A 57,671-nucleotide genomic window follows, 5' to 3' on the forward strand; every position below is an offset into this window, starting at 1 on the left:
GTACAGCGCGGTTTCAGATTGCACGACGGTAGGCGCGCCGTTGATCAGTTGAACATCGAAATCCAGTTGTGTCCCATCAATTTCGGACCGAAGACGTTGGATGCGCGCCATCAGCCCGAACGCGCGTTGCTGTTCCTGACTGAGCTGACTGTCAATTTGGGTTGTTTCAAGCTCCATCAGCAGTGAACCTTTTTCGACCAGCTGGCCTTCGCGCACGTGCAATGACTGCAATACGCCGGGCTCGGTGGCTTCGATCAGCTGAATGTCGCCGGAAGGCACGATCCGGCCGTCCACGCGCGTGACATCGTCCAGTTCGGTCAGATGCGCCCACAATACGGCGGCGATCAGGCAGAGCAGAATCACCAAAAGCAGCAAGGAACTCCGAACAGGAGAGCGTCCCTGCATCTCTCGTGCCAGAGTGGCCAGATCAGGATGCTGCGACATTCAGGTGCCTCCCTGTCCGACGAACATGTTGCGTCAGCATGCTTTTGGGGCCATCCGCCGCGATTTTCCCGTGTTCAAGGATGATGACTCTGTCAACAAGCTCCAACAGGCTGGTTCTGTGTGTAATGACAACCATGGTGGACTCTGCCGTGCATTCTTTCAGACGTTGGATAACCTGGGCTTCGGTTTTGACATCCATCGCGCTTGTTGGTTCATCCAGCAGGAGAACCGGCGGACGGCCTATGAGCGCCCTTGCCAGGGCAATGGCTTGCCGCTGTCCGCCAGAGAGGCCTTCGCCGCGTTCCGCGAGTTGAAGATCGTAACCCCCGGGATGGTTGGCTAAGAAATCCTCAACCCCGGCGGCGCGGCCTGCTTCGATCAGTTCGCGATCTTTGGGCCGGATTGCGCCACTTGCGATATTGTCTCGGACAGATCCGGAAAAGAGCCATATGTCTTGCAGGACGGATCCGATATTGCGGCGCAGATCGCCAGGATCGATCTGGCGTATATCAAGGCCGTCGAACGTAACAGATCCAACGCGCGGCGCATACAATCCCAGCATCAGACGTGCGATGGTGCTTTTTCCGCAGCCAATCTGACCCAGGATCGCCACTTTTTCACCCGGTTTGATCGTGAATGAAACGCCTTGCAGGGTATCTTCCCCCTGGTCAGGGTAGGAAAAATACACGTTGTTGAAGGCGATCTCTCCTTTGAAATGGGGCCGGTTCACCCATGTTCGGCCTTGTGGGCGTTCGCTTTCCGCCATCATCAGCGCGTTGAGGTTTCGGTATGCACTTCGGGCTTGGTTAAGCCTTGTCAACGTCTGAGCCAGTTGCCCCAAAGGTGCCAGGGCCCGCCCTGTCAGCATCACCGAGGCAACCAAAGCGCCCATGCTTGTCTGCCCGTCTGTGATCAGAAAAACACCATAAAATACGATCAACACCTGAGCAGCTTGTTGCGTAAAACCGGTCAGGTTGAGGGCAAATTGTGTAACGGCCCGGCTCTGAGCACCGTGCGAGGATTGCCGTTCTATCGCCTGCTCCCAACGGGAACGCATTTGCCGGCCAGCGGCCGTTGTCTTTAGGGTTTCCAGGCCCGAGACAGCTTCGACGAGGACCGATTGTTTGGATTGCCCGTCAGACAGGCTCTTTTCTGCCATGCGGGACAGAAGCGGCTGTACGGCCAAACCTGTCAGCAGAACCACTGGTACGGCCAGAGCCGGGACCAATGCCAGTTGTCCGCCGACCAGGTAAATGACTAAAACGAACAACCCGATGAACGGCAGATCCACGACGGCAACAAGCGTTGCGGACGTGAAGAACTCGCGCAGGGTCTCGAATTCACGGATGGTACTGGTCATGGCGCCGGTGGAACCCGAGCGCGACTTCATCTGGATATTCAGAACGTGGTCGAAAATTCGCCGTCCCATCAGCAAGTCGGCTTTTTGCCCGGCCTTGTCGATGAACGCGGCCCGCAGCAGTTTCAGCGCGAAGTCAAAAAGAAGCGCCAGAGCCACGCCTGCCGTCAAGGCAATGAGCGATTCGGTTGCCTCATTGGGCAACACACGGTCATAGACGACCATAATGAAAATTGACGTCGACAAGCCAAGTAGGTTTGCCAGCGCCGCAGCGAGAGCAACCTGTACGTAAGTCCATCGATTGGCGGACAGTGCCGCGCGAAACCAATGACCTCGGTAAGCTGTGTGGCCGGCGTCCAGTTCATCTGTATGATTTCGCCGAAACAAGACAGCGAAACCGGTGTAGGATTTGGCCAGCCGTTCTTCTGAAACTTCGCCGATTCCTTCGCCAAGTTCCGGGTCATAGACCAGCAAGGCACCGTTTTTTTTGCGGCCATGGTACACAACAGCCTTGTTTTCGGTCATCAGCAACAAGGCCGGAGCCAATGCTTCGTCAAAACTCGTGATGCGCCGCTCGCCATAGCCCGCCTGTAGACCTGTGTTTTCCGCCACCGAGATGATGTCACGAACAGTCAGATCCCCGTCTGAACCGGTCTGCGATGCCTGGATCGTTGCAAGGGTCAGAGGGCGTTCAAGCGTCGCGGCAATGTTCAAAAGGCAGGCTTCGTAGCATGTCAAGCGAACGCGGTCTTGCATTGATTCCAACGTGCTCATTTCACCCCGTTCCAATTGCCAAGCGAAATTCCGAGCAGGTCCAGAATGTCTCCGGTAAGGCTCAGAGCCGCGTAGTTGGTCAGAAAATAACTCTGTTCGGCCAGAATCAGGCGTTCTTGCGCATTTACGTAATCGCGTTGAGCGTCCAGGATTTCGATCAGGCTGCGACGCCCAATCGAGAACTGTGCGCGGGACGCAGTAACGCTGTCGGCATTGGCACTTGCCGCAATACGGGCCGCGCGCAGCCGTTCCGCGCCTGCTTTTTGATCGGATCGAATAAAGCCCAGCTCCCGCATGATTTCGCGAACCAATTGCTCTCTCGCGAATTCCGCTTCTTTCACTTTGGCTTCTGCTGCTGCGATGGCGGCGCGGCGTTGGCCGGTGCTGTCCAGCTCGTAGTTGAAAGAAAGATCGACGCCAAAATTTGCATCCCGAGTGTCATCCTGGTTGGCAAATGCGGCGACCCGAACATTCGGTTTTCGCCGTGCCTGAGCTGCCGACCACTCTGCTTTGGCTGCCAGCAAGCCAGCATCCGCCCTGCGGATCTGAGGGCTGTTCATCACGATCTGGGCATCACTTCTATTCAGCAGTGGGGCCGGTACAGGAGGGGGCAATGAGCCGGGAAAAGTCCCGAACACTTCTCGAAACCGCGCTTCGGCCCGATCAGTTCGTGCTCGTGCGTCAGCAAGTCTTGTACGTGCATCCGCCATTCTGGATTGTGCGGTCAGAACATCTGCATTTGATCCGGCGCCACCCGCTGTGCGTTCCGAAATCTGACGCACCAGTTCTTCATGGACCGAGACATTGTCGGCCGCGATGCGGAGCAACTTTCGTTGATCAAGGACAAGCACATAGGTCTCGATGGCGGCCAGAGCCGTGGCCGATGCCGTCTGAATTTGATCGCCCCGTGTTTCCAGAACACGTGCCCGGGCTGCCGTCAGATCCCCCGAGGCAGCCCCACCGTCATAAACCAATTGTGAAATTCTCAGATAGGGTGAAACATCTGCAATATCCGATTCGACCCGTTCGGACCGTGCATTTATTCCCAACGATATCTGTGGAAGAAAGGCGCCTTCGGCCGCATCTTGATTGGCTGATGCGATATCCATCCTGGTATTACTTTGCGCCAGTGTCGGGCTTGTCTCTACCGCCTGGCGCACGCGTTGCCCGAATGCACTGCTGCTGAGCTTTGCCGATGGCTTTGCTGCCCCGGCACCGGTGGTCCCGGGTGCAAAGGATACTGCCACTGAAGTCAAATCAGGAGGCGGCGTGCAGGCAGACAACGGTATTGCAAGCAGAGCGAACGCAACCCAGGACAACACTGCTTTACAGGAACGCATGGTGACCCTCCTGGCTGCAACGGTCCATGGCTTCTTCTTTCTGTTGTGCCGCAATCAACGCGTCCATGAACCCAGAAACACCGGTGGTCTGTTGTGTCAGAGAACCATCAGCTACCCGATCTGCGCGGGCATGAGCATGTGTCAGCCAGATACTATGGGTCAGCGAAATCTGATGAGCGTGAATCAGTCGCAAACCCCCATTCGAAGTAAGTAGTGACAAGTGCGCGCGGGGAATTTTCTCCAGGGCGTTCTGCGTGACGCCAAAATGCCCGCACGGGAACTCAACTCCGTGAAAAGAGTCAAGCGGACCAAACAATCCCATGTCAGCAAGAACACGACACAGATGAGTTGTGTATTTCATCGACTCTTTCAGGGCGCGAAAGAAAGCGGCGACTTTTTTCAGTTCCGGCGCAAATTGACCTGATTTGTCGAAGAAAGCTTCGTCCTCCGGATTGTCAGTGATAAGCCCCGCCGTTTCGTCGATAAGCAATTCGTCACTGCCGTCACCGTCCGGTTCAATCAGTTGTGGCCGAAACGGAGCACAGCGCAAGACGCAAGGGACATAAGTCGCGAGCCATTTGCCATGTGCTGATACAAATGGAGTAGGCTGGTTCGGTTGCATGGACAAAACAGCTATGGGGTAAAAGCCGTGTTCGGATTTCCGAAAAGTGATTGGAAATGTGGCGGCCGCCTGAAGAATTTCTGCGTCGACCACGGGGCAATTTGCCATAGTCCGTGCGAAATCGAACGAGGTGAACCGCCTCCAGAACCGATGACCATGTCGTCCAAGACTGACCGGAGTTAAGCCATTCTGTGCCATAACCGCCTCATGATGTTGAATTACGTCTGTATGTGCGCCGGTCCGGATCAGGCCGTTGCCCCGGTTGGGTCGGTGTGCAGGATGTTATCTGCGGTCAGGCCGCTCAGATCGCTCAGGTCTTGGAACGTGGCCACGGTTTCAACGCTGGCATCGTTCGCCGCCTGGAAATCTGCCTTGACCAGAACACTGTTTGTTCCGTCGGTTGCCATCACGTAAAGCTCATCGCCCGCCATGGCTCCGGCGAGACTCTCGACAGCGGCTTCGATTGTGCTGAGGTTGAGGTCTGCGAGTACCGTGCTGAGGCCGACAAATCCGGTGTTTGTGCCCAAGGTGTCTCCTGCGGAAAGCAATTCGAAGCTGGTGCCATCACCGCGAAGCGTATTGGCGTCCAGCCCGTGGAACATCAGTGCGTCGGTTACATCCGCAGCCGGGCCAATCGTAAAGCCAGTCACAGTGTCCGTACCATTGTTGGTCGGGTCCGCCTCGAAGACGACGATGTCTCGCCCTGGCGCAGAAACATCAATGGTATCGTCGCCGTCACCGCCGCGCGTGATGGTGTTCGTATTCGCAGCGGTGAGCGTGTCATCGCCATTGGTGCCAAACTGAACTGAGGTTGACCCGCCATCAGACGTTTTGATTGTCAGCTCAATAGGTTGGCCGGAGTCCTGGATTGTCATCGTGAAGGTAACAAGCGGCTGAGAAAGATCTGTAAAGGTTGTCGCGGCGCCGGCAAAATTCATCGCGCCCCCGGCGCCCGGGCTGGCCAAGAACAAATCGAAGGCGTTGTTTTCCGAAACCGACGCCGCGTTGAATGTGACAACCGAAGGGTCAAATCCGAGCTCTGCCGTCAAAGCCAGACCGCCAGAGATATCGCGGTCGGCTTCGGCATAGATTGCGAATGTCACCGTAGATCCCGAGCGCCCAACTTCAGAGATCACATAGGCAGCGGATTCGTGCGCAACGGCTTGATCGGAAACCGGCAGCGGATCTGGTCCACCCGCAACTGTCGCCTGCGCGGAAAAAACAAGGTCATCACCTGCCTCCACTGCCGAAAAGTTGGACGCCGCAACAGCCAGTGACCAGGATCCGTCTGCGGCCACCGTTGCAGATCCGACCGAACTGCCGTTTAACGTGACATCCACCGACTGGCCGATTGACAATCCGGTCGATGAACCGCCGAGAGTTATTCCGGAAGCTTTGGCATCGGTAAGAGCAATCGAATTGTTGACCCCGACATCGTTCAACGTCAACAGGGGGCGAAAATCTGTGGAAAGTGAGTTGTTCGCGGCTGCGGAACTGTTTCCGGCCAGATCGTCAACGGTGGCGGAAATGGAATAGGTCGTTCCGTCAGAGAGCATTCCAAGATCACTTGCTGGAACGGTAACTGCCCACGCGCCATTTGATGCAACGCCTGTATAGGTTTGCCCGCCGAATGTGACCGAAACGGTCTGGCCATCTTCAGCCGTGGTCGTGCCCGAGATTGCAAGATCCACGCCCCTCTCGGTCACGTCCAAAACGGCACCCACAGGCAGACTGTTTATGGTTATCGAAGGTGCTGTGAAGTCAGTGGCAAAGCTTGTTGTGGTTTGATTGTTGTTTCCCGCCGCGTCCGAGATCGATGCATTGATATTGTAAGTCTCGTCGTCTTGCAGGGCAGACAAATCTGTCACGGTTGCCGTATAGGTCCAAGTACCCCCGGTTACCGTTGCCGTTCCGGTGACGTCCGTAGTGCCGTCAGCGCGCGTGATTTCGACGGTAACAACGGTTCCGTCCGGCGCATCGGAAGTTCCTGACACGGTCAGGTCGGTTCCTTGTTCAACGGCGTTCATGACGGCCCCGTCGGATACGGTTGAAATTCCGATCGTCGGTGGCGTGAAATCGGTGGTAAAGCTGTTGTTCGCTTGCAGAGCCGGATTCCCGGCAGCGTCCGAGACATCCGCGGTTACGGTGACGGTCGCCGCGTCAGAAAGCCCCGACAGATCCGAAGCAGGTACAGTTACGCTCCAGTTGCCGCCAGTAACCGTTCCGCTATAGGACTGCCCGTTCAGACTGACGGTTACGATTTGTCCGTCTTCAGCTGACGTGCTGCCCGAGATGGAAAGATCCGTGGCGCGCTCGGCTGCGTTCATGACAGCTCCGTCCGAAAAACTGTCGATGCTGAGCGTCGGCGCGGTCACATCCTTGGCAAGTGTCACTACGGCCTGCGGTGCCGTCAGGCCACTGGCGTCGTCGACATCCGCTGTAACAGAGAAGTTGCCCCCATCCGACAAGGACGCCAGATCCCCAGCTGGCACGGTCACGTTCCAGGCCCCGCCGGATACTGTTCCGGAATAAGTTTGACCATCGAGGGTTACGGTAACTTGCTGACCATCCTCAACATTTGACGTCAGCCCGCTGATGGTCAAGTCGGACCCGGCTTCGACAGCGTTCAGTACGGAACCAACAGGAAGCGGTGATATCGAAATGGAAGGACCGGTCAGGTCCACGGGAACCGATACAAGAAGCGGTACTGCCGGATTGCCCGACACGTCTTCGACAGCAACCAGAACAGATGCCGGGACTCCGGTGGAAAGACTGCTCAGATCGGAATTGGGGATCGTTACACTCCAGCTTCCGCCAGAAGCGGTGCCGGTATGCACTTGTCCGTTGAACGTGACGACAATGGTCTGCCCGTCCTCTGCCGTGGTGGAACCGGTCAAGGCCAGGTCGCCGGCTACGTCAATCAGTTCTATCGAGCCGCCAGCCACGGGATCCAGAGAAACAGTTGGAGCAGTAAAGTCAGTATCAAAGCTTCCGCTGGCTTGTTGAGCGGGATTTCCCGCCGCGTCGGCAACATCAGCGGTAACGGCAATCGTCGCGCCATCAGGAAGGGCCGAGAGGTCTGCTGCCGGAACGGTGACACTCCATTGTCCGTTGGATACCGTGCCCGAATAGTCTTGCCCGTTCATTGAGACGGTGACGGTCTGCCCGTCCTCTGCATCGGTTGTTCCGGTGACCGTCAGGTCCGTTGCCTGTTCGATCGAATTCAAAACAGGGCCATCGGAAAACCCGGTGATCGACAGGGTAGGGGGAATTGAATCAATATCGAACTTGACGGATTCGCTTGACAGTTCCGTGCCTGAATCGTCCAGATGTCTGACTGTCACCGTAGAGACGCCTTGCGGAAGCGCATTTGCTTCGGCCGCAGTGAGAGAAACGCTCCAGCTGCCGTCACCGTTGGGTGTTACGGTTTTGACCAGCGAACCTATCGTGACCTCGACTGTCGATGTTCCGTCTGGTGCGGCGGCATTGGTAATGGCGCTGTTCAATGCCGTTGCCTGAAGTTCAGCCAGGTTCAGGCTGGTATAGCTCGGTTCCGTTTGGGGTTGGGGTCCAGGCGCGACAGGTTCCGGGGAATCGCCGCCGCCGCCGCCACCTCCGCCCGCGGCGGCAGCTGCACCAGCCAACCCGAGGCCGCCCAGTGCAGCCCCGGCGCCGCTGATTCCGCCAGCTGCTACGCCGGCTTCAGCTGCGCTGAACTGGGCGATTTCAGCAACCGCCTCTTCTGCGATCATGATTGCGCCGCTGTCCAGGACCTGTACGTTTTCCGCCGCCACGATCATCGTCCGACCGTCAGCCATTTTCAGAAGAACATCGCCGTTTTTCAGCAACTTGGCGGATCGCACACCCGGAATAGTCTCTGCGAACTGGAAGGCGTAAAGCTCTTCGATGGTTGCCTGTGACAAGGCAGGCAAGGCCATCAATGTGGACATGAGGCCGCCAGCCGCGCCGCGACCCGCCCAACGACCAAGCTTTCCATTGATCCACTGTTGAACTTGAGATTTGCGATCTCCGTCCGTCGAGTCAACCGCCGAACGATTGTTGGCCTCAGGTGCTTTGGTCATCTTGCCCTCGCATGTGGTGTCCGCGATCATCGCAACAGGAAAGGATGTGCTGTTTGGCGTTTTGCTCATCTGTCTTTCCCATTTGTTGCCGTTGCGATCGGACCTGAAAAAATTGAGTTAAACTGAAACCGAACTTCTCGTTTTCACCACAATTCTGCTTCGGTTTCGGTCTGCTCATCTGGTCATCTTGCCGTAACTGCCAGGGGTGGCGTGTGAGGTGATGGCTGTGATGCTTCAGTTCGAAAGTGTAGTGGCAACGGGGAGCACGGCGCTCGATTCAGGTATCGGCGATACGGCTTTAAAAACGCTTAACGGGAATACGTATCTCTACTCGGTGACCGGCCCGGGTGGCGGCGTCGCGGTCTGGCGGTTGGCCGAAGGTGCCCTGCCGCAGCTGGTTGATACAGAGTATTACAGCGGTTCGATCACCTTCCAGGTGGGGCGCAGTGCCACGCCGATCACGCTGGCGGGAACCGAGCAGATTGCGCTCGATATCAACACTGCCGTGGGCCTGGTCGGGTATGACGTGAACGCGGACGGAACGATCGGCGGCCTGAAGGAAACAGGTGTTCTCAACGGAGGCGGGGATATCTCGGCCATCGTACAGTTTTCACTTGGGTCTTCGGATGTCCTTGCGATGGCGCATGAGGATACCGGCAACATCGGAACCTATCATGTGAACGCGAACGGGACGCTCAGTCTTGCGGGTTTGATTGCCGGCACAGCGGATGCCATGCAGACGTTGCGGTCGGGTTCGGAACATTTTCTGGTCTCAGGTGACGCGGCAACAAACTCTGTCTCGACGTATCGCATCGACTCCGGCACCGGCACGTTAACCGAGATCAACAATGATTCGGCCCTCGGAACCCTTGGTGTTTCTACCCCAACTGCTGTCGAGGCAGTCGAGGCATACGGTAAATCCTGGGTCGTGGTGGCGGGGTCCGGCAGCAACTCTCTCAGTGTTCTTCAATTGAACAGCGACGGAAGCTTGAAGGCGACGGACCATGTGCTTGATACGCTTCATACGCGGTTTGAATCGGTTCAGGATCTGGCGGTCATAGACGTGAACGGGCGGGTCTTCGTGGTTGCAGGCGGGGGCGATGATGGCCTGTCTCTGTTCACTCTGACACCCGAAGGTCAACTGGTTCATATGGACAGTTTCGCGGATACGGTGGCGAGCGGCTTGCAGAATGTCGAATCGATCAGCGTTGCGCATGTGGGTGATGAGTTGCAAATTCTCGTGACGTCACAACAGGATGCCGGACTGACCGTCCTGACTGTCCCGGTTGATGATCTTGGTGTGGTGCGCAAGGGGTTCGGTACCGTGAACGGGAGCGCATCGGACGATATCCTCAGCGGCGGTATTCTGGACACGACCCTTCTGGCTGGCGCCGGAGACGACATTCTCATCGCGGGGAAGGGTGCGACGACGATGTCGGGTGGTGCAGGGGCCGACGTTTTCGTGATGCAGTCGGGTAGTGGTCTGACCACAATCACCGATTTTCAGGCGGGCGTGGATCGTCTGGATATGTTCGACTACCTGCTGTTGCGGTCGCCTCAGCAACTCACCTTTACCAGCACGGCAAACGGGGCTCAGATCGAATATCGTGGCGAGGTCGTGCAGGTCCAATCCGCCTCGGGCGGCGCTTTGACAAGCACGGATATCTTTGGCGCAGGCTTCGCCGGACCGGATCATATTCCGGTGGATTTCGGGGACCTGGGCGGGCAGACTGCGGGCAGTTCTGATGGATTGGTCGGGCAGATTACGGTGGACAGTGGGGCGGCTAATCCGGGGCTGACGGATGCGGAAATCCGGTTCACGCCGGACGGCGGGGGTACGGTATCCGCCACCGCAGATGATCAGGGGCGGTTCGATCTGGAATTGCCCGATGGTACCTTTCCCGGAGTGCTGGACATCACCAAACACTATTCCACGGCAAGCGGAAAGATTGACGCGCTGGACGCTTTGCAAGTGTTGCGCATCTCGGTTGGTCTTGATCCGACATGGGGTCCCGCGACCGCTGAAAACCTGATAGCCGCAGACGTCAACAGGGATGGCACCGTGAATGCCCTGGACGCGCTTGCAATTTTGCAAGTCGCCGTCGGTCAGCCCACGGCCCATGACCCTGAATGGGTATTCCTGGATGAGAACGCGGACCTTTCCGGAATAACCAAGGACAATGTAACCTATCAGACGGGTGTCGATATCGTGGCGGTGGATGGGGTCATCAACGTGGACATGACCTCCATTTTATTGGGAAATCTCGAAGCGGCCTGAGCGCCGAAAGACATCTCAACCAAAGCAGGGTTGTACCTTTTTAAGCAGTAAGGTGCGGATTGGTTTTTGCGGCCAAATGGACGTGCCCCAGCCTCAGCGCTTGGATACCGCCCCATGTCGCGGTGCTTTTGGTTTCGGCCCAAGCGTTGTCGCGCCTGCGGCTTCGTTATCTGTTCCATTCTTGTGCCTTCATGCAGAGATGGCCCAATAATTTCAATGGATTCTACCAGAATCGCAACTTGCCTGCGATAATCGCCTGACTTTCAGAACCGATGAGCCGCTCAAATTGCTGGTCGGACAACATAGGTCTTGGCGTCGGTGGAACAAATGTGACATAGCAGGCCGAGACATCAACACAGAGATGAAAATTAGTAACAATGGAAATATTGGCGCTTTCCATTCCGGAAGTGAAACTGATCACCCCGAAGCGTTTTGGCGATCATCGCGGGTTCTTTGAAGAAACCTACAATGCCGACAGTTTTGCGGCACAAGGGATTCATACGCAATTCGTTCAGGACAATCATTCCCTTTCGAGCACGGTGAACACGGTACGCGGATTGCATTTTCAGGCTCCGCCAAGGGCGCAGGCCAAGCTGGTGCGCTGCGGTCGTGGGCGGCTGTTTGATGTCGCGGTCGATATCCGCAAAGGCTCGCCCACCTATGGTCACTGGGTCGGTGAAGAACTGAGTTTCGAGAACGGGCGGATGCTGTTGGTTCCAGCGGGGTTCGCGCATGGGTTCGTGACGTTGGAGCCGGAGACCGAGATCGTCTACAAGTGTTCTGATACCTACGCGCCGGAAACTGAAGGCGCGGTTCGTTGGGACGATCCCGATATCGGCATTGAATGGCCACAGAGCAATTCAGAACCCCAGCTGTCCGAGAAAGACCGGATCGCACCACTTCTGCGCGAAATTGAATCTCCTTTCGTATTCGAGGGCACACAATGAAAATTCTGGTTACGGGCGGGGCGGGCTTTATCGGCTCTGCCGTTATCCGTCGCGCGATTGCCGATGGGCATTCGGTCGTCAATGTCGATGCCCTGACCTATGCGGCCTGTCTGGACAATGTTGCCTCTGTTGCGGATGCGCCGGGATACGTTTTTGAACACGCCGATATCCGGGATGCGGCCGCCATGTCGGCGATACTGGACAGGCACCAGCCCGACGCGATCATGCATCTGGCCGCTGAAAGCCATGTCGACCGTTCGATCGATGGCCCGGCCGCGTTCATCGACACGAACCTGACCGGTACTTATGTATTGCTGGAGGCCGCACGCGCCTACTGGGTGGGTGCCGGCCGACCCGAGCATTTCCGGTTTCACCATATATCAACCGACGAGGTCTTTGGGTCCTTGGGTAAAACCGGGTTTTTCACCGAAGACAGCCCATACCAGCCGAACTCACCCTATTCGGCTTCGAAAGCGGGATCGGATCATCTCGTGCGGGCGTGGCGCGAAACATACGGCCTGCCAGTGGTTCTTACCAATTGCTCCAACAACTACGGCCCTTACCAGTTTCCGGAAAAGCTGATCCCCGTGGTCATCCTCAGCGCGCTGGCGGGCAAACCGATCCCGATTTACGGGAAAGGCGACAACATTCGCGACTGGCTGCATGTCGATGACCATGCAGAAGCCCTGTTGCTGGTACTCGAAAAGGGTGAACTGGGCCGCAGCTACAACATCGGTGGCGAGAATGAGATGACCAATCTTGATCTTGTCAGAATGCTGTGTTCGATCCTGGATCGCCTCAAGCCGGGTGAAACGCCCTATGCGGATTTGATCACGTTCGTCGCTGACCGCCCCGGTCACGATCAGCGCTATGCCATCGATCCGACACGGATTCGTACGGAACTGAACTGGCGCCCTTCCTATACGCCCAAAACCGGGCTGGAACAGACGGTTCAGTGGTATCTGGACAACAGCGCATGGTTGAACGCGTTGCAGGCCCGCAGCGGTGTGGGTGAGCGACTGGGTGTTGCCAAATGAAGGCGCTGGTATTCGGCCACGGGGGGCAGGTGGCGACCGAGTTGCGACGTCGCGGACAGGCGCATGGTGTCTTGGTTGAATCCTTGGATCGCGCCGCGGCGGACCTGTCTGACCCGTCGCACAGTGCAGACGCTATCCGGCATACGGATGCGGAAGTGATCATCAATGCAGCAGCCTATACTGCCGTTGACCAGGCCGAAGAAGAAAGCGATCTGGCGCAACGGATCAACGGAGATTCTCCCGGAGCAATGGCGCGTGCCGCCGCTGCCCGAGGCCTGCCCTTTCTGCATATTTCCACGGACTACGTTTTTGACGGTTCTGGTACGACCCCCCGGAGCACCGATGACCCGACCGGGCCTTTGGGGGCTTATGGTCGAACCAAACTGGACGGCGAACGCCAGATCGTAGAGGCTGGCGGCCACCATGCCATTTTGCGCACAAGCTGGGTGTTTTCGGCCCACGGAAAGAACTTTGTAAAGACCATTCTTCGACTGGCAGAGACCCGTGACAAGCTGACCATCGTCGCAGATCAGATCGGTGGGCCAACACCTGCTGCCGACATTGCTGAAACCTTGCTGAAAATGGCCAAGGCCGGCCCCGCAGCCAAAGGTGGCGTGTTCCACTATTCCGGGGCCCCCGATGCCAGCTGGGCGGATTTCGCCCGTGAAATTGTTTCTCAATCCGGCTTGTCGGTCGAAATCGAGGATATTCCAACCGAGGCGTACCCAACGCCGGCGCCCAGGCCGCTGAACTCACGTATGGACTGTTCGCGGCTTGAAAACGTGTTCGGAATTCAGAGGCCCGACTGGAAAGCTGGACTGGCCGAGATATTGAGCGAGTTGAAGTCAGCGACCAGCTGAACCTTGAAAGGACAGATTATGCAGCGCAAAGGCATTATTCTTGCCGGTGGGTCCGGAACCCGGCTTTATCCGATCACCATGGCGATATCGAAGCAATTGCTGCCGATCTACGACAAGCCGATGATCTTTTACCCGCTGAGTGTTTTGATGCTGTCGCAGATCCGCGAAATCGCGATCATCACCACCCCCCAGGATCAGGATCAGTTTCAGCGCCTTTTGGGGGATGGCAGTCAATACGGGTTGTCCTTGACCTGGATCGTGCAACCGTCTCCTGACGGTCTGGCGCAGGCTTATACATTGGCCGAGGATTTCCTGGATGGTGCCCCGTCGGCGTTGATTCTGGGTGACAACATTTTCTTCGGACATGGCCTTCCGGACCTGCTGCTCGAGGCGGATCAACTGGAGCGCGGCGGGACGGTTTTTGCGTATCGGGTCGCTGATCCCGAACGCTACGGCGTTGTGGATTTCCAAGGGAACAAAGCCCGCGCGATTGTCGAAAAACCCAAGGTGCCTCCGTCGAACTACGCGGTGACGGGTCTTTATTTTCTGGATGGCGATGCTCCGGCCCGCGCGCATGAGGTCAAACCGTCAGAGCGTGGCGAGCTGGAAATCACATCGCTGCTGGAGATGTATCTGGACGAAGGTTTGCTGGATGTGCAGACCATGGGGCGCGGTTTTGCCTGGCTGGATACCGGCACGCACGGGTCTTTGCTGGATGCGGGAAACTTCGTGCGCACGATCACGGAACGTCAGGGTATGCAGACCGGAAGCCTGGACGAAATTGCCTGGGCAAATGGCTGGATTGACGACGAGGCGCTTGATGAACGCGCGCGCCTGTTCGCCAAGTCCACGTACGGCACCTATCTGAAGGGGCTGTTGAGCTAGGCCGCGAACTGTCTCATGGTTACGTGTTCAGGCTTGATTTTGCTTGAGCCGCAAACGGCTTCGCGCTTTGCGATCAAGGTCTGAACGGGGCTGGTCGGGCATTCCGGCCATGCCAGACACCGCGCAAGAAGGCCCATTGCTTGGCGCGTTTTCTCGCTGAAAACAACACAGCCGGAGACAGCAATTGCAGCAGCGCCGATGCCAGGGCCCGACCAAAGGCCATCGGGACTTCATGTTTGCGGGCGACGTAAACCCGCGATTGCCCCATATACCAGCCTTTCAGGCCAGCGATGGCGGGACTTCCCGGCGAAGATTTGCCTCTGGCGTGGCGCATCCGAGCGTTGTGAACATAGAAAAGTGGCCCGCAAACGGCTTTGAGCCGCAGGCTCAGGTCATCGTCCTCATGATACAGAAAGATTTCGGGATCAAACCCGCCGACCGCCTTGAATGCTTCGCGGCGGACCAGGAAGGCCGCGCCGACGAGGACCGGCAATTCAAAATCGGAATCGGTTGTTTTCCTGGGCAGGGTTTCATTTCGGGGAATGATCACACTGTATCGCCTGAAACGAGGTGCCCCCTTCCGGTCCAGAATTGCAGGGTTGAAGGCTGACGCATCCGAATGATTGTCGGCCCCCTCTTGCAACGCATCCAATGCTCCGGGCAGCAAGTGAGAATCCGGGTTCAGAAAAAAAAGCAGGTCCGTTGTTGCCTTGGCTGCACCAAGGTTGCAGGCGCGGCCAAACCCGATGTTGTCGGGGCTTTCGATCAGAGTTGCGCCATGTGCCCTGGCCATTTGCCGAACCGCTTCAATATCATCCGAACCATTGTCGACCAAAACCGTCGGCACGCCTTTCGGAATGGAACTCAGCATCTCCGGCAGTACACCACTGCTGTTGTAACAAACGCTTATGACCGTAATCTGTGACAAACCTGCCTGCCGTGTCTGTGGAATGGGCCTGATCGTTACTTCCTCTCAAACACGGTTAGGGTCAACCCCGGTTCCAGTACGGCGGATCCGGGCTGCTGAATGCGGTCCGTGATCTTGTGCACTCAGTGACGGCAATCTGAGAAATGTTTGAATTGGTTCTTCTCCGCTGAAGCGACGACAGCAAGCCGATTATCAAGCGCGGCCGGATGGCAAAGCCGCGTTTGGGGGGGGCATGCCTTTTGGATCGGAGCGGTAAGATCTACCCCGTTGGGATTTTTCGATTTCCGGTGGCCGTGGTGAATGAGCAGATTGTTGCCTGTCGTCGGGTCGAAACCAGTAAGTCGCGACATGCCCTGAAGGCGGTATCGGAATTCTGGCGCCGACCGCTTGCCAGAATGAAGGCGTTGGCGGTTCTCAGAAAGATCCGCAGATGGTTGCAGACGTAAGCTTGTGCGCTCAACGCCCTGCGCGCGTTTGCACGACCTCACAGTGCCCAAAGCCGTGGCGTCCCGCGATATCGGTAAGCTGTTGAAAACTGTATCAAGCATACCTCAACTGAAGTGCGGCACGAGCCCAAGAGGTTCGACCCGAGGCCCACGCGGATGCCGCTTCTTTTTCAGACAAGGCCACGAAACAGAACCCGGTAAAAACATGTTTCTCTGAAGATGGTTGCAAAACGCCCTTGGTGTGATTGACCCTTGGGCGAGTGGTCATTGCTGCTGGGGGAGTTTTGTGCAACATTAACCTCTGAGTTGAGCATTATCTGGGTACAACATCCAAGGCCTTATGTATCGGTTTGGTATTGGGGATTGCAGAACCAGACCAAACTATATAGCAGCCGAATTGAAGCACGAAATAAGCATCACGGAAGAATTACAGTGAGCGATAGACATACTTACGAATACGACATTGATATGAACAGTGATGTAGCACCCGCACGTGTGCTGCGCATGGTAAAGCCCGGGTCCAAGGTGCTTGAGATCGGGGCCGGGCCTGGTTCGATCACGCGCCATCTTTCCGGTACTTTGGAATGTGATGTTGTGGCGCTCGAGATCGACCCTTCGGCGATCGAAAAGCTAAAACCGTTTGCCCGTTCGGTGTACCCGATGGATCTCAACGATGCTTCATGGAGTGACATCGTTCGCGAAAAAGACGGGGTATTCGACTACGTGATCGCAGCAGACGTTCTGGAACACGTTTACGACCCGTGGAGCGTTCTTTCAGGCATGAAATCGCTGTTGAACGACACGGGATCGGTTATTCTTTCGCTGCCGCATGTTGGCCATGCAGCGATTGCCGGTTGTCTTGTCGATGAAGATTTCGAATATCGTGACTGGGGCCTGTTGGATAGAACCCATGTCCGGTTCTTCGGCATCAAAAACGTTCAGCACCTGCTCAATTCGCAGGGTATGAGCATTGAGCAAGCCGAATTTGTGGTTCGTACGCCAGAGATGACGGAGTTCTGTCACCGGTGGAGTCGTCTGCCACAGGATGTCCAGGCCGCCTTGCAGCGCAATCGCTATTCCCACGTCTTCCAGGTCGTAAGCAGATCGGTCCCCAAAGAACGTGCCGAGAATGATATCTACCTGATGGGCTTGCCCGTCGAACAACCCGATGAAGAGACCAGGCAGCATTGGACCAACATGATGGCAGGTCTGCCCCTGTCCGAAGAGATTGATCTGCAATCGACTATCGGGCCGGTGGACGCGAGCGCCGCTTCCCGAGTTGATCCCGGCCCACTGGCGAAGAAGAAAAAAAAATCTCTGGCGCGGCTGTTGGGGTTGAAGAAGTAATGTCCTCGACAATCACGGATCGTGAATTCGGCAATATCAGGACAATTGCCTTCTACCTACCTCAGTTTCATCCGATTCCGGAAAACGATGAATGGTGGGGCAAAGGGTTCACCGAGTGGACAAATGTTGCAAAAGCCAAACCGCTTTTCACCGGGCATTATCAGCCTCATCTTCCTACGGATCTGGGGTATTATGACCTGCGTGTCCGCGAAACGCGGCTTGAGCAGATCGAGATGGCGAAGGCCAGCGGAATTGATGGTTTCTGCTACCACTATTACTGGTTTTCCGGAAAGCGCCTGCTCGAACGTCCCGTCGACGAAATGCTTGCGGATCCCGAAAGCGATATGCCGTTCTGTCTTTGCTGGGCGAATGAGAACTGGACCCGCCGCTGGGATGCGGCCGAGCACGAGATTCTCATTGAACAGAAATACAAGCCCGAGGATGATCTGGAGTTCATCAAGTCGATCGAGCCGTTTTTCCGGGATCCCCGCTACATTACATTGGATGGCGCTCCGTTCCTGATTGTTTATCGGCCGCAGCATCTGAAGAACTCGCGCAAGACCGTGCAGGTCTGGCGTGATTATTGCGCCTCTGTCGGAATTCCGAAAATCCATCTGGCCTGTGCGCTGACGCATCGAAACTGGGACTACGCGTCATACGGGTTTGATTCCGGTGTGGAATTCCCGCCCCACAGCATCAACGTGCCCAACCTCTCGCCAGAGGTGGACCTGTTCGACGAATTCCAAGGCCATTGCGTTGATTTTTCAGCGATCGCAGAACAGTATCTGGGTCACAGCTATGGGCCCGAGAACAATGTTCATCGATCGGTTTTTCCGTCCTGGGACAACACTGCCCGGCGGAAGGAAAATGCCATGGTCGTATTGAACGGAACACCGGAAAACTACGAATACTGGCTTTCGCGTGCCTTGCGCAAAACCGCGCAGGATTTCCCTGACCAGGAACGTTTTGTTTTTGTGAATGCATGGAATGAATGGGCGGAAGGATGTCACCTGGAACCGGATCGCGAGTACGGGCATGGGTTTTTGCACGCGACCAAGGCCGCTCTCCAAGGTTCAAAGCTGACCGACTGGACGCATGTGGGTGTGCCCGAGATTTCGCGCCGTGGCGAAACTACGGAAGGCATCGCGCATCCTGTTCCATATGGTGCCAATAAATCATTGGCCAAACGTGCTTTCCGTCTTTTGCGCGATACGGTCAGCGGTCGCTTGCTGAAGCAATGGCTGTCCGCAGCCCGTACAAAATAGAAAACCACGCTGGATTGAGTTGCATGAAAGCCCCAAGTACTTGTCATGCAACTCTGCCTCGTGCTTTGCATGGAAAAATAGGTTTTCTTTGTCATAGTCGGCACGACGCGCCTTAGTACGAGAAACTGCATGTCCATCAAAGATACCCTGCTTTACCATCTGCTGACCGCTGCGTCGAAACTCAGCCCACCTTTGTCGCCACGTACGGCAAGACGGTTCAGAAATTCAGCCAAGAAAAGAGACCCCAAACGGGGTTGGGACAAACCGGGGCAGTCAAACAGGCAGGGATTTGAAGCCGATGGTCAGGCTGAAGAGTTCAAACCCTTCGACCCGCCTGCGAAAGCTGATCCCGCAGTGCGGGCGATCGCGCATTACCTGCCGCAATTTCACCCATTCAAAGAGAATGATGAATGGTGGGGCAAAGGCTTTACCGAATGGACCAATGTCGGAAAGGCCGTTCCGAATTTTCCGGGCCATTACCAACCTCATTGTCCGATTCATCTGGGTTACTACGACTTGCGGTTGCCAGAGATCATGGTCGAACAGGCGCGGATCGCGAAGTCTTACGGGATAGGAGGGTTCTCCTATTACTACTACTGGTTCGGCGGAAAGACCCTGATGGAACACCCGCTCGAACAAATGTTGGACAATCTGGAGGTTGACATGCCTTTTTGCCTGACATGGGCAAATGAAAACTGGACGCGCCGATGGGACGGGCGGGCGCATGACGTTCTTATCGCGCAGAACCATTCGATCGAGGATTCCCTGAATCTTCTCCGCCATATACGCAAATACTTTGATGATCCGCGCTACATTCGGATAGATGGGAAACCGGTTTTCATCGTTTACCGTGCGAACATCATACCGAATATCGAAGAAACAACCGCAGCATGGCGAAAAGAGGCGCAGAGCTGGGGCGAGCCGGACCTGTATCTCATCGCTGCCCAGACTTTCGATATCGGCGATCCCGAGAAACTGGGTTTCGACGCTGCTATGGAGTTCCCTCCGCATCAGGTAAAGCGCACCGACATCACGGATGAGATGGGGATCTACAATCCAGAGTTCACAGGAGCCGTTCTGGATTATCAAGCCGTGGTCGAGGCAGAGCTTCAAAAGCCGGAACCTGAATACAAGTTGTTTCGGTCCTCCACGCTTTCCTGGGACAATACCGCGCGCAATCAGGATGCTCCTCGGATTATGGGCCGGTTTTCAATCGATGCCTACAGGCGCTGGACGGAACATTTGTGCCGGCAGGTTCTCGCGCAGGAAAAATACAGTGCCGACGAAAAAATCGTTTTCATAAACGCATGGAACGAGTGGGCGGAGGGGACTCACCTGGAGCCTGACCGAAAATATGGCTTTGCCTATCTTCAGGCGACGTATGACGCGTTACCCAAGAAGTCTGAAAGTCAGATCAATACGTGATGCTTCCGACCTTGAGGTTTCGAGGACCTGACGGTTGGCGCCTCTGATGTCCTGATGTCACAGTTGCCCGGGGTTCCGTATCAATTCTGATCGACCCTATGATGCTGTTCCGTATCGTTCGCTCTGACGGTGCGACCTGCGATCTGGTCGAACATCCATTGTACGGCTTCGTCGCCATCGGACCGGATATGCCGATAAAGGCGAAGTTCGATCGGAGGCACTTCAACCGGCAACCTCAACATGCGCAGCCCCATTTCACGCGCGCTGCATTCGGTCAGCGTGGCAACCATATCTGTCTTGTGCAGAATGTCCCGGATGTTCAGATAGCTTTGCATCTGAAGCCCGAGTTTGCGCCGCGCCCCCAGTTTGCGCAGGACGATGTCGACCGGACTCGCCCCCTGAGGTCGTGAGGAAACATGCAGATGTGTCAGCTGAAGATAACGCTCCAGCGTCATTGGGCCCGTACCCAGAGGGTGGTCGGGTCGCATGGCACAGACATAACGGTCCTTCATGATGGTCCGGCTGATCAGATCCGAACTGTCCGGCATCGGAATGTCCGACGCGATGTCGATCGTGCCCTGCTGCAACGCCTTGCGCGTATCCCGGCGGGGAATGCGCACGAGGCTGAGTTCGACCTGCGGTGCCGTGCGTTGAAATCCGGACAAAAGCCCGGGCAGGATGATGAGGCTGTGAAGGTCGACCAAACTGACCCGGAACAGCCGTTTGCTGGTAAACGGGTCGAACCGTTCACCCTGTGCCGATGCGGCTTGCAACTGGTGGAGAGCGGCTGAGATCCTGTCCGAAATGCTCTCTGCCAGGGCCGTGGGTTGCATCCCCGTGCCGGTTTTCACGAAAAGCGGGTCGTTCAGTGTCTTGCGCAGCCGGGTCAGGGCGTTGCTGACGGCCGGTTGCGTGATCGACAGGCGTTCGGCAACACGGGTCAGGTTTCGCTCGGTATAGATGGCGTCGAAAACAACAAAAAGATTCAGGTCGATCTTGTTGAGCTTGGTCGTCATGTCATTCACCAGATTTATGCCGACGATCATGCAAGTAAATTTCACAAATGTCATTGGTGGCGGTAAGCTGTAAGACATCCCGGCGGAAAACGGAGATTTGTGCATGACATCATCCGGCCTCGAACTCGATACCGAGCGGCTTTCGACATATTTGGGGCGCCACATCGAAGGTTTCGCCGGTCCGTTGTCCTATCAAAAGTTTTCGGGCGGGCAGTCGAACCCAACCTATCTGCTGAAGGCCGGTGGTTCGAAATACGTGCTGCGCCGCAAACCGCCGGGCGACCTGCTGCCTTCGGCCCATGCCGTGGATCGGGAATATCGTGTTCTCAAGGCACTTCATGGCACTGCGGTTCCGGTCGCCAAACCTTACGTGCTGTGTGAGGACACGGATGTCATCGGTTCCATGTTCTATGTCATGAGCTTCCAGGAGGGTCGGATCTTCTGGAACCCGGCGCTTCCTGAGTTGGGCGTGGCGAACCATCGCCCGATTTTCGACGAAATGATCCGCGTTCTGGCCGCGCTGCATTCGGTTGACACAGGTGCCGTCGGCCTGTCTGATTTCGGCAAACCGGGGAATTACTTCGAACGCCAGTACAGCCGCTGGACCAAACAGTACCGCGCTGCGGAAACCAGTAATCTTCCCGAGATGGAACAGCTTATGGGCTGGCTGGCCCGCAATCTGCCGGATGGTGACGGTTCGGTCAGTCTGATCCACGGCGATTTTCGCATCGACAACTTTATCTTCGCTTCGGATACCCCGCAGATTGCTGCGGTTCTGGATTGGGAGCTGTCGACGCTGGGCCACCCGATGGCTGACCTGGGCTATTTCTGTGTCTGTCTCCGGTTGCCGCCGACCGGTCTGATCCGGGGGCTGCAAGGGCTGGATCGCGCTGCTTTGAACATCCCTTCCGAAGCTGAGATGATCGAGCGGTATTGTTCGCTGCGTGACCTGCCAGAGATTGAAAACTGGACCTTCTATCTGGCGTTTTCCTTCTTCCGGATGGCTGCGATTGCACAGGGTGTTTACAGCCGTGCGCTGGCGGGAAATGCATCGAACGAGAACGCGATGGCGTTCAAGGGTCTGGTGGCCCCTCTGGCGCAAATGGCGCTCGACGAAATCGCCGCTGCAACGCACTGAAGAGGATCACCATGGATTTTGCCCCATCACCACGCGCCGAGGAAATGCACGACCGGCTAAAAGCCTTCATGCAGGCGCATATCTATCCGCGCATTCGCGACCACAAAGAGGAAATTGAAGCCGGCCATTTCCCGGTTTCGTTCATGGAAGACCTCAAGTCGCTGGCCCGCGCCGAGGGGCTTTGGAACATGTTCCTGCCCTCCTTGCGGGATGATGAGCCCGGTACGCGGCTCAGCAATCTTGATTACGCGCCCCTGGCCGAGTTGATGGGGCAGGTGAGCTGGTCTTCGGAAGTGTTCAACTGCAACGCGCCGGATACCGGGAACATGGAATTGCTGCACATGTTCGCCACGCCCGAGCAGCGCGAAGAGTGGTTGGTGCCGCTGTTGAACGGCAAGATCCGCTCGGCCTTTGCCATGACCGAGCCGGATGTGGCGAGTTCGGACGCGACCAACATAACGACATCCATCCGGCGCGCGGGGGATGAATACGTCATCAATGGCCGCAAGTGGTTCATCACCAATGCGTGCCACCCGAACACCAAATTGTTCATCGTCATGGGCAAAACCGACCCGAACGCCGATCGCCATAAACAGCAAAGCATGATCATCGTTCCAAAGAATACGCCCGGTTTGGAGATCGTGCGCAATCCGACGATCCTGAACATGCACGATCCCGAAGGGCATGCTGAACTGGTTTTCAAGGATGTGCGCGTCCCGGCCGGCAATCTGCTGGGTGAAGAGGGCAGCGGCTTTGCACTGGCTCAGGCGCGGCTTGGGCCGGGGCGTATTCATCATTGCATGCGTTCGATCGGGGCGGCGGAAATGGCGCTGAACCTGATGGTGGAACGTGCCCAGGAACGGAAGACATTTGGCAAGCAGCTTTCGGAACAAGGCGTGATCCGTGAATGGATCGCGAAATCCCGGTTGGAGATCGAACAGGCCCGGCTGTTGACCCTGAAGGCGGCCTGGAAGATAGATCAGGTGGGCGCGAAAAAGGCGTTCCGTGAAATATCTCTGATCAAGGTTGTGGCGCCGCAGGTGCATGCAAAGGTTACGGACCGTGCAATGCAGGTTTTTGGCGCAATGGGCATGACGCCCGACACGCCATTGGCCGACAGTTACACCTGGGCCAGGGCGTTGCGCTATGCGGATGGGCCGGATGAGGTCCATCTTCAGGCAATTGCCAAACAGGAGTTGAAGAATTCCAATTATGGGATGTCGGCGCAATGGCTGACGCCGCCTCTGCGCTAGGTCAGGGCAGGGACGGCATCACCGGAATATCCCGAAGATATGCAAGCCGAATTGCCCCGTTTTCCTGGGCATTCGGATACGCAGCGTGCCGCGCTATGTTCCGGCGGCAAGCAAGTCACTCGCCTTTTCTCCGATCATGATCGCCGGAGCGTTTGTGTTGCCGCTGACGATTTCGGGCATGATCGAACAATCCGCGACCCGCAGGTTTCCGATTCCGCGCACCTTTAGCGCAGGATCTACGACTGCGGTTTCATTCGTACCCATCGCGCAGGTCCCCGTTGGGTGATAGATCGAAACGGAATTCGACCTGACCCAGTCCAGCGTGCCCTCGTAATCGTCGGTCGAAAGTTGTGACGTCGGGCGGAACTCTTCGGAAATCTTCGATGCCAGCGGATTATGCTGAGCGATTCTGCGGGCGATGTTCACACCGTCAACGATGGTCCGGCAATCCGTTTCCGTCGACAGATAGTTCGGAATGATCTTCACATGCTGTGACGGGTCCGGGCCGTTCAGATGCAGTTCACCCCTGCTTTCCGGCCGCAGCTGGCACACGGACATGGTGAAGGCGGAAAACGGATGTACGCCTTCGCCGGGGCTGTCGGCGGACCAGGGCTGCACATGGAATTGAATGTCGGGTGTTTCCACGTCCGGGCGTGTTTTCATGAATCCGGTCGCAAGGCTGGCCGCCATGGTCATCGGACCTGCCCGGAACAAAGCGTATTTGAGCGCGATACGGGCCTGATTGATCAGGCTGCGCACCTCGTCATTCAATGTGGGCTCATTGCATTTGAAAACGAGACGGGCCTGCAAATGATCTTGCAGCCTTTTGCCGACATTGGGCAAGGCATGGACCGGATCGATCCCGTTTTTCTTCAGGTGGTCCGGGTCGCCGATACCCGACAGCATCAGAATTTGAGGAGAGTTGATTGCCCCACCGGACAGGATGATTTCGCGCCGAACCTTCAGGGTTTTCTCATTGCCTGCGCGATCCCGATAGACAAGTCCCGTCGCCTGTTTCCCATCCAGCGTTATGCGTGTCACCAATGCGTTTGTGATGATGTTCAGGTTTTGCCGGTTTCGAATGGGTTTCAGATACGCCACGGCCGAGCTGCACCTGCGCCCATTGCGCGTGGTCAGCTGAAAATACCCCACGCCTTCCTGATCTGCGCCGTTGTAATCCGGATTGAACGGGTATCCGGCGGCTTGCGCTGCCGCGACCCATGCGTCGCAGATCGGCCGCTGAATGCGCATGTTCGACACCGACAGCGGCCCACCGACGCCGTGATACGGGTCTTCGCCGCGCTCTTGATCTTCGCTGCGTTTGAACAGCGGCAGCACGTCTTCCCAGCCCCAGCCGACATTCCCCATCTGGCGCCAGCGGTCATAATCTTCCTTTTGGCCGCGCACATAGAGCAGACCGTTCAGTGAGGATGAGCCGCCCAGCACTTTCCCGCGCGGCCAGTCGATCGAGCGCCCGTTCAGACCGGGATCAGGCTCGGTCCTGTAACACCAGTCCACCGAAGGGTTGTGCATGGTCTTGAAATAGCCAACCGGGATGTGGATCCAGGGGTTGGTATCGCGGCCGCCGGCCTCCAGCAACGCGACGGTCGTGTTGGGGTCGGCGCTGAGCCGGTTGGCGATGACACAACCCGAAGACCCCGCGCCAACTACCGCATAATCCACTTCCATGACCGCCTCCTTCCAACGTCGTTGAAAAAAACTCTATGCAAGATGCAAGAAATATACTAGCATTTTTTGATACAAAACGTCTCAATAATTGCGAACAGGGAGGTAAGCAATGGAGATTGGTCGGAAACTGAGTGGTATTTCGCGGCGGGATTTTTTCCGGGTGGCGGGGCGCTATGGCATGAGCTCGACGCTGCTTGCAGCAGGAGGGTTTGGCGGGGCGATGAGCCTGGCCAACCTGGCGCAGGCGGCGGAATCCACTTATGAAAAACGCTTTTCGAAAGAACCGAAGCACACGTTGAAATTTGGTGCGTCGGGCTTCAACACCCGCAACCTGCTGATCGAGCGCGCCGGCGCCATCGAATTCGCACGCGATCTGGAAGAACGGACCGATGGCGAGATTCGGATCGAGTTCATCGGCGACAACCAGATCTGCGGACAACTGAGCTGTGTTGAAAAAACCCAGCAGGGAATCGTCGATATCTACGCAGCCTCGACCCAGAATTCGGCCGGCGGTGCGCCGTATCTGAACGTTCTGGACTATGCCTACATGTTCCCCAGCCGGGCGGCGCAGTATCATTTCTTCTACAGCCCCGCCAGCCAGCGCATCCTGCGCGACCCGCTGGAAAAGCGGCACGGGCTGAAATTCCTGTTCACCCATTGTGAACTGCGCGGTCTGCAAATGGGCTCGACCTTTGCCGACAAGCCGACCGTCACCAAGCTGGAAGAGTTGTTCGGCACCAAGAACCGCGTGACGGGCACGCAGCTTGGCCGGATCGCGATGCAACTGCTGAACCTGAACCCAGTGCCGGTGGCATGGGAAGAAACGCTGGATGCGCTCAAGACCGGTCTGATCGACGGTGCGGAAACCTGGGCTTCGGCGGTGGCATATGCGAACATGGCGCCTGTGGTCTCGCAATCGGTGAACCTGAAGTTCTTCTGCGGTACCGAACACACTTCGATGTCTGCCAAAGTGTTCGACGGGCTGGGCGGCGAGTTGCAGGATGCCGTGATGGAATCGTCCTACTTCACCCAGGCCCTGATCCAGGGCGCGAACGAGGCGGCGCTGCTGAACACTGTTGGATTCTCGGATCCGCAATTGCCGCATACCATATTCGCGGAAAACGGCGTGCGCCCGGCCTTCCTGCCGGAAGACCAGATCAAGCTGGCCGAGGAAATGTGCGCTCCGAACTACAACCCCGAGCCATGGGCGCAGTGGCGCGAGCGGCTGAACAAGTGGGCCGGTGGCATCGACACATACCAGGAGATCTACGACATCGCGCGCGAGATCCCCGCGGACACGCTGCCGGAAAATGTCGAGCCGCGCCGCTGGTGGAAGGGCGAGGCCTGATTAGACTGCCAGAACCGGCCCGAAGGGGCCGGTTCAATCAATACCCACTGGGAGGACGGGCTTCATGTCACTTTGGGCAGACATTGGCGCAATATTCAGCGCTTTTCTCAGCCAGGATTCGTTTGAGATACAACTCGCTCTGGAATCCGACGCCGCTTGGATCGTTGGTGCGGTCGTTGCCGCGATGGGGGGTTTGCTGGTCATGCTGATCTATCGCAAGGTGCCGTTGATCGAGCGTCAACTGGAACGTTCGGTCATGGTGTACTCTTATCTTGCCATCGCGCTGATCATTTTCTGGGGCGTGATCGACCGGTTTGTTTTCAATGATCAGGAACCCTGGTCCACGACCATTCCTCCGCTTCTTTTCATGGTGATGGCCTGGTTTGGTGCGTCCTACAACGTACGCCTGCGCACGCATCTGAGTTTCAGTGAATTCCGCACCGCCATGCCCCGTGGTGGGCAACTGGCCTGCCTGTTCCTGGACGCCGTGCTGTGGTTCATCTTTGCGGTGATCGTCATCGTGACCACCTCGCGGCTGGTGGCGCTTTCGGCTTCGAACTTTCAGATCGTTCTGGGCACGGACAATATCATGCAGTGGTGGTTCCTGCTGGCAGCACCATTGTCATTCTTCTTGATGGTCGGTCGCGTGTTTCAGAACCTCGCCGATGATTTGCACAACTGGAAAACAGGCGAGCCGCTGATCAAGCAGGCCGTGATCGGGGCAGACTGATGACAGACGGAACACTTGTTACACTGATCTCGTTGGGGGTCACCTTTCTGTTCATGCTGGGCGTACCGGTGTTGCTGGTCATCGGTTACTGGGTCATAGGTTGTTCCTTTGTCCTTGGCCTGACGCTGGACAATATGGGGGCCGAACTGCTGAACGTCTTCAACAAGGGCTTCGCCCTGTTGGCGATGCCGCTGTTCATCCTGACCGGAGACCTGATCAACAAATCCGGCATCGCGCGACGGCTCAGCGATTTTGCCTATGCCTGCCTGGGCTGGATACGCGGCGGGCTTGCAATGGCGTCGCTGGGTGCCTGCGGGCTGTTCGCGGCGATTTCCGGGTCGAACTCGGCCACGACGGCGACCATCGGGTCGATGCTGCACCCCGAGATGGTAAAAGGCGGCTATGACGAACGGTTCAGCGCAGCGACCGCTGCTGCGGGCGGCACGGTCGGTATCATCATCCCCCCTTCGATCATCTTCATCGTCTATGGCTTTCTGATGAACCTGCCGATTTCCGAATTGTTCGTGGCCGGTATTCTGCCCGGTGCGCTGATGGTCATCGGGATGCAGGTGGCGTGCTGGATCATCTGCCGCATGAACGGGTGGGGCTATCTGATCCCACTGCAATTGAACCGGGTGCTGAAGACAGCCTTTGGTGCCTGGCTCGGCTTTTTCGCCATTGGTCTTGTGCTTTGGGGCATTTATACCGGCAAGTTCTCTCCGACCGAGGCCGCGGGTGTGACCGTGGGCTTTTGTGTCATTGCGGGGCTGGTCAGCTACCCGATCAACCGGATCATGGGGGCGCGGAACGATATTCCGCCAACCGAAAAGAGTTTTGCGGAAATGTTCGTGGTCGAAGGGTTCACGATTCCTGAGATCCCCTCAATCGTTATCAGGTCTGCGCAGATTACGGGTATCCTGGCACCTTTGATCGCAATTTCGGTGGTGATGCAGCAAATCCTGTCCCTGCTTGGTGCTCAGGAAACAATCGGAAACTTCGTGACCTCCATGGGGGGCTACCATGCGGTTCTGTTCACATCGATGGTAATCGTCTTCTTCTCGGGCATGGTGCTGGAAAGCCTTCCGGTCACGATCATCCTGGCCCCGATCCTTGCGCCAATCGCGGCCTCGGTCGGAATTGATCCAATCCATTTCTCGGTCATCTTCCTGGTCGGGGCGTCCATCGGGTTTATCACGCCACCATATGGGCTTAACCTTTACGTTGCTTCAGGCGTGACGGGTGTGCCGTATTTCCGGTTGCTGCGCTATACGGTGCCGTACTTGGTGGCCCTGCTGTCGGTCTGGATATTGGTGTCGCTGGTGCCCGGACTGGCCTTGATCCTTCTGCCAAATAACTAGAATGTGAAGGGATGGCCGAAACCGACACAAAAGACCGAGAAACTCAGATTCCCACCAACCTGCGCCTGTTGCTGATCCTGGAAGAGGTGGCACGGCGCGGGGTGGCGGTCAAACCCTCGGACCTGATCGACGCATTGGGATTGGCCAAGCCCACAATCCATCGTTTGCTGCAAACGGCAGAGGCAGAGGGGTTTCTGCAACGTGATCTTGACGGGCGGTCTTATGGTCCGGGCAGACGATTGCGGCTGTTGTCCGTGAATACCATGTCCGCCGAACACCTGCGGACTGCGCGTCTCGCCATCCTGCGCGGTGTGGCCGACGAAGTGGGCGAAACCTGCAATCTGGCGATCCCGGATCGCGAAGGTATGATCTATCTTGACCGGGTGGAAACCAAATGGCCGTTGCGGATTCAATTGCCGATCGGAACCCAGGTGCCGTTCCACTGTACGGCCAGTGGCAAGATGTACCTTTCCACCTTGCGTCCCAAAACTCTGAACGGGTTTCTGTCAGCCGGAAAGCTGAAACAGCAGACCGCCCGTTCTTTGACAGAGCCGACGGCTCTGCTGAGCGAAATCAAGATCACCGCCGAGCGGGGATTTTCCACCGACGACGAAGAATTCATGGCGGGCATGGTGGCGATTGCCGTTCCGGTGCAGGACGCGCAGGGCAGGCTGGTTGCCACGCTTTCAGTTCATGCCCCGACGCAACGGCATGATGTCGGCAGTCTGATGTCATTTCTCGACACATTGCGCCGTGGTGCAGAAAAACTGTCGCTGCTGTTGGGCGAGTAAGTGGCGCAGAGGGGTGACCGGCAATGATCAGGCCGACAGCCGTTCGTGGCAATGATATCGTGGATGCCGCATACTCAATGCCGGGTTTGTTCGTCTTCGCGCAAAGGGCGGATGAAATTTCCAGCTTCGCGATTGGAACAGCCATGTCCGGCAAGGCCAGGAAGGGCTTCGATCAACGCGTCGACAAACTCGGAACCTATTTCTGTCCAGACCGCCCTTCCGGCGCACCGGACAGGGTCATCTCCTGATCAATGAGATCGCGCAAAGCCTTGGACGGCTTCTTGCCGAAACACATGACAATCCATCAGCACCGGAATGACCGTTGCCGCGGCGGCATCGGAACCCTTGGCCAAAAGACCGCCTCAACCTGCAGGACAAAACACCCGGGACTGGCCGTCCCGGGTGACGTATTTGCGGGCCTTTCAAGTTTATGCCCGACAGTTTTCCGGCGACACTCAGATGTCGAATTTGACACCCTGGGCCAGTGGAAGTTCGGCCGAGTAATTCACGGTATTGGTCTGGCGGCGCATATAGGCTTTCCATGCATCCGAACCGCTTTCGCGCCCGCCGCCGGTTTCCTTCTCTCCGCCAAAGGCGCCACCGATCTCTGCCCCTGAGGGCCCGATATTGACGTTGGCAATGCCGCAATCGGATCCGGCCGCGGACAGGAATTGCTCGGCCTCGCGCATGTTCAGGGTAAACACGCAGGATGAAAGGCCTTGCGGTACATCATTCTGAAGCCCCACCGCGTCGTCGAAATCGTCATAGCCCATGACGTAGAGGATCGGTGCAAAGGTTTCGGTTTTCACGGTCGCTGTCTGACCCGGCATTTCGACGATCGCAGGTTCCATGTAAACGCCTGCTGGAACGCCTTCGGTAACGCGGTTGCCGCCGAATACCGAACCGCCTTCCGCTTCGGCCGCTTTCAAGGCTGCGGTCATCGCCGCGCCCGCCGCTTCGTCCACAAGCGGCCCAACCAACGTGCCGTCCGTCAGAGGATTGCCAATGGGCAGACCCGAATAGGCTTTTTTCAGACGGCGCACCAGTTCTTCGCGGATCGAGTTGTGCACGATCAGGCGACGCAGCGTGGTGCAGCGCTGACCGGCGGTACCAACTGCCGAAAAGACAATCGCGCGCACGGCCATCTCAAGATCTGCCGAAGGGCCGACGATCATTGCGTTGTTGCCACCCAGTTCCAGAATGCACTTGCCAAAGCGCTGTGCGACGATGGGGGCGACAGCGCGGCCCATGCGGGTCGATCCCGTGGCCGAGATCACCGGAACATCTTCGCTGGCCACCAGCCTTTCCCCAAGATCGGTACCACCGATAAGCGTTTGCAGCAGACCGTCCGGCGCATCGCCAAATCGGGCCAGGGCGCGTTCGAAAATCTTTTGACAGGCCAGCGCCGTCAGCGGGGTTTTTTCGGACGGTTTCCAGATCACCGGATCACCGCACACGATGGCCAGAGCAGCATTCCACGACCAAACCGCGACCGGAAAATTGAACGCGGAAATCACGCCGACCGGGCCAGCAGGATGCCAGGTTTCCATCATCCGGTGGCCGGGACGTTCGGACGCGATGGTCAGACCATAGAGCTGACGCGACAGACCGACGGCAAAGTCACAGATGTCGATCATCTCCTGCACTTCGCCCAGACCTTCCGAGGTGATCTTGCCTGCTTCCCAACTGACCAGTGCGCCCAGGTCATCCTTGGCCGCGCGCAGCTCTTCACCCAACAGGCGGATCAGTTCACCCCGGCGCGGGGCAGGGACCACGCGCCATTCCTTGAACGCGGCCTTGGCACGGGAAAAGATGTTGTCCATGTCCGAGATCGGCGTCTCGTGCACTTCGGCCAGCAGGCTTCCGTCAATCGGTGACGTGACCTTTAGCGTGCCGCCTTTCAGTTGGGCCTCGGTCAGATCCAGATTTGCAAGCGTGGTTTGGGCTGTCATAACGATGTCTTTCATATCTCAGGCCGCCTTGTTCTGTTCGGTGACGTCACCAGCGCGATACAGCTGGCCGAATTCAGTGTTGAGGAAATCACCCAGCTTGACTTGTTCCTGCCGGACAAAGCCTTTCGAGGGCAGCGCTCCGATCCGCATCAGATCGACCACGCCCAGCACGCCTGCGGCGGTCGTGACCTGAATGGCGCTCCAGACCTGTCCGTTGATGGTGCGGGCAAAGGATTTGTTGATCAGGGATTTCTCGCGCAGCACACCGTCGATCTTGCCCTTTGCGGTGCAATATACCAGCACCACGTCCTGATCGGTGCGGGGCAGCGCGGCCTCGAATATCTCCTTCAGCAGGTCGCGGCGGCGTTCCAGTCCCAGATCGTTCAAAAGCAGTTTCAGGATATCGCAATGACCCGGATAGCGGATCGAGCGATAGGACACATACCGCGCCTTGCCTTCCAGCGTTTCCGGCAACGTGCCCAGACCGCCCGAGGTATTGAAGCATTCGTATTCCACACCGTCATGGCCCAGTACTTCGTAGTTCTCCAGAGGCGCGGTCTTGACCAGCTTGCCATTCACGATGGCATCGCATGGGTTGCAATATTCGTTGATCAACCCGTCGGTGGACCAGGTCAGGTTGTATTTCAGCGCGTTGGTCGGATAAAGCGGCAATGCCCCCACCCGCATGTGCAGGCTGTCAATCTCGTCAAACTCCGCCGCCAGCGAAGCCCCGGCGATGCCGACAAACCCTGGTGCCAGACCGCATTGCGGCATAAACGCAGTTGCGCTGTTCCCGGCCAGTTCACGCACCGCATTCGTGGCCGCGACATCCTCGGTCAGGTCGAAGTAATGCGCGCCGGCCGTTTTCGATGCTTTCGCAATCGAAGGGGTCAAGAAGAACGGCGCTGCCGAGATGACTGCATCGAAACCGGTCAGTTCCCGGGCCAGCCCGTCCGCGTCATTGGCATCGATCTGTCTGGTTCCGATGCCCATCTTCGAGATATCGCCAAGCGCTTTCAGATCATGATCTGCCACTGTCACAGAGTAATTCGGCGACCCTTTCAACAGGGTTGCGATCATCTGCCCGATCTTTCCAGCGCCGACAACGCACACATTCCAGGACATAAAAATCTCCGCTTCTTCCTATCCTGTACCAAGCGTGACAAGTAGCCGTGACACTTCATAGGCACGAAATTGACGAATTGATGTACGAATGTGTCAAATCATCGGAGAAAATGACATAATGACGAAATTGCGATTGCCGCTGGCGTGTCGCGCCGTGACCATTTGTTTTGCGCCGTTTGGTACCTTGGAAGGTCCGCTTTCATCAGCCCTTCAGCGAGCCTGTGTTCTGACTGCCGGGCGCAACGGTCCGGTGATCTTGCAAGGCGATTGATCCGCTTCCACCCGGGGCTCAGAGCGCTTCCAAATATGCGTCAAACGTGGATTTTTGAACGATGTTCCTCGTTTGCGACACAGCTTGGTCAAATCGAACAACTTCTTGGCTTTGCACGGCTGCATGCTACGTCCAGCGGTCGCCGGAGAAGGCAGTGAAGCTCGGTCGCGGCCGCCTTGTCGCGGGTTGAACAAGGGCAGGTGTTGCATTGATCACGTTATGTCCCAAGCCTGGAACTTCAGCCTGCTCGGGGCAGGGGGTTGTGACCTCATGCCCGCAAGCCGCTTCGCAACAAACACACCAAACACCCTGGGAGGGTTGCAAGGAATGACTGCAAGGCCGCTCGATCATATTCGTGTCCTCGATTTCGGTCAGTATTTGGCTGGCCCCCTGGTTGGCATGATGCTTGCTGATTTGGGGGCAGAGGTGATCCGCATCGACCCGCCCGGTGGCCCGCGATTGAAAGAACCGGCCACCGATATGCTGTCCCGTGGCAAAACCGCTGTGACGATCGACCTCAAATCGGACGCGGGTTTGAAGGTCACACGCGAACTGGTGGCACGGGCTGACGTGGTGATCGAGAACTTCCGGCCCGGCGTGATGCAGAGGCTGGGCCTGGGTCCGAAAGCTCTGCGCGACATAAATCCGCGCATCGTGTCATTGTCACTTCCGGGGTTTGCCTCGACCGATCCTGCGCTGGCACATTTTCCCGCGTGGGAAGCCGTGATCGCGGCCCGCACCGGGCAGTTCACGGATATGGGGCTGAACCGGCGCTTGATGGGCATCAACCCATCCTTTTCACCTTTGACTCTGGCATCCGCCTATGGCGCTTCGTTCGGCGCGATGGCCGTGCAGTTCGCTTTGGCTGCACGTGACCGGAACGGAGGCGATCACATCGAGGTGCCTCTGGCTTCGGCCTTGCTGGAGGGGTTGGTGTATAACTGTGAGCAGATTGAAGATTATCCCGAACGCTACAAGTCTCCGCGCGAAGTGGAACTTGACAGGCGCGCAGCCGAAGGCTTGCCAACGGATCTGAGCTTTGCGGAACTGGAAGAGTTCCTGGACCCTTTCTATCGAACTTATACCTGCGCCGACGGGCGCGGGTTCTATGTGGTTGCGGGCAGTGTGAAAACACATCCGCGGCGGGTGTTGGAGACGCTTGGCCTAAAAGACCTTGCCGATCAATTGCCGGACTTCGACGCCTATCTCGATACCGCAGACTGGCCGGATGAATGGTCATTGCGCAACTACCCCGTCGGAGCAAGGGATCGCGCGCGTATATCCGAGGCGATGAAAAAGGCCTTTCTGACAAGGCCCTCTCATGAGTGGGAAGCCCTTTTCGGGTCCGCCAAGGCGCCCGGAACGGCGCAGAGGTTCAGCAAGGAATGGCTGGCCGATCCGCATGCTTTGGCCTCGGGTCTGGTGTTGGAGGTAAAGGACCCGCGTCATGGGAACATGAAGCAGATGGGAAATGTTGCGTGGCTTGCGGATGATGGCGCTGCGCTGGTCAAAAAACCGGGCCCGGATCCCGATGACGCACCCGTTTCAACGATCCTTGCCGAACCGCCGCGCAGCGGGCCGCCAGCCGCAAGAGGCCAAGGCTGGCTGGAGGGGTTGAAGGTGCTGGACCTGACCAATGTGATCGCCGGTCCGACGATTGGGTCCACGCTGGCGCGATTTGGCGCTCAGGTGACTTCCGTCCAGCCGGCCGAGACATCAGTCGATCCGTGGAACACCGTGGTTTTCGGCTTGCACGCACATCGTGGAAAACAAAGCGTTTTGCTGAACCTGAGCTCGGATGACGGGCAGCAGGCGTTGCGGCGGCTCATCGATTCTTCGGATGTGGTCACCATGAACGGCACGGATGAGCAGCGCGATGCCCTGGGGTTGAGCGAAAAAGAGCTGACGGCGATCAACCCCCGCCTCATACTGGTGCAACTCGATGCCTTTGGCGGCCCTGCGCGCGGACCGAAGTCGGACCATCTGGGGTATGACGACCTGGCGCAGGCGGCGACAGGGGTCATGGTGCGTTTTGGCGGTGGCATGGCGACACCCGAAGAACATGCGCATTTCGGTACGATTGATGTGCTGACCGGCTATTGCGCATGTGTTGCGCTTGGCGCGGCCCTGCTGAGATTGCAGAAAACCGGCAAAGGCGGGATCGCGCGGGCTGCTTTGGCGGCGGCCGGCAACCTCATTCAGGCGCAGTTGATGTATGATTTCGAAGGCCGTGCGGCCTTTGACGAACCAGCCGGGCGCACGGCTATGGGCTGGGGACCATTCTACCATTGTTACCGCGCGGCGGACGGGTGGATGTTCTTTGCCGCACCCACCGAACAACGCAAAGCCCTGCGCCGTGTCTCGGACCTCGCCAGCGTGGCCGATATGCCGGAAAAGGAATTGCCGGATGCGCTTGCGGATCATTTTGCAAGGCAACCTGTTGAATACTGGCAAAAGGCGTTTTCCGGTTCCGCCAGCACCGTCATGCCTCTGGGATCATTGCATGACACGCGCGACGCCGTGTTGCAGCCGGAAAGTGCCGGAAATATCGACCTGACGCGGGGAACATTCAGCGTCATTCGGCATGACATGCACCCCATGGGCCGGTGGTGCGATCTGGTTGCCCCAAATGCCGTTCGACCCGAACGCGCCCGGATCGTCATTCCCGGACCGATGCCGAAATACGGCGCGGATACACGCAGCATTCTGCGAAACGTCGGTTATGCAGATGAGGATATCGACGCGATGATCTCTGCTGGATCGGCCGCTGAAAGATGGTCGGAAAAGTATTTGCCCGAATAATCAACCAGCCACAGATGGCTCGGAAATCAACGATATATGCCATCCGCTGCCGCAGGCCCGGAGTCCCGGCTCCGGCAACGGGTGGTATCTGTCGTGACAAGCTTTGGCCGGCACCCGCGCGACTTGCAAAGAATATTCAACCGCTTTGCCACAGTTTTTTTTGCATGTCTTGCGGCAGGAACCGTTCTAGGTTCGGCAAAGCATTGCCTTGCATTCACAACGAAACAAGAACCACTGACCATGAGCCAAATTTCAGAGAGCCTGCTGAAACAAATCCGCAGCCGCTTTGCCCAGATCGATCATTGCCCCGAACAGGGAGAGCGGATCTTTTTCGAGAATGCCGGAGGCGCACTGACATTGAATTCAGTGTTGGAAAGTTCGGTGCGCCATGCCGCCATCCCGGACAATCAAGGGCGCGACAATCCGGGATCTCATGCGCTGGTTGCCACGATCAACGCGGCCAAGGCGGATTTGCGGGACTTCATGAACGCACCCTGCGGGCAGTTCTTTGTGGGTGAAAGCGGCACAGAGCTGCTGTTCCGGCTAATCATGAACGCATGTCTGGGAACGGGTCCGGGCGTTGTGCTGGGATCCACATTGGAACACCCGGCGACGCGATCGGCCTGTGATCGTTGGGCCCGCATTTCCGGGCAAACCCACGTTTTGGTGCCCCATGATGACGCCACCGGCACCGTCTCGGCCGAAGCCTATGCCGCGGCAGTGACACCGGATACCAAAGTGGCGACGATCCTGCATACCTCTCCGGTGACGGGAATGGGCGTTGATGTCGCTGCGGTTTCTAAGGCCATCCGCACCGTGGCTCCGGACTGTTTCATCATCGTCGATGGCATCCAGCACGCAGCGCATGGCCGGATCGATCTGACCGCCTATGACGTCGATGGTTATGTGATTTCGCCCTACAAGGTGTTTTCGCGTCATGGCTACGGCGTGGCGTGGATCTCTGACCGGTTGACCGCGCTGGACCACAACGCCTTGCTGGATGGCCCTGCGGACAATTGGGAGATGGGCACGCGCGACACCGGGGCATATGCCACTATGTCAGACGTCGTGTCCTATTTCGAATGGCTGGGCAGTCAGGTCAGTGATGCCGAAGATCGGCGCGGCAGGTTTCTGGCGGCGGGCGATGCGATCCATGCGCAGGAAAAGACGCTGACCGACGCGATGATCCACGGCACCGGCAACCTGAGCGGCCTGGCCGAGATGGAGAAAGTCACCATTCTGGGCGGGGCCGACAACCCGGCCCGAGAAGGTCTGGTGTCGCTGCGTGTCGAAGGTGTGGCCTCGTCCGAGGTCGTCAAACGGCTGAACGAACACGGTATTCGCACGCATCTGCGCAAGGCGGATCACTATTCCGGCAATATCCTGACGCCGCTTGGCTATGACGCCTGTGTGCGGGTCTCGATGTGTCACTACAACTCGATCGGCGAAGTCGCCAAATTCCTTGCCGTCATGAAAGAAATTGCCGCCTGAGCCGCGCCATATCCAAGGACATATCTCATGAAAACCCATGCACAAGCTGTTGTCATCGGCGGCGGCCTTGCCGGTACGTCGATCCTGTATCACCTTGCCAAGCTTGGCTGGACGGATTCGATCCTGCTGGAACGCGACGAGTTGACGAGCGGATCGACCTGGCATGCGGCGGCCAACATCCACGGTCTGCATGACAACAACAATATCACCCGCATCCAGCACTATACGATGAACCTGTACAAAGAGCTGGAGAAGGAAACCGGCCAAAGCTGCGGGGTGTTCCAGCCCGGATCGCTCTATCTGGCCCAGACCGAAGAGCGCGAGCAGCAGTTGCGCCTGCAAGAGGCGAAGGCCCGGTTCTATGGGCTGAATTTCCACGAGGTCAGCCGGGAAGAGGCCAAAGAGCTGCACCCGCTGGCGCAGTTTGATGACATCCGCTGCATCATGTACGAACCCGATGGCGGCAATGTGGACCCGTCGGGTGTTCCACATGCCTATGCCGCCGGGGCCCGTGCGATGGGGGCCACCATCGAACGGTTCTGCCCGGTGATCGCCACGGAACAGCAATCCGATGGCAGTTGGATCGTCCGTACGCCCAAGGGTGACATTCATGCCCAATGGGTGGTCAACGCGGCGGGTCTCTGGGGCCGCGAGGTGGCGGCGCTGGCGGGTCTGACCCTGCCTCTGCAACCGACCGAACATCAGTATTTCGTGACCGAGAGCATCGACGAAGTGGCCAGTCTGGGCCGCCGTCTGCCTTCTATCGCCGACCGGGACGGCGAGTATTATTTCCGACAAGAGGGCAACGGCCTGCTGATCGGGGCCTATGAAAAAGATATGAAGTTCTGGGCCGAAAACGGCACGCCGCTCGACTTCGCTCATGATCTGTTCCCCGACGATCTGGACCGGATCATGGAAAACGTGATCCGCGCCACCGAACGTGTACCGGTCGCTGCCACAGCCGGGGTGAAACGGGTGATAAACGGCCCGATGATCTGGTCGCCCGATGCCAATATGCTGTGGGGACCGGTGCCCGAGCTGAAGAACTATTTCCTCTGTGGCGGTCTGATCCCCGGCTTCTCGCAGTCCGGCGGGCTGGGGCTGCTGGCGGCGCAATGGATGATCGAGGGTGAGCCGCAATATGACATGTTCGCCTGGGATCTCGCCCGCTTTGGCGACTGGACCGACAAAAAGTTCACCAAGGCGCGGGTCGAAGACGCCTATACCCATCGCTTCAAAATCCACTTCCCGAATGAAGAACGCAGCGCAGGCCGCCCGGCCCGTGTGCGCCCCGCCTACGAGATGCAGAAACAGATGGGCTGTGTCTTTGGTCTCAACTGTGGTTGGGAACACCCTTTGTGGTTTGCAGATGAACCCGGCACCGAAGAGACCGCTGGCTTTACCCGTCAGAACTGGTTTGATCCGGTGGGGCGTGAGGTGCAGATGCTGCGCGACAGCGTGGGCGTGATCGATATCTCGAACTTCGCCAATTACGTGATCAAGGGACCGGGCGCTTATGACTGGCTGGATCGTCTGGTTGCCAATCGCGTGCCCACCGAGGTTGGCCGCAGTTGCCTGACGCCGCTGATCTCGGTGCGCGGCGGCGTGGCGGGTGATTTCACCATCACCAAGCTGGCCGAAGACGAATACATGATGATCGGCTCGGGCATGGCTGAACGCTATCATCAGCGTTTCTTTCAAATGGTGGAAATGCCCGAGGGCACAGCTTTTGAAGTCGCAACGGACCGCGTTGCGGGGTTCAACATCGCCGGCCCGAAATCTCGCGAGGTGCTGGCGCGCCTGACCAATGCTGACCTTTCCAACGAAGGATTCCGCTTCATGCGGTCCCGGAAGATCACCGTTGCAGGTGTTGATTGCGTGGCCATCCGGGTCAGCTTTACCGGCGATCTGGGTTGGGAACTGCACTGTGCCGAGTCCGATCAGGTTGCGCTTTATACCGCGCTGCTCACGGCCGCCAAAGACTGCGGTGGTGGCCCCGTGGGCGGGCGGGCGCTTGGGTCGCTGCGTATCGAAAAGGGTTATGGATCCTGGGGGCGGGAGTATTCTCAGGAATACTGGCCGCAAGAGGTCGGGCTGACGGGTCTGATCAAGCTGGACAAGGACTTCCTGCACAAAGACGCCTATCTGTCCATCAAGGACAAAGCACCGCGCGAGGTCCTGTCCATCTTTGAACTGGACGTGACCGAGGATGCCGACGCCACTGGCAGTGAGCCTATCTTTACACCTGATGGTGCGCCCGTGGGCCGTGTCACATCGGGTGCGTACGGGTATTCAGTCGGGAAATCTTTGGCCTTGGGTTTCCGCAACCCTGACGTGGCGCAGCCAGGGGATGAAGTGGTGATCCAGGTGATCGGCAAACCGCACAAGGCTCGGGTGCTGGCAGAAGCGCCGTTCGATCCTCTGGGCGGCAGGCTGCGCGGCTGAAGCAACCGGCCCGCCGGATCAAGGTTTTCCCGAGGCCACAGATCTCATCCGCGATCTGTGGCTATGGGATGTGCAATTTGCTTTCGGACCGATCGACAGGGTCCGCCTCGTTTCCGGGATGCCACTGTTTCGCGGCCGGTTCGCAAACCTTCAGACAATCAACCGCGCGCGCTGCGATCTGATCCGCGATTTCGGTTATGTTGACCGGATTCAAATAGAAGGCAGGCACAGGGGGCAGGATGATGGCTCCCATTTCTGCGGCGGCTGTCATATTGCGCAAATGCGCCAGTGTCAGCGGCGCTTCTCGTGTCAGCAGAACCAGTGGGCGTCGTTCCTTGAGCTGAACGCCGGCCGCGCGTGTCAACAGGTTGTCGTCCAGTCCGTGCGCGATCGCACCCAGTGAGCGCATGGAACAGGGCGCGACGATCATCCCGGATACCGGCACCGAACCGGATGCTATGCTGGCCCCGATATCGGCGGGCGCGTGATGACGGGTTGCCGACTGCCGCAGTTCCTTCAGGGCATCCGGGCCGCATTCCTGTGCAAGCGTCAGGCGGGCGGCTGGGCTGACGACCAGGTCGATTTCGATATCCGCCGATGTCAGATGTCGTGCCGCCGCAAGGCTCAGAACCGCACCGGAAGCGCCTGATACGCCTAAGACTACACGGGTTTTCGTCATGTTCTCAGCTCCGGCATCAATCTGTTTATCAGGTCTTCCGCGAATGTTTGATCGACATTCGCGGTGCGCATGACCGTCCCCCATTCCCGCCGTGTTTCACTGCCTGTTTTCGTCGTGGCGTCGATGCCCAGCTTTCCGGCCAGACCAGGTTCCGGCGAGGCGAAATCCAGATAATCCATAGGTGTCCTGTCCAGGGTCATCACATCACGGCTCGGGTCCATGCGTGTGGCAAGCGCCCAGGCGATATCGTCCCAGTTTCGGGGGTCGATATCAGCGTCGACCGCAACGATCATCTTCGTATAGCTGAATTGCGGCAGCATTCCCCAAAGCGCCATCATCACACGCCGGGCCTGGCCGGGATATCGCTTGTCGATGGCGACGATGGCGATGCGATAGGAACAGGCGGCAGGCGGCAGCCAGAGGTCGTGGATTTCGGGAATTTGAGCGCGAATGGTCGGCAAGGCAAGGCGATTGAACACTTCGCCGATAATGGCAGGTTCGTCCGGCGGGCGTCCGGTATAGGTCGACAGATACAGCGGCGCTTCGCGATGGGTCACGGCCGTGACATGCATCACCGGAAACGGCTCGGCGGGATTGTAATACCCGGTGTGATCCCCGAACGGCCCCTCGGGTGCTGTCTCGTTTGGCGACACCCAGCCTTCCAGAACGATCTCGGCATCTGCCGGCACAAGCAGAGGGACGGATTTGGCCGGAACCAAACGTGGCCGGTTCTGGTTCAGGGCCCCGGCAAATGTCAGCTCAGACACCATTTCGGGCAGGGGCAGGGCCGCCGACAACAAGGTCGCGGGGTTTGCGCCCAGAACAATCGCGACCGGCGTTTTTTCGCCGTGCCGCGCCCAACTGCGATGATGAGCGGCCCCGCCGCGATGTGGCAGCCAGCGCATGATCAGACGGTTCCGGTCCAGCACCTGAACGCGATAGACGCCGGCATTGTAGGTCTGTGCCGCGTCGGGTTCGCTGCCACGGGGCCGAGTGATGACCACGGGCCAGGTGATCAGAGGCCCCGCGTCCCGGGGCCAATGTGTCTGGATCGGCAGCGCACAGAGATCAACATCGACCCTGCGGTGGCAAACCTGCTGAACAACGGCGGTTTTGACCTGCTTCGGTCGCGTGGACAATGCGGCCTTCAGCATCGGCCACCGGGACAGCGCATCCCGCAACCCATCCGGGGGCGTCGGGGCCCGAAGCGCCGCCAGAAATGCGCCCAGATCATCCAGCCCTTCGGAAGAAACGCCCAGTCCGGCGGCGACGCGTTCCGTAGTTCCGAACAGGTTGACCACAACCGGTATGCCGCACTGCCCCGAGGGCACACCTGTCGGTGTGTCAAACTGCAACACCGGCCCATTGGCCTCCAACACGGCGCGGTGGACGGCGGTCATTTGATGGCACACGGAAACCGGGTCAGGGATGCGCCTGAACTGCCCTGTTTCCTGACACCATTTCAGAAAAAGTCGAAGGCTGGGATATGGCGGCAGAGTGCGAATGGGTTTGCTCCGGCGGTGGTGCCCACCCTCTAGCAACGAAAGAGGCCGGTCGAATTGACAACCGTCAAGTCCCGGGCGCCGGGGCGGCTTTAGGAAGGCCGCACCGGTTCACTTTATTGAGACAGCAGGAGGTCTGTTTGTCCGATCCCCGAAACCCGATACCGCAATGCCCTGCCGCTTTGGCCGCGGCCCTGCGGTTTGTTCCGCTTGCGCCCTTGTCGCTGTCACTGACAGTGTTTTCCCGCAAAATAACCAAGAAACACCCCGACCTGCTCAACCGGCTCGGTGAGTACAGCCGTGCAGCCTTTGTGCTTGATCCAACGGATCTGCCGGTTGTCCTTCTGCTCGAACCGAATGGTGGCACGCCGAGAATAAGACTGAGCCGAGGACGCGTGGCTGGGGCTGCGCGAATATCCGGCCCGCTGGCCGCGCTGCTGGGGCTGGTGCATGGTGCGTTTGACGGGGATGCCCTGTTCTTTTCACGCGATCTGGTGATCGAGGGCGACACAGCCGCGGCACTGGCGCTGCGCAACGCAATTGACGACGCAGAGCTGGACCTCGCGCACGAGGCCGCAACCCTTTCCGGCCCGCTTGCACGCCCGCTGAAGCAGATCATCGCCTTTGCAGAGCGTCGGACCGGCCTGTGCCTGACCCGACCCGAGGACGCGATCCTATGGTAATGGAAATCGTTTGCCCGGCGGGAACGCCCGCGGCCCTGCGTGCAGCTGTCAAGGCCGGGGCCCACACGGTCTATTGTGGGTTCAATGATGAAACCAATGCGCGGAACTTTCCGGGGCTCAACTTTGACCGCGCTGAAATGCGGGCCGGAATTTCCTTTGCCCATGATCATGGATCGAAGGTGTTGGTTGCAATCAATACCTTCCCGCAGGCGGGCAATGAAGGGATCTGGAAACAAGCGGTGGCGGATGCCGAAACCTGCGGTGCAGATGCTGTCATTCTCGCCGATCTGGGCTTGCTGGACTACGCCGCGCGACACCATCCCGGATTGCGCAGGCACCTGTCCGTGCAGGCCGCGGCGGCCAATGCTGACGTGATCAAATTCTATGCCGAAACCTTCGGTGTGAAACGGGTGGTCTTGCCGCGCGTTTTGTCCGTGCCGGAAATTGCCGCGATCAACTCTGAAACCGACGTCGAAACCGAAGTCTTCGTGTTCGGTGGTCTTTGTGTCATGGCCGAGGGGCGATGCTCGCTGTCCTCTTATGCCACCGGGTTGTCGCCAAACATGAACGGTGTCTGCTCTCCCGCCAGCCATGTGCAGTATCACGAAGAACAGGGCGCGTTGAACGCGCGCCTTGGCGGGTACCTGATCCACCGCGTCGAACGGGATGAGCCCGCACCTTATCCGACTTTGTGCAAAGGGTGTTTTTCCGCAGGTGAAAAAACCGGGCACCTGTTCGAGGATCCCGTCAGCCTAAACGCAGAACGGCTGATCCCGCAATTGCAAAAGGCAGGTGTGACGGCCTTGAAGATCGAAGGGCGCCAGCGGTCAAAATCCTATGTCGCGCAGGTCGTTCGGAATTTTCGCGCTGCGGTCGATGCGCTGGAGTCAGGCCAGCCGATGCCTGAAGGAATGCTGGCGCGATTGTCCGAAGGTCAGGCCATGACGACCGGCGCTTACAAAAAGACGTGGAGGTGATCCGATGGAACTGACAGTAGGCCCGAACCAGTTCTTCTGGCCCGCCGAAACCTGGGCTGCGTTTCACGATGATCTGGCCCGATCGCCCGTCGACCGCGTCGTGCTCGGAGAACTGGTCTGTTCCAAGCGCTTGCCATTTTATCAGGATCGTATCCCCGAGGCGATTTCCCGATTGGTCGAAGCGGGCAAAGAGGTTGCACTGACAAGCCTGGCCCTTGTGACCCTGAAACGCGAGCGCAAACTGACGGCTGAGCTTGCAGAAATGGGCGTCACGGTCGAGATCAACGATCTGACCGCGCTGGCACATTTGCCCGGCACCTGCACGTTTGCCGTTGGCCCGTTGGTAAATGTCTACAACGAAGGCACTTTGAGATGGTTGGCAGCTCGGGGTGCGCGCCGGGTGTGTCTTCCGCCGGAACTGCCCATCGCTTCGGTCAAAACGTTGGCGCAAGCTGCATCGGACTTGGGTGTCGCGATCGAAATATGGGGGCATGGCAGGTTGCCGCTGGCCATTTCCGGGCGCTGTTACCACGCACGATTGCATGGGCGCAGCAAGGACAATTGCCAGTTTGCCTGCGAAGACGATCCGGATGGGTTGGACGTTCTTACCGGTGAGGGCAAGCCGTTCATGGCAATGAACGGTGTGCAGACTCTGTCAGACAGCCATGCCTGTACGGACCATCAGATCGACCTGCTGCAACAGGCTGGCATCTCGGCATTGCGTCTGTCGCCGCAATCTGGCGGTTTCCATCAGCTGTGCGAACTGTATCGAAAACGTATCGACGGCGATCTTCCCCAGGGCGAACTGGAGCGCGCCCTGCGAGGCGCTGATCCTGCCATTCGGTTGAGCGACGGATTTCTGACGGGGTCCTTTGGCGCTGAATGGTCGGGCGATTCCGGTACCGGGTCTGCTGCCTTATGATCACATCGGCGGGTGGGGGCAGGGCGTTTGATGCGTTCTGGAAAGCCCCTTACCGCCCGTTGTTTCTGGCTTCGTATGTCAGCGCTTTGATTACGGTGGCTTGGTGGCCTCTTGGTACTGCCTTTGGACTTCCCGGTCCGGCATGTACGCCGGAGGTCCTCTGGCATATCCACGAGCTGATCTTTGGTTTTGCCGGAGCGGCCATTGGTGGGTATCTTCTGACGGCATTACCCGGTTGGACAGGAAAGCCACCGATTCAGGGGACACCCCTGAAATGGCTGCTGGGTTTTTGGCTGTCCGCTCGGGTATCGACCGCGCTGATGTGTGATGTGGCCCCGGCTGTGCCAATCGCTCTGAACGCGGGTTATTTCGTGCTGCTGGCTGCGGTAATGGGCACCCATCTGTTCCCGGCCAGAGCATACAGAAAACTCGGCTTTTTTTGCACTGTCATAGGGCTTGGTATCGGGGAAATCCTGTTTTTGTGGCCCATTGGGGCCGGGGCTCTGTGGGTCAGTCTGGACATGGTTCATGGGCTGCTCATTGGACTGGTCATGCTGATGAACAGTATCGCAATGCGCGCCATTCCGGCCTTTTCGGCAAACTGGATGCTTCAAACCGGCCATTTGAACGACCTCAGGCAAGGATTGCCATTTGCAGTGTTTCTGGTTCAGACAGGGTTGATTTCCAGCATCCTTGCCCAACTGTTTGAATGGACCTTTGTTGCAAATCTGGCGATGATCGCTGTGGCCTTGGTGCTGTTCCGGGAAATGCTCGGATGGCGAACACTGCGGGTGCGTTCCAACTTTCTGCTCGTGGCGCTTCACATATCTTTCTTATGGTTGCCGATCGGGCTTTTGGTTGTAGGGGTATCGGGGCTTGTCCCGACACTTTATCCAGCAAGTGCCGCTCTCCATGCGATCACCATCGGCGGGATGTCCGGGCTGATCATGGCCATCTCGGGCAGAGCGGCGGCGCATTCGGATACAGGTGGAATGCAAGCCAACCTTGGGTTCATCACTGGTCTTGCTTTGGTCTGGCTGGCCGCCGTGGTGCGGTTGGCTGTGCCGATATTCCCGGATCTTCAGGTTGAACTCGCGGGCGCGGCTTTATGGTGCGCAGGCTGGACGGCATTTATCATCGGCTTCCTGCCTGCTTTGACCGGCCCAACCCGTCGACCAGTTTTAAGCGGTCAGAAATACGCTGTTTCAGAATCCTCTGATCCTGTGCCGTCAAGCGAATGAAGAAATGCGCCTAATTCTATGTCAAACAGGGATTTCTTCCAAATGAAGCGGACGGACAACCTTTGCCACCTCTTCGATTTCCTTGGCAAGCGGACGGTCGGCATCCAGGGTGCCGAAACCTCCGGGACCCGAGATTGATATCTTGCAGAAACGGCCCCGATTGATCACTGGTGCGCGCGCAATTCGACTGCCTGGCAGGCGTCCTTCACTTCGATGGCTGCCAGTGTCGACAGGGCACCGGTGATCTCTGGATCTCTGACAGCGGTATCCGGCGCAACAGAATAGCCGATGGAGATCGAGGCCTGATCCCACATCCCCGTCAGTGCTCTTCAGTCCTTGGCCCAAAACCGGGTTGCGCCCGCCATGGCGCGGATTCGGGTGTGTTTCCCAGACACGGGAATTGACCTGTGCATAACACACGAGGACCGCCTTTACCCGCAGCATGAACATATTTCCTTTTTTAAGGGCGCCGCCTATCCCTGCTGCACAAAGCGATTTTTTGACCGATATATCTCGGATGGCGGGATGGGAAACGCCCCGGATCATCTGTTGGTCCATACGGACTGGAGTGCGTAATCTGCCTGTCACCCGACCTGGACCAACTGGTTCCGCGACGGGCAATCCCGAGGCTTCATAACGCCAGAGCCAAAACTGTCATGAAGTTTGCGCGTTTGCCCTGGTTTCTTCTTCCTGAACCCACGTTTCGGCCTGCAAAACCCCGGGTTGCCCGGTGCCGATAATCCCCACGACCTGCACATCGCCGGTGTCGGCGGGCGCGGCCACCTGAACACTCCGGATCAATGCGAAAAGGGCGACCGCAATACCGATAGCCGCCAGAAGAAACTGAAGACCGCGCCCGCCGAACAATGAGATGGAGTTCGGTCCCAGCATGGTTCCCACCAGCAGGCCGACATTCAGCAACAGCACCATCGTGCCACTGGCCGGAACGATCTGAGACAGCTTGAGCTGATCATTGGCATGCGCCGTCAGGATCGAATACGCGGGATACAGCCCGATTGCGATCAGTACAAAACCATAGACGATATGAGACGGAGACGTGTCGATGGCCATCCAAAGACAGGACAGGGTCGTAACGACACCCAGCCCGATGACCACATAGCGTCTGTCGGTGTGATCAGACAGCCAGCCGATCGGGTATTGCACCACCGCACCGGCGATCAGCGCCGCCACCAGCGCCCCTGACGCCTGCGCCGTCGTAAAGCCGTTTTGCAATGCATAAAGCGGCAACGAGATATAGGACGCCGCGACACCGATGCTGACCAGAACGATGCCGATGACTGCGATGGGCGAAACCTTGTAAAGCACGGGAACCGACATGCGTTCCGGCGCGGCATATTCCGGCGCTTTGTTGCCCGACAGAAGAAGCGGCACGATCGAAAGCGAAATCAGGATGGAAACAAGGCCGAACAGCAGGTTGCCGGTGGGGTCGGGAAAGCCGACGATGGCGGTGCCAAGCGCCGGGCCGGCAAGCTGGATAATGAAATACAGCGACAGAACCTGAGCGCGCATGTTGTTCTCGGATTTCGCGTTCAGCCAGCTTTCGGTGATGACGTAGAGCCCTGGATAGCAAAACCCTCCCAGCAAGCGCATCACGCTCCAGCTGATCGCGTCGCTGGTCAGCAGATGCACAATGGCCGCAATCGAAACCAGCGAGGCGAGGGCCGAAAATGCCCGACATTTTCGACCAGCCTCGGGGCAAGCGCCGTCCCCGCAAGCGCGCCCAAGGGATAGCTTGCCTGCATGACGGAAATCGTGAAGTCACTAAAGCCCAGGCTGGCCCCCCGGATCGTCAGCAACGTCGCCAACAGACCGTTGGCAACCATCAGCATGAACATCCCCAGGAACAGCGCCCAGTTTTCATTCAACGCGCGTATCATGGCCAACGGCTACTGATGCGGGACTGGCCTGTATACAACTCGTACGACATCGGGATGTCGTTTGATGGTACTTCTCCGTTGCAGGCCTATATGCCGGGTTCAACCGTCTTGGTGGCCATTTCAAATGGGTTTTCGGCTGAGCTACACGTCGCCTTGCATGATACGGGCATAGATATCGGGATCCGTCACACCTTCGGAGCCGATCGTCAAAACACGAGACCGCGCCGTCAAACCAAGCTTCCGGAAAAGCTCGGGGTTGTTGGCCGCTTCGATCAATGCGGCCAATCCGGCAACGCCGCTCTCTCCGGCTTCGATCGCCGGATCACTGCCTTGCGGACGCGCAAGGCGACGGACGGTTGGCGGTATCAGCTGATCGTCGATTGTCAGAAAGTCCGAGGCTTCACTGCGCAAAACCTCCCACGCCATCGGAGACGGCACCCCGCAGGACAAACCCGCCATGATGGTCTCTTCGTCAATTTCTACAGACGCGGCTTGCCCCTGCCTTGCGCTTTCGAACAGACACGCCGCCAGATGCGGTTCCACGACCACGACGCGCGGCGCGGCATCACCCCAGGCCTGACGCAATGCTGCCGCAACCGCCGCGGCAAGCCCTCCAACTCCACCTTGCAGAAAGACATGCGTTGGTGCCGCGTCCATTGCATTCACGACTTCTTTGATCATGACGCCATAGCCCGACATCACGTCGCGCGGCGGGTCGGTGTAACCTGGCCAGGATGTGTCCGAAACCACGAACCAGCCGTTCTCGTCGGCTTCCTGCCGACATTGATCCACCGAGGCGTCATAGTCTCCATCGATGCGCACGACGTCGGCCCCCAGATCGCGCATGGCCTGCGCGCGGCCTTCACTGACCTCGGCGTGAATGTAGATCCGGCAAGGCGCGCCGAACCGCTTGCACCCCCACGCGAGGGACCGACCGTGGTTGCCATCGGTCGCCGAAACAAGCGTGATACTGGCAACCATGTCGGCGCAGCGGCCAGTACGGATATCTTCCAATGACACATCCTGACCGGTGCGGCGCGATATTTCACGTTGCAGAACACGCAAGGCGGCAAAGGCCCCCCCCAAGGCCTTGAAACTGCCAAGCCCAAACCGGGGTCCTTCATCCTTGTAGTGGACCTCCGCGACGCCGATCTCGGCTGCCAACGAGGGCAAGGAATGCAGAGGCGTGGGCGCATACCCCTCCCATTGGGTGATTTCCCTTGCTGCGCGATCGAAATCCCGTCGTGTCAAAACGGTTTCGGCAGCGGGGCCAAAACCCGGCCGTCCTGCCTGATGGGCGATGTTTTCCGTCATGGTCGTGTGTCCTGTCAGGGTTTCAGCGGCAGGCGCTGCCGCACCAGCTCTGCCCAGAATTCTGCACCCAGCGGGAGCAGTTCGTCGTTGAAATCGTAATCAGCCGAGTGCAGCGGTCGGCCATTTGATCCTTCGGTCCCGTTGCCGATAAGCAGGAAACACCCGGGCACAACGGCAGCAAATTCGGCAAAATCTTCAGAAAAAGACATGGCAGGGCGGTCTCCGTCCACCTCTAGACCCATGGCCGAAGCTGCTGAAACGACATGCGATGCAGCATCGGCATCATTGTTTGCCTCGATGAATGCGGTGCGGAAATCCACGCTCACCTCGACGCCATGGCTTTCGGCCACACCGGTTGCGATCTGGCGCATATTGCGCTCGATCAACCTGCGGTCTTCCGGTGACATGGCCCGCGCGTCACCTTTCAGAACAGTGCGCCCCGGAAGCACATTGCGCTGTCCGTCGGTGATGAACTCGGTCACTGACACCACGGCGCCGGAAGAAGGTGCAAGCTTGCGTGAAACGATGGTTTGCAGGGCCAATACCAGTTCCGCGGCAGGCGTGATCGTTTCGCGCCCGACATGGGGCATCGAGGCATGACCGCCCTGACCGGTAATCGTGATCTCGAACAGGCTTTCACTGCAACAGATGACACCGGCGCGGGTGGAAACCCGCCCGACAGGCTCGCCCGGAAGATTGTGCGCGCCGTAAACCTCTTCAATCGGGAAGGACTGCAAAACCCCTTCATCGATCATCGCCCTTGCCCCAAGCCCATGCTCTTCATTGGGCTGGAACAGGAAGACAACCGTGCCGTCAAACGCCGGATCCTTGGCCAGCAATTCGGCGGCCCCAAGCAGCATCACCGTGTGGCCATCATGGCCACAGGCATGCATGACACCTTCGTTCTGCGACGTGTGCGCAAACGTGTTGACCTCGGTAATCGGCAGCGCGTCGAAATCCGCTCGCAGCCCGATGGCGCGATTGCCGTTGCCTGCCTTCAACACGCCCACGACACCGACCCCTTCAAACACCTCGATGCCCAAGGCTCGCAGATGCCCGGCAATCCGGGCCTTGGTCCAGACTTCCTGAAACCCAAGCTCGGGGTTGCGATGAAACTCATGGCGCAACGCACGCAGGCGTTCTGTCAATGCTGTCACGGCAAAACTTCCCCTTCGACGTGTTGCTTCACAGGTGTGAAACAAGTTTATTGCAAGTGACCTGAAAAAAGGGCTCTAGTTGGTGGCTACCCATGCAAGTTTCTTTCACATGACGCAATTGGATGACTTTGACCGCGCGATCCTGCGGATTCTGCAACAAGACAACAGAACCACGCAGCACAAGATTGGCGAGGCGGTAAACCTGTCCGCACCCTCTGTGCAGCGCCGTATCCGCCGGATGGAGGCAGAAGGCGTGATCCGCGCCAATGTCGCCATTGTTGATCCGGCAGCCGTCGGTCTTCAGCTTACCATCTTCGTCGAACTTGAACTGGTCAGCGAAACCCCTGACGAGATTGATGCCGTCAAGAAAACCCTGCTGAACGCTCCGGAAGTCCAGCAATGCTTTTACGTGACCGGAGAGGTGGATTTCATGGTTGTCGTAGTCGTCGAAAGCATGGCGATCTACGAAGATTTCACCCGCCGGATGTTCTTTGAAAACGGAAATATCCGAAAGTTCAAAACCTTCGTTTCAATGGATACCATCAAATCCGGCAGCGCTTTGGGTTTCTGACCGAAACATGGTGCAGTGCCGAACCCGACGAGACGAGTTCGTCCTGTGCCTCGACCATTTGGTTTGATCGACGGAACCGCAAAGGCAAGTCCCGTCAAGGGTTTCAACGAAGGTGTTCCACCGTGTTTTCACCTACATTCCATTGCGCGGAATGACATGCGCGTTCTCTTCTTCAAAGATCAGCTCCTCCCCCGACCATGCCTTCAGGCGCGAGATCAAATGAAACTCGGTGGCCGTTGCCCGTTGTTCGGAATAGGTCCAGATCCGGGCTGACCAGTCCTCACGGTCGAAACCGGCGGTCTGCTCCATCGTGGCGACAGCCGAAAGCGGGTCGCCCGGAAGGATTGTATACCTTCGATCTGACACATCGCTGAGCACCGTCCCAATATCGTCCAGGCGGAAATCACCCACCGGCCCGAAGACGCCCCCGTCAAGAAAAGACCTGTGAGTTACCTCGCCATTCGTCAGGTCCGTGTGGACCGAGCGTTCCATCGAGCCCGAGCGCACCTTGGTCTTTCTGGGCCGGGAACCGGACGCTGCCGGTTCGGGCAGCGGGCGGGGTTCCGTAGTGTCAACGCCTGGGTTTCGGATGGGCAAGTGCAACTGAGACTGACCCGGACGGATCGTAAGTGTCACAGGTTCGGGGGCGGGCCAAAGTACGGGCCAATAAGCCGAAGCGATCTGCAAGACGATGCGATGACCTGACAGAACCCGATATCCTGTTCCATACATCGGGACGGTTACAGCCATCTCCTCTCCGGGTGTGATCGGTGTGGGTTCTGTATCGCTGATCCGGTGGTTGAGGTTGCAGAATCCCCGTGCAATCAACGTCTGCGCACCGTTCGGGGCTTCGTCCACCAGCAATGCAACGACAAAGCCCTGAGCCTGATCTGCGGACACTTTCAGATCGACGGACGGTTGCCCCAGGATATCAAGCGCGTCTTCAAGTGGCGCCGCTTTGAACTGCAACGCGCCGGCGGCGTCGATCCGGCAGTCTGCCGCCATGTCTCCGGGTATGGCGAAAGAGCACATATCACCTGCGGCCGCCCCGAAGCTTTGCGGCGAGCAAATCGCAAGCTCTGCTGCGGAAACGGGGTCTGCCTCAAGCGTCAGCTGATTCAGCCAAAGGGACGTGTTGGTGATATTCGGTGACGGCCAGCTCGGCTCTTCAACCCAGCGCCCCGTGCGTTCGATATGCGTCCCGGTCGGCGCCGCGCTGTCTTGAAGGAAAAAACGCAAAGGCGGTTCGTCCATCAACCCTGTGTCTTTTCCTTTCAACCAGTGATCCCAGAACCGGATGACCTCTGCGACAAAATCAGCCTTGGGGCCGGGCACCCCTTCGTGCGGGTACAGATGCGCCCATGGCCCCATCAGGATCTTGACCGGCCCGCTGAGGTGTTCGGCGATGCGGAATGGTGTATCGCGGTACAGATCCATCCAACCGCCGAAAAAGTAGACCGGCACATCCACGTCGGCATAGTTTTCGCAGATCGAACCGCGCCGCCACATCTCGTCATGGGTCTGGTGTTCCAGCCACATGGCCGGCCAGAACGCCGCGCCTTCCAACCGCTCGCGCCACATGTCAAGCCAGCGGTCCGCGCCGACAATCTGTGGGTCCGGTGGCATGGCGTTGTACAGTTGCATGATCGAGCCCCACCAGAAATTGTCGTTGGCCAGACACCCGCCGTAAAAGTGGATGTCCTCGCGCCACCTGTCGTCTGTGCCCATCACCGGTGCTATCGCCTTCAACGCCGGAGGGCGTGTCGCCGCCACCTGAAACGCGTTGTATGCCCCCCAGCTTTTGCCGAACATTCCAACATTTCCATCGCACCAGTCCTGATCGGCGATCCACTGGATGAGGTCGTGACCGTCCTGAATCTCCTGATGCGAATACTCATCTTCTGCGACACCATCACTGTCGCCATAGCCCCGGATATCAACGCGGATCGACGCGTAACCGGCGGCGGCAAACTGCGGGTGCATGCTTTCATCCCGCATGCGTGTCCTGTCCCGGCGGCGATAGGGAATGTATTCCAGGATACAGGGCACAGGGGCGTTTTTCGCGCCTTCCGGCAGCCACAGGCGCGCCGCAAGTTTCGTGCCGTCAGGCAGCGGTATCCAAACAGTCTCGATGACCTCGATATTGCTCATGTCCGGTCCTTTTTGTTCGCGCCTAAGGGGTTTCATGCCGTACAGGCAATCGGTGGTACGTGTTCAAAGCGCAGTCTTCGATGGCGTCACCACCGAAGGCCAAGGCGCAGCGCATCATAGACTGCCGCGTGTATGTTGCGCGAGGAAACGGCGTCTCCGATCCGATACAGATCAAAACCGGCCTTCGGGTTCACCTGCGGAAACACGTCACCCGAACTGGCGACAAGAGCGTCGTGATCCACAGCGCCAAGATTTCGCGAAAGCGGTTTGAGTTCGAAATAGAGATCGTCCAGAGGCAAGGTGCCCTGATTGACGATCACCTGGTCATACATGCGCTTTTCAACAAGATCCGAGTAATCCGTTCCAATCGCCGCTTCCAGTTGATTGCCTGAGCGTACCAGCGATTTCAGCGTCCGGGTTACGGTGAACAGCGCCCCCGTTTTTTGCAGCGCCCGTATATATGGCACCAGATTCATGCCCATGATCTCGGGCGCAAAGCTGCGGTCGCGGGTCATGATCTCAACCCGCGCACCTGACCCGGCGATGATCTCGGCCGCCATCAGGGCCGGGTGGTCGCCCGCATCATCGTAGATCAGCACGTTTTCGCCCGGGTGCGCGTCTGCGGACAGGATGTCCCACGCCGAAACCGCCAGATCGTTTCCGGTTTCCAAGATTGTCGTCTCGGGCAAGCCTCCGGTCGCGATCACGACCATATCCGGGGCAAGGGTTGTTACGTCATCCGCGTCTGCAAAGGTGTTGAATTGGAACCTGACATCGCGTGCAGCGCATTGCGCCATGCGCCAGTCGATGATCCCGATCATCTCGGCCCGGCGTCGGGACTGCGCGGCCAGACGCACCTGACCGCCGGGTTCAGAGGCCGCTTCCAGAACGGTAACGTCGTGCCCGCGCTCTGCCGCAACCCGTGCCGCTTCAAGCCCTCCGGGCCCTGCGCCCACGATGACCGCCCGGCGGCGGGACTTGGCCGCGGTGATCACATGCGGCATCGACAATTCGCGCCCGGTGGCAGGGTTGTGAATGCACAGGGCTTCACCGGCCTGATAAATCCGGTCCAGGCAGTAGGTTGCGCCGACGCAGGGGCGGACGTCATCTTCCCGACCGGCCCGGATTTTGGACACGATCATCGGGTCGGCCATATGTGCGCGGGTCATGCCGACCATATCCAGCAACCCGGACGCCAAGGCATGTCGTGCGGTAGCCACATCGGGAATGCGCGATGCATGAAAGGTCGGCATCCCGATTTCGGCTCGTACGCGCCCGGCAAAATCCAGATGCGGTGCGCTTTTCATGCCCTGCACCGGGATCACATCCGTCATGGCCGGATCCGTATGAATACGGCCGCGAATGACGTTCAGGAAATCGACCTGACCGCTGTCGCGCAGCCTTCGGGCGATTTCCAGCCCGTCTTCTTCGGTGATGCCGCCTTTTTCAACCTCATCTGCCGTGTAGCGGACGCCAACGATGAAATCCGTCCCGACACGGTCGCGGATCGCATCCAGAACCATGAAACCGAACCGCAACCGATTGTCGAGACTGCCGCCATAGGGTGCGTCCATCGTATTGGTCAGCGGTGACCAGAACTGATCGATCAGGTGGCCATAGGCTTGCAATTCGATTCCGTCGAGACCCGCGGCCTTCATACGCTCGGCTGCATCGGCATAATCGCTCACGATCCGTTCGATATCATGGTCTTCCATCTTCTTCGCAAAAGCCCGATGGGCCGGTTCACGATAATGCGACGAAGAGACCGACGGCAGCCAATCGCCCTTGTTCCAACCCGTGCGTCGCCCCAGATGGGTCAATTGGATCATCACTGCGCAACCATGAGCATGGCAGGCGTCGGTCAATTCAGCCATCCAGCGCACGACCTCGTCCTTGTAGGCAAGGACGTTGTTGAACACCGGCGGGCTGTCGCGGCTGACGGTGGCGGAACCAGCCGTCATGGTCATGGCAACACCAGCTTTCGCACGTATCTCATGATAGGCGCGATACCGCTCTTTCGGCATGCCGTCTTCGGGGTAGGCGGGTTCATGACTGGTCGTCATGATCCTGTTCTTCAGTGTCAGATGTTTCAGCTGATAGGGTTGCAGCAGCACATCGCGGCTCATGACCAGCCGTCCTTTGTGGGAACCATTGACGTCAGTCGACCAACGTCGCTGTCCTGCATCGGACATGCAAAAGGCAGTGTTTCGGCAGTGTCGGGTGGCATATGGCGCTCCGATATTGGGGTGAGCCGAGGAGCTCTTTGCCGATTGAAAGCAGACTGGGAAATCTCCGTCAAACGCCTTGTGAGCCGAGGCCGCGATGTTTCACCGAATACGTTGGCCGAGAAGCGCAAGACAGGAAGGAAAAGCCATCAGTGAAAACGACCTGTCCGCATGGCGCGGGCAACTGGTTGTCACATCACCGCGCACCGGACATAAGCGTGCTGTCGGGCTGAAAAATCCCGCGCGGCAGGTTGGCAATTATTCGATTGTTGAGGGTCCGGGCTGGCGGTTGGCGTCGTTTCACTCTATCGCCCAACCGGAACGTACCTTTCATGACAGGAGACAGCAGTCGTGACCATCACCCGCATCGAAACCGGCCAGCGCATGAGCCGCATCGTCAAACACAACGGAACCGCCTATCTGTGCGGTCAGGTTTCAGATGCCGCGACCGTTGCGGATCAAACCCGTGACATCCTTGCCAAGATCGAGGACCTTCTAGCCAAGGCCGGCAGCGACAAGACGCGTATCCTGCAATGCGTGATCTGGTTGTCGGACATGGCCGATTTTGCCGAAATGAACGCGGTCTGGGATGCCTGGGTGCCAGAGGGCCACGCCCCGGCCCGTGCCTGTGGCGAGGCGAAACTGGCCCGTGATGTTCTGAAGGTCGAAATGATCGTTACCGCAGCCTGCGATTGATCCGGCCGCGCGTCGTGCGCTGAATTCGGGCGCGGGTGGGTTCGGGCTTGGGAATCAAGACGCCCTGAGCACGTTCCTACTGTACCTGAGAATGCACCTTTTCCAGAGTTTCCAGAAACAGCTTGGCCACGCGTGTTGGCGCAGGTTGTTTTCTGGCCACGGCCGCGAAACGGGTTCTGTATTTGATTTCTTTGGGCAGGACCTTTTTCATGAGCCCCTGTTCGACAAATTCCTGCGCCAGATGATCGGGAAGAAACCCAAGGTAGCGACCTGAAAGTATCAGGATAACCAGTGCCTGTTCGTTCTGCACTTTGGCTGCACGCCGAAACCCAAGTTGTTGACCAACGATGAGGTTCGGAGAGTTCACGTTCAAACCGGCGTAGTTGAACTTGCGAAGATCGCTCAATTGCAACTCCGGATCTGGGCGATCAAACAGCGGGTGTTCCTGCCCGCAGTACAAGAACATGTTTTCCCCGTAGAGCGGCGTGTAGTCCAGGCTTGCCGATGGTCTGTGCAAAGCGATGATGCCGACATCCAGATGCCCGGTGATGACCATGGTTTCGATCACGTTGGGCGGTTCCAGCGACAGCTCGATGTGAACCGCCGGTGCGGCCTCATTGAACTTGTGAATCGTGCGGGCAAGTCCGGCTTCGGGGTTGGTGGTGCACTGATCGAACAGAGCCACGCGAATACTGCCGGCCAGTTGCTGTTTGACTTCGTTGACCTCGGTTCTGAACTGCGCGACGGAAATAAGCAGGTCTTCCGCCGCCGCCAGCACCTTCTCGCCGTCTTCCGTCAGTGAAAACCCTGACGGCCCCCGGTTGCACAGCTTCAGGCCAAGCCTCAGTTCCAGGTCAGACAAGTGTTTCGAGATCGTTGATTTACCGATGTTCAGCTCGATCTCGGCGGCCGTGATACCACCACTTTCCGCGACGGTTTTGAACACGCGCAGCAGACGGATGTCGGTGTCCCCGATCCGGGTACCAAGTTTGTTCTGTCTCATATCGTATGTTTGATATCTATGAAACCTTTCACGCAAATATTAACAACGACGAAACCATTTTGGCAAGCTAGCTATACGTCGCCGAGGTAGAATCGGACTGGCCTATTTCTCCCCAGGTCAGCGCGCACCTCGAAACACGACAAATGGGAGGAAATCCATGTCATTTCTCAAAAAGCTTGGCACTTTCAGCGCAGCCGTTTCCGTTGCCGCACTGATGGTCGCCGGCACGGCCGAGGCGAAGAACTTCAAGATCGCTGTCGGCGACAGCGCGGGCAGCGCTCAAGAGGCGCTGGGGCTCGCTTTCGTGAAAGCACTCGAAGAAAAATCGGGTGGTGAGCACACCGCGACACTGTTCCTGAACGGTCAGCTCGGGTCCGAGCAGGACACCGTGAACGAGGCCGCCATCGGCACGCTCGACATGTCGCTGCTGGCGATCAACAACATCACGCCCTTCTCGCCTTCGGTCGGCGTTTTCACCTTGCCTTATGTCATTCTCAGCCTGGAAGATGCTGAAAAGCTGACCCAGGGGCCAATCGGTCAGGAACTGGTCGAAAACACCATCCGTGATGCCGGCGTCCGCATCATCGGCTGGACGTATACCGGTTTCCGCCGTCTGACCAACTCGAAGAAGCCGGTCAAATCGGTTGCGGACTTGCAGGATCTGATCATCCGCGTTCCCAAGAACGAAATCATGATCGAAACCTACAAGGCATGGGGCATCAACCCGACCCCAATGGCCTGGTCCGAAACCTTCACCGGCCTACAGACCAAAGTGGTCGACGGTCAGGACAACCCTTACCTGACCATCAATGCGATGAAGTTCTACGAGGTTCAGGACCACGTCACCAACCTGCGTTACATCTTCTCGATCGAACCGCTGATCATCTCGGAAGCCATCTTCCAGGATCTGTCCGAAGAGGAACAGCAGATGATCCTGGAAGCAGGGCAGGAAGCCACGCAGGTTTCGGCACAGTTCCTGCGTGATTCAGAGGCTGCCATCAAAGAAGAGCTGACCGCAAAGGGAATGGCAATCATCGACCCCGAGAACGACGAAGCCGAGTTCATTCAACTGGCAACCGAAGCCGTATGGCCGCAGTTCTACGAGTCCATTGGTGGTGTCGAGAAGCTGAATGCAGTTCTCGAAGCCATCGGCCGCGAGCCGGTCCAGCAATAATCGCCCCAGAGCGATAGCGGGAGGAGCGCTGC

General features: G+C 58.0%; 45 protein-coding genes (1 of these 45 only partly in view). 25 read left to right on the plus strand and 20 right to left on the minus strand.

Annotation, left to right across the window (positions count from 1 at the left end; all coding sequences use genetic code 11):
• The 5 genes in view from AC2FFD_RS07310 to AC2FFD_RS07330 are tightly spaced (at most 47 nt apart) and all read right to left on the minus strand, a layout consistent with a single transcriptional unit that may run on beyond the window.
• Positions 1 to 444, minus strand: the 5' portion of a protein-coding gene (locus tag AC2FFD_RS07310) for an HlyD family type I secretion periplasmic adaptor subunit (protein WP_170347121.1). It extends 867 nt beyond the left edge of the window; 444 of the gene's 1,311 nt are visible here — the first part of the coding sequence; the start codon lies at positions 442 to 444; its stop codon lies beyond the left edge, outside the window.
• Complete coding sequence (locus tag AC2FFD_RS07315; RefSeq protein ID WP_496872707.1) at positions 428 to 2,575, minus strand: type I secretion system permease/ATPase; 2,148 nt, start codon at positions 2,573 to 2,575, stop codon at positions 428 to 430. Before AC2FFD_RS07315 ends, AC2FFD_RS07310 begins: the two co-directional genes overlap by 17 nt.
• On the minus strand, positions 2,572 to 3,915 hold the full coding sequence (locus AC2FFD_RS07320) for a TolC family protein (RefSeq protein ID WP_496872709.1): 1,344 nt from the start codon (positions 3,913 to 3,915) through the stop codon (positions 2,572 to 2,574). Before AC2FFD_RS07320 ends, AC2FFD_RS07315 begins: the two co-directional genes overlap by 4 nt.
• Positions 3,902 to 4,735: a SapC family protein gene (locus AC2FFD_RS07325; RefSeq protein WP_480685204.1), complete on the minus strand. Its 834-nt coding sequence runs from the start codon at positions 4,733 to 4,735 to the stop codon at positions 3,902 to 3,904. Before AC2FFD_RS07325 ends, AC2FFD_RS07320 begins: the two co-directional genes overlap by 14 nt.
• A 47-nt stretch (positions 4,736 to 4,782) precedes the next feature.
• Complete coding sequence (locus AC2FFD_RS07330; protein WP_496872711.1) at positions 4,783 to 8,688, minus strand: beta strand repeat-containing protein; 3,906 nt, start codon at positions 8,686 to 8,688, stop codon at positions 4,783 to 4,785.
• A gap of 160 nt (positions 8,689 to 8,848) precedes the next feature.
• Here AC2FFD_RS07330 and AC2FFD_RS07335 point away from each other — a divergent pair, with 160 nt between their 5' ends.
• The 5 genes from AC2FFD_RS07335 to rfbA all read left to right on the plus strand — a co-directional run bounded on the left by AC2FFD_RS07335 (position 8,849) and on the right by rfbA (position 14,626).
• The gene (locus AC2FFD_RS07335; RefSeq protein WP_496872713.1) at positions 8,849 to 10,897 is read left to right on the plus strand and encodes a dockerin type I domain-containing protein; all 2,049 of its coding nucleotides are present in this window, start codon (positions 8,849 to 8,851) and stop codon (positions 10,895 to 10,897) included.
• A gap of 377 nt (positions 10,898 to 11,274) precedes the next feature.
• Entirely contained in the window at positions 11,275 to 11,844 is a 570-nt protein-coding gene (gene rfbC, locus AC2FFD_RS07340) for a dTDP-4-dehydrorhamnose 3,5-epimerase (RefSeq protein WP_257601281.1), read from the plus strand.
• The gene (gene rfbB, locus AC2FFD_RS07345; protein ID WP_496872715.1) at positions 11,841 to 12,881 is read left to right on the plus strand and encodes a dTDP-glucose 4,6-dehydratase; all 1,041 of its coding nucleotides are present in this window, start codon (positions 11,841 to 11,843) and stop codon (positions 12,879 to 12,881) included. Before rfbC ends, rfbB begins: the two co-directional genes overlap by 4 nt.
• Positions 12,878 to 13,741 carry a dTDP-4-dehydrorhamnose reductase gene (gene rfbD, locus AC2FFD_RS07350; RefSeq protein WP_496872717.1) on the plus strand — a complete coding sequence of 288 codons (864 nt, stop codon included), beginning with the start codon at positions 12,878 to 12,880 and terminating at the stop codon, positions 13,739 to 13,741. Before rfbB ends, rfbD begins: the two co-directional genes overlap by 4 nt.
• 18 nt (positions 13,742 to 13,759) lie before the next feature.
• Entirely contained in the window at positions 13,760 to 14,626 is an 867-nt protein-coding gene (rfbA, locus tag AC2FFD_RS07355) for a glucose-1-phosphate thymidylyltransferase RfbA (protein ID WP_496872718.1), read from the plus strand.
• Between the two features lie 73 nt (positions 14,627 to 14,699).
• Here the strand turns inward: rfbA and AC2FFD_RS07360 are convergent, their stop codons facing one another.
• On the minus strand, positions 14,700 to 15,554 hold the full coding sequence (locus tag AC2FFD_RS07360; RefSeq protein ID WP_496872721.1) for a glycosyltransferase family 2 protein: 855 nt from the start codon (positions 15,552 to 15,554) through the stop codon (positions 14,700 to 14,702).
• 698 nt (positions 15,555 to 16,252) lie between these two features.
• Here AC2FFD_RS07360 and AC2FFD_RS07365 point away from each other — a divergent pair.
• The 3 genes from AC2FFD_RS07365 (at position 16,253) to AC2FFD_RS07375 (ending at position 20,037) form a co-directional block, all read left to right on the plus strand.
• Entirely contained in the window at positions 16,253 to 17,347 is a 1,095-nt protein-coding gene (locus tag AC2FFD_RS07365) for a class I SAM-dependent methyltransferase (RefSeq protein WP_496872723.1), read from the plus strand.
• A complete protein-coding gene (locus AC2FFD_RS07370; RefSeq protein ID WP_170347138.1) occupies positions 17,347 to 18,612 on the plus strand; it encodes a glycosyltransferase WbsX family protein in 1,266 nt (421 codons plus the stop codon). Before AC2FFD_RS07365 ends, AC2FFD_RS07370 begins: the two co-directional genes overlap by 1 nt.
• A 129-nt stretch (positions 18,613 to 18,741) precedes the next feature.
• Entirely contained in the window at positions 18,742 to 20,037 is a 1,296-nt protein-coding gene (locus tag AC2FFD_RS07375; protein ID WP_496872725.1) for a glycosyltransferase WbsX family protein, read from the plus strand.
• Between the two features lie 80 nt (positions 20,038 to 20,117).
• Here the strand turns inward: AC2FFD_RS07375 and AC2FFD_RS07380 are convergent, their stop codons facing one another.
• Positions 20,118 to 21,053: a LysR family transcriptional regulator gene (locus AC2FFD_RS07380; protein WP_480685213.1), complete on the minus strand. Its 936-nt coding sequence runs from the start codon at positions 21,051 to 21,053 to the stop codon at positions 20,118 to 20,120.
• A gap of 103 nt (positions 21,054 to 21,156) precedes the next feature.
• On the opposite strand from AC2FFD_RS07380, the gene AC2FFD_RS07385 reads away from it, so the two are divergent.
• Both AC2FFD_RS07385 and AC2FFD_RS07390 read left to right on the plus strand, forming a co-directional pair.
• Positions 21,157 to 22,191, plus strand: a complete 1,035-nt coding sequence (locus AC2FFD_RS07385; protein WP_480685214.1) for a phosphotransferase family protein — start codon at positions 21,157 to 21,159, stop codon at positions 22,189 to 22,191.
• Between the two features lie 11 nt (positions 22,192 to 22,202).
• Positions 22,203 to 23,444, plus strand: coding sequence for an acyl-CoA dehydrogenase family protein (locus AC2FFD_RS07390; RefSeq protein WP_170347145.1), 1,242 nt, complete (start codon positions 22,203 to 22,205; stop codon positions 23,442 to 23,444).
• Positions 23,445 to 23,537: 93 nt separating this feature from the next.
• Here AC2FFD_RS07390 and AC2FFD_RS07395 read toward each other — a convergent pair whose 3' ends face one another.
• Positions 23,538 to 25,133, minus strand: coding sequence for a GMC family oxidoreductase (locus tag AC2FFD_RS07395; protein WP_152460476.1), 1,596 nt, complete (start codon positions 25,131 to 25,133; stop codon positions 23,538 to 23,540).
• A 109-nt stretch (positions 25,134 to 25,242) separates the two neighbouring features.
• Between AC2FFD_RS07395 and AC2FFD_RS07400 the strand changes: the two genes are divergently transcribed.
• The 5 genes from AC2FFD_RS07400 to AC2FFD_RS07420 all read left to right on the plus strand — a co-directional run bounded on the left by AC2FFD_RS07400 (position 25,243) and on the right by AC2FFD_RS07420 (position 29,608).
• Positions 25,243 to 26,481, plus strand: coding sequence for a TRAP transporter substrate-binding protein (locus tag AC2FFD_RS07400; protein WP_170347147.1), 1,239 nt, complete (start codon positions 25,243 to 25,245; stop codon positions 26,479 to 26,481).
• Positions 26,482 to 26,545: 64 nt separating this feature from the next.
• Positions 26,546 to 27,211, plus strand: a complete 666-nt coding sequence (locus AC2FFD_RS07405) for a TRAP transporter small permease (protein WP_170347149.1) — start codon at positions 26,546 to 26,548, stop codon at positions 27,209 to 27,211.
• The gene (locus tag AC2FFD_RS07410) at positions 27,211 to 28,569 is read left to right on the plus strand and encodes a TRAP transporter large permease (RefSeq protein WP_170347151.1); all 1,359 of its coding nucleotides are present in this window, start codon (positions 27,211 to 27,213) and stop codon (positions 28,567 to 28,569) included. The genes AC2FFD_RS07405 and AC2FFD_RS07410 overlap by 1 nt, the downstream gene beginning before the upstream one ends.
• Before the next feature lie 11 nt (positions 28,570 to 28,580).
• Entirely contained in the window at positions 28,581 to 29,360 is a 780-nt protein-coding gene (locus AC2FFD_RS07415) for an IclR family transcriptional regulator (protein ID WP_170347153.1), read from the plus strand.
• A 23-nt stretch (positions 29,361 to 29,383) separates the two neighbouring features.
• Positions 29,384 to 29,608 (plus strand): hypothetical protein, encoded by a 225-nt coding sequence (locus AC2FFD_RS07420; protein WP_170347155.1) that lies wholly within the window; start codon positions 29,384 to 29,386, stop codon positions 29,606 to 29,608.
• Between the two features lie 207 nt (positions 29,609 to 29,815).
• Here the strand turns inward: AC2FFD_RS07420 and amaB are convergent, their stop codons facing one another.
• Both amaB and AC2FFD_RS07430 read right to left on the minus strand, forming a co-directional pair.
• On the minus strand, positions 29,816 to 31,312 hold the full coding sequence (gene amaB / locus AC2FFD_RS07425; protein WP_496872752.1) for an L-piperidine-6-carboxylate dehydrogenase: 1,497 nt from the start codon (positions 31,310 to 31,312) through the stop codon (positions 29,816 to 29,818).
• Positions 31,313 to 31,330: 18 nt separating this feature from the next.
• The gene (locus tag AC2FFD_RS07430; RefSeq protein ID WP_496872727.1) at positions 31,331 to 32,437 is read right to left on the minus strand and encodes a saccharopine dehydrogenase family protein; all 1,107 of its coding nucleotides are present in this window, start codon (positions 32,435 to 32,437) and stop codon (positions 31,331 to 31,333) included.
• A 598-nt stretch (positions 32,438 to 33,035) separates the two neighbouring features.
• On the opposite strand from AC2FFD_RS07430, the gene AC2FFD_RS07435 reads away from it, so the two are divergent.
• From AC2FFD_RS07435 to AC2FFD_RS07445, 3 genes are all read left to right on the plus strand, one after another.
• Positions 33,036 to 35,510: a CoA transferase gene (locus tag AC2FFD_RS07435; protein WP_496872728.1), complete on the plus strand. Its 2,475-nt coding sequence runs from the start codon at positions 33,036 to 33,038 to the stop codon at positions 35,508 to 35,510.
• A gap of 240 nt (positions 35,511 to 35,750) precedes the next feature.
• Complete coding sequence (locus tag AC2FFD_RS07440) at positions 35,751 to 37,001, plus strand: aminotransferase class V-fold PLP-dependent enzyme (RefSeq protein ID WP_496872729.1); 1,251 nt, start codon at positions 35,751 to 35,753, stop codon at positions 36,999 to 37,001.
• A 27-nt stretch (positions 37,002 to 37,028) separates the two neighbouring features.
• A complete protein-coding gene (locus AC2FFD_RS07445) occupies positions 37,029 to 39,446 on the plus strand; it encodes a GcvT family protein (protein ID WP_496872730.1) in 2,418 nt (805 codons plus the stop codon).
• 61 nt (positions 39,447 to 39,507) lie between these two features.
• Here the strand turns inward: AC2FFD_RS07445 and AC2FFD_RS07450 are convergent, their stop codons facing one another.
• Both AC2FFD_RS07450 and AC2FFD_RS07455 read right to left on the minus strand, forming a co-directional pair.
• The gene (locus AC2FFD_RS07450; protein WP_496872731.1) at positions 39,508 to 40,125 is read right to left on the minus strand and encodes a UbiX family flavin prenyltransferase; all 618 of its coding nucleotides are present in this window, start codon (positions 40,123 to 40,125) and stop codon (positions 39,508 to 39,510) included.
• Positions 40,122 to 41,630 carry a UbiD family decarboxylase gene (locus AC2FFD_RS07455; RefSeq protein WP_496872753.1) on the minus strand — a complete coding sequence of 503 codons (1,509 nt, stop codon included), beginning with the start codon at positions 41,628 to 41,630 and terminating at the stop codon, positions 40,122 to 40,124. Before AC2FFD_RS07455 ends, AC2FFD_RS07450 begins: the two co-directional genes overlap by 4 nt.
• Positions 41,631 to 41,767: 137 nt before the next feature.
• Between AC2FFD_RS07455 and ubiT the strand changes: the two genes are divergently transcribed.
• The 4 genes from ubiT to AC2FFD_RS07475 are packed head-to-tail and all read left to right on the plus strand — an operon-like array spanning position 41,768 to position 45,450.
• Positions 41,768 to 42,310, plus strand: a complete 543-nt coding sequence (gene ubiT, locus AC2FFD_RS07460; protein WP_306980657.1) for a ubiquinone anaerobic biosynthesis accessory factor UbiT — start codon at positions 41,768 to 41,770, stop codon at positions 42,308 to 42,310.
• A complete protein-coding gene (gene ubiU, locus AC2FFD_RS07465; RefSeq protein ID WP_496872754.1) occupies positions 42,310 to 43,287 on the plus strand; it encodes a ubiquinone anaerobic biosynthesis protein UbiU in 978 nt (325 codons plus the stop codon). The genes ubiT and ubiU overlap by 1 nt, the downstream gene beginning before the upstream one ends.
• Before the next feature lie 4 nt (positions 43,288 to 43,291).
• Positions 43,292 to 44,209, plus strand: coding sequence for a ubiquinone anaerobic biosynthesis protein UbiV (ubiV, locus tag AC2FFD_RS07470; protein WP_496872732.1), 918 nt, complete (start codon positions 43,292 to 43,294; stop codon positions 44,207 to 44,209).
• On the plus strand, positions 44,206 to 45,450 hold the full coding sequence (locus tag AC2FFD_RS07475) for an NnrS family protein (protein WP_496872733.1): 1,245 nt from the start codon (positions 44,206 to 44,208) through the stop codon (positions 45,448 to 45,450). Before ubiV ends, AC2FFD_RS07475 begins: the two co-directional genes overlap by 4 nt.
• A 164-nt stretch (positions 45,451 to 45,614) precedes the next feature.
• Here AC2FFD_RS07475 and AC2FFD_RS07480 read toward each other — a convergent pair whose 3' ends face one another.
• From AC2FFD_RS07480 to AC2FFD_RS07500, 5 genes are all read right to left on the minus strand, one after another.
• Positions 45,615 to 45,764 carry a hypothetical protein gene (locus tag AC2FFD_RS07480; protein ID WP_257601297.1) on the minus strand — a complete coding sequence of 50 codons (150 nt, stop codon included), beginning with the start codon at positions 45,762 to 45,764 and terminating at the stop codon, positions 45,615 to 45,617.
• A 340-nt stretch (positions 45,765 to 46,104) separates the two neighbouring features.
• Positions 46,105 to 47,100: an MFS transporter gene (locus tag AC2FFD_RS07485; protein ID WP_496872734.1), complete on the minus strand. Its 996-nt coding sequence runs from the start codon at positions 47,098 to 47,100 to the stop codon at positions 46,105 to 46,107.
• The gene (locus AC2FFD_RS07490; protein ID WP_496872735.1) at positions 47,088 to 47,348 is read right to left on the minus strand and encodes a hypothetical protein; all 261 of its coding nucleotides are present in this window, start codon (positions 47,346 to 47,348) and stop codon (positions 47,088 to 47,090) included. The genes AC2FFD_RS07485 and AC2FFD_RS07490 overlap by 13 nt, the downstream gene beginning before the upstream one ends.
• A gap of 141 nt (positions 47,349 to 47,489) precedes the next feature.
• Complete coding sequence (locus AC2FFD_RS07495; protein WP_496872736.1) at positions 47,490 to 48,662, minus strand: diaminopropionate ammonia-lyase; 1,173 nt, start codon at positions 48,660 to 48,662, stop codon at positions 47,490 to 47,492.
• Positions 48,663 to 48,676: 14 nt separating this feature from the next.
• Complete coding sequence (locus tag AC2FFD_RS07500) at positions 48,677 to 49,819, minus strand: amidohydrolase (RefSeq protein ID WP_496872737.1); 1,143 nt, start codon at positions 49,817 to 49,819, stop codon at positions 48,677 to 48,679.
• An 82-nt stretch (positions 49,820 to 49,901) separates the two neighbouring features.
• Between AC2FFD_RS07500 and AC2FFD_RS07505 the strand changes: the two genes are divergently transcribed.
• Positions 49,902 to 50,390: an Lrp/AsnC family transcriptional regulator gene (locus AC2FFD_RS07505; protein ID WP_496872738.1), complete on the plus strand. Its 489-nt coding sequence runs from the start codon at positions 49,902 to 49,904 to the stop codon at positions 50,388 to 50,390.
• Between the two features lie 132 nt (positions 50,391 to 50,522).
• On the opposite strand, the gene AC2FFD_RS07510 is transcribed toward AC2FFD_RS07505, so the two are convergent.
• Both AC2FFD_RS07510 and AC2FFD_RS07515 read right to left on the minus strand, forming a co-directional pair.
• The gene (locus tag AC2FFD_RS07510) at positions 50,523 to 52,541 is read right to left on the minus strand and encodes a CocE/NonD family hydrolase (RefSeq protein WP_496872739.1); all 2,019 of its coding nucleotides are present in this window, start codon (positions 52,539 to 52,541) and stop codon (positions 50,523 to 50,525) included.
• Between the two features lie 86 nt (positions 52,542 to 52,627).
• Entirely contained in the window at positions 52,628 to 54,667 is a 2,040-nt protein-coding gene (locus tag AC2FFD_RS07515) for an oxidoreductase (protein ID WP_496872740.1), read from the minus strand.
• A gap of 450 nt (positions 54,668 to 55,117) precedes the next feature.
• Between AC2FFD_RS07515 and AC2FFD_RS07520 the strand changes: the two genes are divergently transcribed.
• Positions 55,118 to 55,462, plus strand: a complete 345-nt coding sequence (locus AC2FFD_RS07520; RefSeq protein WP_496872741.1) for a RidA family protein — start codon at positions 55,118 to 55,120, stop codon at positions 55,460 to 55,462.
• 76 nt (positions 55,463 to 55,538) lie between these two features.
• On the opposite strand, the gene AC2FFD_RS07525 is transcribed toward AC2FFD_RS07520, so the two are convergent.
• Positions 55,539 to 56,465 (minus strand): LysR family transcriptional regulator, encoded by a 927-nt coding sequence (locus tag AC2FFD_RS07525; protein ID WP_496872742.1) that lies wholly within the window; start codon positions 56,463 to 56,465, stop codon positions 55,539 to 55,541.
• 157 nt (positions 56,466 to 56,622) lie between these two features.
• On the opposite strand from AC2FFD_RS07525, the gene AC2FFD_RS07530 reads away from it, so the two are divergent.
• Positions 56,623 to 57,639, plus strand: coding sequence for a TRAP transporter substrate-binding protein (locus tag AC2FFD_RS07530; RefSeq protein WP_425079055.1), 1,017 nt, complete (start codon positions 56,623 to 56,625; stop codon positions 57,637 to 57,639).
• Positions 57,640 to 57,671 lie beyond the last annotated feature (32 nt).

It is taken from the genome of Ruegeria sp. YTSC002 (genome assembly GCF_059609845.1).

Bases quoted from the DNA above. Each gene is read 5' to 3' on its own strand.
- AC2FFD_RS07370 (WP_170347138.1), top strand. From the start codon at position 17,347: ATGTCCTCGACAATCACGGATCGTGAATTCGGCAATATCAGGACAATT.
- AC2FFD_RS07320 (WP_496872709.1), bottom strand. From the start codon at position 3,915: ATGCGTTCCTGTAAAGCAGTGTTGTCCTGGGTTGCGTTCGCTCTGCTT.
- rfbB (WP_496872715.1), top strand. From the start codon at position 11,841: ATGAAAATTCTGGTTACGGGCGGGGCGGGCTTTATCGGCTCTGCCGTT.
- AC2FFD_RS07435 (WP_496872728.1), top strand. From the start codon at position 33,036: ATGACTGCAAGGCCGCTCGATCATATTCGTGTCCTCGATTTCGGTCAG.
- AC2FFD_RS07400 (WP_170347147.1), top strand. From the start codon at position 25,243: ATGGAGATTGGTCGGAAACTGAGTGGTATTTCGCGGCGGGATTTTTTC.
- AC2FFD_RS07440 (WP_496872729.1), top strand. From the start codon at position 35,751: ATGAGCCAAATTTCAGAGAGCCTGCTGAAACAAATCCGCAGCCGCTTT.
- AC2FFD_RS07395 (WP_152460476.1), bottom strand. From the start codon at position 25,133: ATGGAAGTGGATTATGCGGTAGTTGGCGCGGGGTCTTCGGGTTGTGTC.
- AC2FFD_RS07325 (WP_480685204.1), bottom strand. From the start codon at position 4,735: ATGGCACAGAATGGCTTAACTCCGGTCAGTCTTGGACGACATGGTCAT.
- AC2FFD_RS07480 (WP_257601297.1), bottom strand. From the start codon at position 45,764: ATGTGGGATCAGGCCTCGATCTCCATCGGCTATTCTGTTGCGCCGGAT.
- amaB (WP_496872752.1), bottom strand. From the start codon at position 31,312: ATGACAGCCCAAACCACGCTTGCAAATCTGGATCTGACCGAGGCCCAA.
- AC2FFD_RS07420 (WP_170347155.1), top strand. From the start codon at position 29,384: ATGATCAGGCCGACAGCCGTTCGTGGCAATGATATCGTGGATGCCGCA.
- AC2FFD_RS07415 (WP_170347153.1), top strand. From the start codon at position 28,581: ATGGCCGAAACCGACACAAAAGACCGAGAAACTCAGATTCCCACCAAC.
- rfbD (WP_496872717.1), top strand. From the start codon at position 12,878: ATGAAGGCGCTGGTATTCGGCCACGGGGGGCAGGTGGCGACCGAGTTG.
- AC2FFD_RS07335 (WP_496872713.1), top strand. From the start codon at position 8,849: ATGCTTCAGTTCGAAAGTGTAGTGGCAACGGGGAGCACGGCGCTCGAT.
- AC2FFD_RS07410 (WP_170347151.1), top strand. From the start codon at position 27,211: ATGACAGACGGAACACTTGTTACACTGATCTCGTTGGGGGTCACCTTT.
- AC2FFD_RS07430 (WP_496872727.1), bottom strand. From the start codon at position 32,437: ATGTCCTGGAATGTGTGCGTTGTCGGCGCTGGAAAGATCGGGCAGATG.
- AC2FFD_RS07525 (WP_496872742.1), bottom strand. From the start codon at position 56,465: ATGAGACAGAACAAACTTGGTACCCGGATCGGGGACACCGACATCCGT.
- AC2FFD_RS07375 (WP_496872725.1), top strand. From the start codon at position 18,742: ATGTCCATCAAAGATACCCTGCTTTACCATCTGCTGACCGCTGCGTCG.
- AC2FFD_RS07390 (WP_170347145.1), top strand. From the start codon at position 22,203: ATGGATTTTGCCCCATCACCACGCGCCGAGGAAATGCACGACCGGCTA.
- AC2FFD_RS07510 (WP_496872739.1), bottom strand. From the start codon at position 52,541: ATGAGCAATATCGAGGTCATCGAGACTGTTTGGATACCGCTGCCTGAC.
- AC2FFD_RS07495 (WP_496872736.1), bottom strand. From the start codon at position 48,662: ATGACGGAAAACATCGCCCATCAGGCAGGACGGCCGGGTTTTGGCCCC.
- ubiU (WP_496872754.1), top strand. From the start codon at position 42,310: ATGGAAATCGTTTGCCCGGCGGGAACGCCCGCGGCCCTGCGTGCAGCT.
- AC2FFD_RS07315 (WP_496872707.1), bottom strand. From the start codon at position 2,575: ATGAGCACGTTGGAATCAATGCAAGACCGCGTTCGCTTGACATGCTAC.
- AC2FFD_RS07385 (WP_480685214.1), top strand. From the start codon at position 21,157: ATGACATCATCCGGCCTCGAACTCGATACCGAGCGGCTTTCGACATAT.
- rfbC (WP_257601281.1), top strand. From the start codon at position 11,275: ATGGAAATATTGGCGCTTTCCATTCCGGAAGTGAAACTGATCACCCCG.
- AC2FFD_RS07530 (WP_425079055.1), top strand. From the start codon at position 56,623: ATGTCATTTCTCAAAAAGCTTGGCACTTTCAGCGCAGCCGTTTCCGTT.
- AC2FFD_RS07515 (WP_496872740.1), bottom strand. From the start codon at position 54,667: ATGAGCCGCGATGTGCTGCTGCAACCCTATCAGCTGAAACATCTGACA.
- AC2FFD_RS07445 (WP_496872730.1), top strand. From the start codon at position 37,029: ATGAAAACCCATGCACAAGCTGTTGTCATCGGCGGCGGCCTTGCCGGT.
- AC2FFD_RS07380 (WP_480685213.1), bottom strand. From the start codon at position 21,053: ATGACGACCAAGCTCAACAAGATCGACCTGAATCTTTTTGTTGTTTTC.
- ubiV (WP_496872732.1), top strand. From the start codon at position 43,292: ATGGAACTGACAGTAGGCCCGAACCAGTTCTTCTGGCCCGCCGAAACC.
- AC2FFD_RS07490 (WP_496872735.1), bottom strand. From the start codon at position 47,348: ATGATACGCGCGTTGAATGAAAACTGGGCGCTGTTCCTGGGGATGTTC.
- AC2FFD_RS07330 (WP_496872711.1), bottom strand. From the start codon at position 8,688: ATGAGCAAAACGCCAAACAGCACATCCTTTCCTGTTGCGATGATCGCG.
- rfbA (WP_496872718.1), top strand. From the start codon at position 13,760: ATGCAGCGCAAAGGCATTATTCTTGCCGGTGGGTCCGGAACCCGGCTT.
- AC2FFD_RS07475 (WP_496872733.1), top strand. From the start codon at position 44,206: ATGATCACATCGGCGGGTGGGGGCAGGGCGTTTGATGCGTTCTGGAAA.
- AC2FFD_RS07405 (WP_170347149.1), top strand. From the start codon at position 26,546: ATGTCACTTTGGGCAGACATTGGCGCAATATTCAGCGCTTTTCTCAGC.
- AC2FFD_RS07450 (WP_496872731.1), bottom strand. From the start codon at position 40,125: ATGACGAAAACCCGTGTAGTCTTAGGCGTATCAGGCGCTTCCGGTGCG.